This is a genomic window from Longibaculum muris, from assembly GCF_004343035.1.
Lineage (GTDB): Bacteria > Bacillota_I > Bacilli_A > Erysipelotrichales > Coprobacillaceae > Longibaculum > Longibaculum muris.
This window is the reverse complement of sequence record NZ_SMCQ01000009.1, coordinates 1-57,671: the sequence shown is the minus strand read 5'-3', so window position 1 is coordinate 57,671 and position 57,671 is coordinate 1. Positions and strand designations below refer to the sequence as shown.

The 57,671-nt window shown below is 30.5% G+C and carries 58 protein-coding genes and 1 riboswitch (1 of these 59 running past the window's edge); of the genes, 12 read left to right on the top strand and 46 right to left on the bottom strand.

Features of this window, described 5'->3' with window-relative positions; genetic code table 11:
• From EDD60_RS07785 to aroE, 9 genes are all read right to left on the bottom strand, one after another.
• On the bottom strand, nt 1-311 hold the 5' portion of the coding sequence (locus tag EDD60_RS07785) for a PRD domain-containing protein (RefSeq protein WP_066445850.1). The gene continues 2,413 nt to the left of window position 1, outside the view; only the first 311 of its 2,724 coding nucleotides appear in the window; the start codon lies at nt 309-311; the stop codon falls past the left edge of the window.
• Nucleotides 312-551: 240 nt separating this feature from the next.
• Entirely contained in the window at nt 552-1,922 is a 1,371-nt protein-coding gene (locus tag EDD60_RS07780) for an MATE family efflux transporter (RefSeq protein ID WP_066445853.1), read from the bottom strand.
• Nucleotides 1,923-2,025: 103 nt separating this feature from the next.
• The gene (locus EDD60_RS07775) at nt 2,026-2,742 is read right to left on the bottom strand and encodes a GntR family transcriptional regulator (protein WP_066445856.1); all 717 of its coding nucleotides are present in this window, start codon (nt 2,740-2,742) and stop codon (nt 2,026-2,028) included.
• 76 nt (nt 2,743-2,818) lie between these two features.
• Nucleotides 2,819-3,466 carry an HAD family hydrolase gene (locus EDD60_RS07770; RefSeq protein WP_066445858.1) on the bottom strand — a complete coding sequence of 216 codons (648 nt, stop codon included), beginning with the start codon at nt 3,464-3,466 and terminating at the stop codon, nt 2,819-2,821.
• A gap of 17 nt (nt 3,467-3,483) precedes the next feature.
• Complete coding sequence (locus EDD60_RS07765) at nt 3,484-4,449, bottom strand: SIS domain-containing protein (RefSeq protein ID WP_066445861.1); 966 nt, start codon at nt 4,447-4,449, stop codon at nt 3,484-3,486.
• A 245-nt stretch (nt 4,450-4,694) separates the two neighbouring features.
• Nucleotides 4,695-5,360, bottom strand: coding sequence for a TIGR01906 family membrane protein (locus EDD60_RS07760; protein WP_066445863.1), 666 nt, complete (start codon nt 5,358-5,360; stop codon nt 4,695-4,697).
• Nucleotides 5,335-5,841, bottom strand: coding sequence for a tRNA (cytidine(34)-2'-O)-methyltransferase (locus EDD60_RS07755; protein ID WP_066445866.1), 507 nt, complete (start codon nt 5,839-5,841; stop codon nt 5,335-5,337). Before EDD60_RS07755 ends, EDD60_RS07760 begins: the two co-directional genes overlap by 26 nt.
• A gap of 2 nt (nt 5,842-5,843) precedes the next feature.
• Nucleotides 5,844-6,428 carry an XTP/dITP diphosphatase gene (locus EDD60_RS07750; RefSeq protein ID WP_066445869.1) on the bottom strand — a complete coding sequence of 195 codons (585 nt, stop codon included), beginning with the start codon at nt 6,426-6,428 and terminating at the stop codon, nt 5,844-5,846.
• A 1-nt stretch (nt 6,429) separates the two neighbouring features.
• Nucleotides 6,430-7,284: a shikimate dehydrogenase gene (aroE, locus tag EDD60_RS07745; protein WP_082787357.1), complete on the bottom strand. Its 855-nt coding sequence runs from the start codon at nt 7,282-7,284 to the stop codon at nt 6,430-6,432.
• A 163-nt stretch (nt 7,285-7,447) separates the two neighbouring features.
• Between aroE and EDD60_RS07740 the strand changes: the two genes are divergently transcribed.
• Nucleotides 7,448-8,191, top strand: coding sequence for a carbohydrate deacetylase (locus tag EDD60_RS07740; RefSeq protein WP_066445872.1), 744 nt, complete (start codon nt 7,448-7,450; stop codon nt 8,189-8,191).
• Nucleotides 8,192-8,221: 30 nt separating this feature from the next.
• Here EDD60_RS07740 and EDD60_RS07735 read toward each other — a convergent pair whose 3' ends face one another.
• The 14 genes from EDD60_RS07735 to EDD60_RS07670 form a co-directional block, all read right to left on the bottom strand.
• The gene (locus tag EDD60_RS07735) at nt 8,222-8,797 is read right to left on the bottom strand and encodes a sugar O-acetyltransferase (protein ID WP_066445875.1); all 576 of its coding nucleotides are present in this window, start codon (nt 8,795-8,797) and stop codon (nt 8,222-8,224) included.
• Nucleotides 8,794-9,399 carry a PTS sugar transporter subunit IIB gene (locus tag EDD60_RS07730; protein WP_066445877.1) on the bottom strand — a complete coding sequence of 202 codons (606 nt, stop codon included), beginning with the start codon at nt 9,397-9,399 and terminating at the stop codon, nt 8,794-8,796. Before EDD60_RS07730 ends, EDD60_RS07735 begins: the two co-directional genes overlap by 4 nt.
• 202 nt (nt 9,400-9,601) lie before the next feature.
• The gene (ascB, locus tag EDD60_RS07725; protein ID WP_066445880.1) at nt 9,602-11,023 is read right to left on the bottom strand and encodes a 6-phospho-beta-glucosidase; all 1,422 of its coding nucleotides are present in this window, start codon (nt 11,021-11,023) and stop codon (nt 9,602-9,604) included.
• An 11-nt stretch (nt 11,024-11,034) separates the two neighbouring features.
• Nucleotides 11,035-12,033, bottom strand: a complete 999-nt coding sequence (locus tag EDD60_RS07720; RefSeq protein ID WP_066445885.1) for a sugar kinase — start codon at nt 12,031-12,033, stop codon at nt 11,035-11,037.
• On the bottom strand, nt 12,033-12,677 hold the full coding sequence (locus EDD60_RS07715) for a bifunctional 4-hydroxy-2-oxoglutarate aldolase/2-dehydro-3-deoxy-phosphogluconate aldolase (RefSeq protein ID WP_066445887.1): 645 nt from the start codon (nt 12,675-12,677) through the stop codon (nt 12,033-12,035). Before EDD60_RS07715 ends, EDD60_RS07720 begins: the two co-directional genes overlap by 1 nt.
• Before the next feature lie 10 nt (nt 12,678-12,687).
• Nucleotides 12,688-14,403 (bottom strand): dihydroxy-acid dehydratase, encoded by a 1,716-nt coding sequence (ilvD, locus tag EDD60_RS07710; RefSeq protein ID WP_066445890.1) that lies wholly within the window; start codon nt 14,401-14,403, stop codon nt 12,688-12,690.
• A gap of 14 nt (nt 14,404-14,417) precedes the next feature.
• Nucleotides 14,418-14,717 (bottom strand): PTS sugar transporter subunit IIB, encoded by a 300-nt coding sequence (locus EDD60_RS07705; RefSeq protein WP_066445893.1) that lies wholly within the window; start codon nt 14,715-14,717, stop codon nt 14,418-14,420.
• 11 nt (nt 14,718-14,728) lie between these two features.
• Entirely contained in the window at nt 14,729-16,165 is a 1,437-nt protein-coding gene (locus EDD60_RS07700) for a glycoside hydrolase family 1 protein (RefSeq protein WP_066445896.1), read from the bottom strand.
• Between the two features lie 4 nt (nt 16,166-16,169).
• Nucleotides 16,170-17,204, bottom strand: coding sequence for a mannonate dehydratase (uxuA, locus tag EDD60_RS07695; protein ID WP_066445899.1), 1,035 nt, complete (start codon nt 17,202-17,204; stop codon nt 16,170-16,172).
• A gap of 15 nt (nt 17,205-17,219) precedes the next feature.
• Entirely contained in the window at nt 17,220-17,975 is a 756-nt protein-coding gene (locus EDD60_RS07690; protein ID WP_066445907.1) for an IclR family transcriptional regulator, read from the bottom strand.
• A 153-nt stretch (nt 17,976-18,128) separates the two neighbouring features.
• A complete protein-coding gene (locus EDD60_RS07685; protein ID WP_066445909.1) occupies nt 18,129-18,437 on the bottom strand; it encodes a hypothetical protein in 309 nt (102 codons plus the stop codon).
• Between the two features lie 13 nt (nt 18,438-18,450).
• Nucleotides 18,451-19,221: an IclR family transcriptional regulator gene (locus tag EDD60_RS07680; protein ID WP_066445911.1), complete on the bottom strand. Its 771-nt coding sequence runs from the start codon at nt 19,219-19,221 to the stop codon at nt 18,451-18,453.
• Between the two features lie 51 nt (nt 19,222-19,272).
• On the bottom strand, nt 19,273-20,595 hold the full coding sequence (locus EDD60_RS07675; RefSeq protein WP_066445913.1) for a PTS sugar transporter subunit IIC: 1,323 nt from the start codon (nt 20,593-20,595) through the stop codon (nt 19,273-19,275).
• A 150-nt stretch (nt 20,596-20,745) separates the two neighbouring features.
• A complete protein-coding gene (locus EDD60_RS07670) occupies nt 20,746-22,098 on the bottom strand; it encodes a glycoside hydrolase family 1 protein (protein WP_066445916.1) in 1,353 nt (450 codons plus the stop codon).
• A 162-nt stretch (nt 22,099-22,260) separates the two neighbouring features.
• On the opposite strand from EDD60_RS07670, the gene EDD60_RS07665 reads away from it, so the two are divergent.
• Nucleotides 22,261-23,250 (top strand): LacI family DNA-binding transcriptional regulator, encoded by a 990-nt coding sequence (locus EDD60_RS07665; protein WP_066445919.1) that lies wholly within the window; start codon nt 22,261-22,263, stop codon nt 23,248-23,250.
• Between the two features lie 70 nt (nt 23,251-23,320).
• On the opposite strand, the gene EDD60_RS07660 is transcribed toward EDD60_RS07665, so the two are convergent.
• Genes EDD60_RS07660 through EDD60_RS07650 form a run of 3 tightly spaced genes read right to left on the bottom strand, consistent with a single transcriptional unit; the run spans nt 23,321 to nt 25,920 of the window.
• The gene (locus tag EDD60_RS07660; protein ID WP_066445922.1) at nt 23,321-23,938 is read right to left on the bottom strand and encodes a hypothetical protein; all 618 of its coding nucleotides are present in this window, start codon (nt 23,936-23,938) and stop codon (nt 23,321-23,323) included.
• Between the two features lie 4 nt (nt 23,939-23,942).
• Entirely contained in the window at nt 23,943-24,170 is a 228-nt protein-coding gene (locus EDD60_RS07655) for a hypothetical protein (RefSeq protein WP_132226351.1), read from the bottom strand.
• 4 nt (nt 24,171-24,174) lie between these two features.
• Nucleotides 24,175-25,920, bottom strand: coding sequence for a M3 family oligoendopeptidase (locus tag EDD60_RS07650; RefSeq protein ID WP_066445926.1), 1,746 nt, complete (start codon nt 25,918-25,920; stop codon nt 24,175-24,177).
• A gap of 139 nt (nt 25,921-26,059) precedes the next feature.
• Between EDD60_RS07650 and EDD60_RS07645 the strand changes: the two genes are divergently transcribed.
• Nucleotides 26,060-27,046, top strand: coding sequence for a GGDEF domain-containing protein (locus EDD60_RS07645; RefSeq protein WP_066445928.1), 987 nt, complete (start codon nt 26,060-26,062; stop codon nt 27,044-27,046).
• Between the two features lie 4 nt (nt 27,047-27,050).
• On the opposite strand, the gene EDD60_RS07640 is transcribed toward EDD60_RS07645, so the two are convergent.
• The 3 genes from EDD60_RS07640 to EDD60_RS07630 form a co-directional block, all read right to left on the bottom strand.
• On the bottom strand, nt 27,051-29,726 hold the full coding sequence (locus EDD60_RS07640; RefSeq protein WP_066445932.1) for a diguanylate cyclase domain-containing protein: 2,676 nt from the start codon (nt 29,724-29,726) through the stop codon (nt 27,051-27,053).
• 18 nt (nt 29,727-29,744) lie between these two features.
• Nucleotides 29,745-31,403 carry a bifunctional diguanylate cyclase/phosphodiesterase gene (locus EDD60_RS07635; protein WP_066445934.1) on the bottom strand — a complete coding sequence of 553 codons (1,659 nt, stop codon included), beginning with the start codon at nt 31,401-31,403 and terminating at the stop codon, nt 29,745-29,747.
• A 122-nt stretch (nt 31,404-31,525) separates the two neighbouring features.
• Nucleotides 31,526-32,428: a helix-turn-helix domain-containing protein gene (locus tag EDD60_RS07630; RefSeq protein ID WP_066445936.1), complete on the bottom strand. Its 903-nt coding sequence runs from the start codon at nt 32,426-32,428 to the stop codon at nt 31,526-31,528.
• A gap of 189 nt (nt 32,429-32,617) precedes the next feature.
• On the opposite strand from EDD60_RS07630, the gene EDD60_RS07625 reads away from it, so the two are divergent.
• Nucleotides 32,618-34,372 carry an aminopeptidase P family protein gene (locus EDD60_RS07625; RefSeq protein WP_066445938.1) on the top strand — a complete coding sequence of 585 codons (1,755 nt, stop codon included), beginning with the start codon at nt 32,618-32,620 and terminating at the stop codon, nt 34,370-34,372.
• Nucleotides 34,373-34,399: 27 nt separating this feature from the next.
• Here the strand turns inward: EDD60_RS07625 and EDD60_RS07620 are convergent, their stop codons facing one another.
• Nucleotides 34,400-35,443 (bottom strand): FUSC family protein, encoded by a 1,044-nt coding sequence (locus EDD60_RS07620; RefSeq protein ID WP_243646654.1) that lies wholly within the window; start codon nt 35,441-35,443, stop codon nt 34,400-34,402.
• 143 nt (nt 35,444-35,586) lie between these two features.
• Here EDD60_RS07620 and EDD60_RS07615 point away from each other — a divergent pair, with 143 nt between their 5' ends.
• Nucleotides 35,587-36,021, top strand: coding sequence for a MarR family winged helix-turn-helix transcriptional regulator (locus tag EDD60_RS07615; RefSeq protein ID WP_066445944.1), 435 nt, complete (start codon nt 35,587-35,589; stop codon nt 36,019-36,021).
• A gap of 301 nt (nt 36,022-36,322) precedes the next feature.
• Here EDD60_RS07615 and EDD60_RS07610 read toward each other — a convergent pair whose 3' ends face one another.
• The 3 genes from EDD60_RS07610 to EDD60_RS07600 form a co-directional block, all read right to left on the bottom strand.
• Nucleotides 36,323-37,459 carry an AI-2E family transporter gene (locus EDD60_RS07610; protein ID WP_066445947.1) on the bottom strand — a complete coding sequence of 379 codons (1,137 nt, stop codon included), beginning with the start codon at nt 37,457-37,459 and terminating at the stop codon, nt 36,323-36,325.
• Nucleotides 37,460-37,521: 62 nt separating this feature from the next.
• Nucleotides 37,522-38,970, bottom strand: coding sequence for a sensor domain-containing diguanylate cyclase (locus tag EDD60_RS07605; RefSeq protein WP_066445951.1), 1,449 nt, complete (start codon nt 38,968-38,970; stop codon nt 37,522-37,524).
• Nucleotides 38,971-39,027: 57 nt separating this feature from the next.
• The gene (locus EDD60_RS07600) at nt 39,028-39,510 is read right to left on the bottom strand and encodes a QueT transporter family protein (RefSeq protein WP_066445955.1); all 483 of its coding nucleotides are present in this window, start codon (nt 39,508-39,510) and stop codon (nt 39,028-39,030) included.
• A gap of 70 nt (nt 39,511-39,580) precedes the next feature.
• Nucleotides 39,581-39,625, bottom strand: a riboswitch (PreQ1 riboswitch).
• A 127-nt stretch (nt 39,626-39,752) separates the two neighbouring features.
• Between EDD60_RS07600 and EDD60_RS07595 the strand changes: the two genes are divergently transcribed.
• Genes EDD60_RS07595 through EDD60_RS07580 form a run of 4 tightly spaced genes read left to right on the top strand, consistent with a single transcriptional unit; the run spans nt 39,753 to nt 42,775 of the window.
• Entirely contained in the window at nt 39,753-40,742 is a 990-nt protein-coding gene (locus tag EDD60_RS07595; protein ID WP_066445967.1) for a MarR family transcriptional regulator, read from the top strand.
• A complete protein-coding gene (locus EDD60_RS07590; RefSeq protein WP_066445968.1) occupies nt 40,739-41,380 on the top strand; it encodes an HAD family hydrolase in 642 nt (213 codons plus the stop codon). Before EDD60_RS07595 ends, EDD60_RS07590 begins: the two co-directional genes overlap by 4 nt.
• On the top strand, nt 41,373-42,188 hold the full coding sequence (locus EDD60_RS07585) for an HAD family hydrolase (RefSeq protein WP_066445970.1): 816 nt from the start codon (nt 41,373-41,375) through the stop codon (nt 42,186-42,188). Before EDD60_RS07590 ends, EDD60_RS07585 begins: the two co-directional genes overlap by 8 nt.
• Entirely contained in the window at nt 42,185-42,775 is a 591-nt protein-coding gene (locus EDD60_RS07580; RefSeq protein ID WP_066445973.1) for a sugar O-acetyltransferase, read from the top strand. The genes EDD60_RS07585 and EDD60_RS07580 overlap by 4 nt, the downstream gene beginning before the upstream one ends.
• A gap of 95 nt (nt 42,776-42,870) precedes the next feature.
• Here the strand turns inward: EDD60_RS07580 and EDD60_RS07575 are convergent, their stop codons facing one another.
• The 10 genes from EDD60_RS07575 to thrC all read right to left on the bottom strand — a co-directional run bounded on the left by EDD60_RS07575 (nt 42,871) and on the right by thrC (nt 51,946).
• Complete coding sequence (locus EDD60_RS07575; RefSeq protein ID WP_066445974.1) at nt 42,871-44,319, bottom strand: glycoside hydrolase family 1 protein; 1,449 nt, start codon at nt 44,317-44,319, stop codon at nt 42,871-42,873.
• Nucleotides 44,320-44,336: 17 nt separating this feature from the next.
• Entirely contained in the window at nt 44,337-45,236 is a 900-nt protein-coding gene (locus EDD60_RS07570; RefSeq protein WP_066445977.1) for an alpha/beta hydrolase, read from the bottom strand.
• Nucleotides 45,233-46,450 (bottom strand): hypothetical protein, encoded by a 1,218-nt coding sequence (locus EDD60_RS07565; protein WP_132226350.1) that lies wholly within the window; start codon nt 46,448-46,450, stop codon nt 45,233-45,235. The genes EDD60_RS07570 and EDD60_RS07565 overlap by 4 nt, the downstream gene beginning before the upstream one ends.
• A 13-nt stretch (nt 46,451-46,463) precedes the next feature.
• Nucleotides 46,464-46,709 (bottom strand): hypothetical protein, encoded by a 246-nt coding sequence (locus tag EDD60_RS07560; RefSeq protein ID WP_066445983.1) that lies wholly within the window; start codon nt 46,707-46,709, stop codon nt 46,464-46,466.
• Nucleotides 46,710-46,830: 121 nt separating this feature from the next.
• Nucleotides 46,831-47,751, bottom strand: coding sequence for a PD-(D/E)XK nuclease domain-containing protein (locus tag EDD60_RS16665; RefSeq protein WP_449560096.1), 921 nt, complete (start codon nt 47,749-47,751; stop codon nt 46,831-46,833).
• A gap of 101 nt (nt 47,752-47,852) precedes the next feature.
• Complete coding sequence (locus tag EDD60_RS16660) at nt 47,853-48,029, bottom strand: AAA family ATPase (RefSeq protein ID WP_257529139.1); 177 nt, start codon at nt 48,027-48,029, stop codon at nt 47,853-47,855.
• 26 nt (nt 48,030-48,055) lie between these two features.
• The gene (locus EDD60_RS16655; protein WP_132226349.1) at nt 48,056-48,466 is read right to left on the bottom strand and encodes an AAA family ATPase; all 411 of its coding nucleotides are present in this window, start codon (nt 48,464-48,466) and stop codon (nt 48,056-48,058) included.
• 268 nt (nt 48,467-48,734) lie between these two features.
• Nucleotides 48,735-49,493: a histidinol-phosphatase gene (locus EDD60_RS07545; RefSeq protein ID WP_066446795.1), complete on the bottom strand. Its 759-nt coding sequence runs from the start codon at nt 49,491-49,493 to the stop codon at nt 48,735-48,737.
• Nucleotides 49,494-49,568: 75 nt separating this feature from the next.
• Nucleotides 49,569-50,459 (bottom strand): homoserine kinase, encoded by an 891-nt coding sequence (gene thrB / locus EDD60_RS07540; protein WP_066446793.1) that lies wholly within the window; start codon nt 50,457-50,459, stop codon nt 49,569-49,571.
• A gap of 2 nt (nt 50,460-50,461) precedes the next feature.
• On the bottom strand, nt 50,462-51,946 hold the full coding sequence (gene thrC, locus EDD60_RS07535; RefSeq protein WP_066446789.1) for a threonine synthase: 1,485 nt from the start codon (nt 51,944-51,946) through the stop codon (nt 50,462-50,464).
• A gap of 223 nt (nt 51,947-52,169) precedes the next feature.
• Here thrC and asnA point away from each other — a divergent pair, with 223 nt between their 5' ends.
• Together asnA and EDD60_RS07525 are read left to right on the top strand one after the other, a co-directional pair.
• Nucleotides 52,170-53,186 carry an aspartate--ammonia ligase gene (gene asnA, locus EDD60_RS07530; protein ID WP_066446787.1) on the top strand — a complete coding sequence of 339 codons (1,017 nt, stop codon included), beginning with the start codon at nt 52,170-52,172 and terminating at the stop codon, nt 53,184-53,186.
• Nucleotides 53,187-53,262: 76 nt separating this feature from the next.
• Entirely contained in the window at nt 53,263-53,595 is a 333-nt protein-coding gene (locus EDD60_RS07525) for a hypothetical protein (protein ID WP_066446784.1), read from the top strand.
• 27 nt (nt 53,596-53,622) lie between these two features.
• Here EDD60_RS07525 and EDD60_RS07520 read toward each other — a convergent pair whose 3' ends face one another.
• From EDD60_RS07520 to EDD60_RS07510, 3 genes are read right to left on the bottom strand one after another with little or no spacing between them, the layout of a single operon-like run.
• Nucleotides 53,623-54,378 carry a hypothetical protein gene (locus tag EDD60_RS07520; RefSeq protein ID WP_066446782.1) on the bottom strand — a complete coding sequence of 252 codons (756 nt, stop codon included), beginning with the start codon at nt 54,376-54,378 and terminating at the stop codon, nt 53,623-53,625.
• Complete coding sequence (locus EDD60_RS07515; RefSeq protein ID WP_066446780.1) at nt 54,372-55,070, bottom strand: ABC transporter ATP-binding protein; 699 nt, start codon at nt 55,068-55,070, stop codon at nt 54,372-54,374. Before EDD60_RS07515 ends, EDD60_RS07520 begins: the two co-directional genes overlap by 7 nt.
• Nucleotides 55,036-55,422, bottom strand: coding sequence for a GntR family transcriptional regulator (locus EDD60_RS07510; protein WP_066446778.1), 387 nt, complete (start codon nt 55,420-55,422; stop codon nt 55,036-55,038). The genes EDD60_RS07515 and EDD60_RS07510 overlap by 35 nt, the downstream gene beginning before the upstream one ends.
• Nucleotides 55,423-55,579: 157 nt before the next feature.
• On the opposite strand from EDD60_RS07510, the gene EDD60_RS07505 reads away from it, so the two are divergent.
• Nucleotides 55,580-57,487, top strand: coding sequence for an NAD(+) synthase (locus EDD60_RS07505; protein WP_066446771.1), 1,908 nt, complete (start codon nt 55,580-55,582; stop codon nt 57,485-57,487).
• The last annotated feature ends 184 nt before the right edge of the window (nt 57,488-57,671 follow it).

Below are 57,671 nucleotides of genomic sequence, written 5' to 3'. Positions count from 1 at the left end.
CCCTCTCCAAAAGAATGATTCATAACATATTGTTTGACTTCTTCTAAATCATAAAAATCGTCATCTTGGAAAGTTGTTTTGTAAAGTTCTTCCATTTTCTTACGATGTAAGAAATAAACTGGTCTAGAATTAATTTTCATGACAACTTTCTCTTTAACAAGCTCATTAAGATACTGACTTGCAAGGCTTCTACTTATATGCATTTCATCACTCATTGCTGAAGCGGTAAATGCATTGACTTGGGTAAAGTCGAAAGTTTCTGTCAGATCACTCAAATAGTTCAGTATTAAATCTTTTGTGCTATTTGCCATATTTCTACTTCCTTTCTTGAGATATCTGATTCATCCCTGCCTCACAGCTACAATATATCGTATTATGACATCTTATAACAACAGTGTTGAATTTTTTGACACTTAAACATATAATTGACATATTTTTTATAATCTTCAACACTTTTCAACACATGTCAACACAAAATGATGTCATTTGTAAAAGACAGTCGAATCTACCTTTATTCTACAATAGATTCGACTATTTTTAAATTATTTTTCTTAATTAGAAATAGAGGTCGTTAAATTAACTGCCCATACTCCTGTACGATAACGTCTCATTCCAAAGATAACACGTACGACTTGTTCTAATTGGCAAATCAAGAAAACAAGTGCAATACTTTGAATTTGAAAAAGATGAACACATATAAAGGCAAGCGGAATGCCTACACCCCACATTAAGCCACTATCTAAAAGCGTTAATATCTTTGAATCGCCTCCAGCTCTTAAAGAAGAAAAGACAATGACAATAAAGAAACGTAAAGCTATTCTTAGTGAGAAAACTTTAACAATTAAAACAGCTTCTTCAATCACTTGAGAATTTGTTAAATGAAAGATTGAAACAAGGAAATGTGAGCCCGCAAAAATCAATGCCATTGCTACTGTTGATAAACAAACAGCCATCCCAATAAAATAATTTCCTTCCTCTTTCGCTTTATTTTCATTCCCTGCACCTAATGACATTCCTACAATCGCAGCAACAGCATTAGAAAAACCATTAGCCAAGGCATAGAAAATATCAGATATCTTAGCCCCTACATAATAAGCATCCATAGAGCTTGTTCCCAAAACACCAAACGCTTTGATAAATAATGTTGATCCAAAACCAAAGAATAATTCATTAATAATGATAGCTTGGGTTTTACGCATAATATTTTTAACAAAACGTATATCAAAAGAAAACATTTCAGATAAACTTCCTAAAAAGATTTGATGCGTGCGATAGGCATATATAAAGTGAATACTTACAGCACTCATGTGAGCTAAACATGTTCCTAATGCTGCTCCTTGAATCCCCATCTTTGGCATTCCAAACAAACCAAAGATAAAAATATAGTTGCTGATGACATTGATAATCATTGCCATAATCCCGATAATTAGAGGAATACGTGGTTTATTGATATTTCGATAAACAATATTAAAAGCAAACTCGATTGCTAAAAAAACATAAGAAAACATTGCAATTCTTAAATATAATAAACCATTTTCAATAACCATAGCATCTTGTATATAAAAACCAAGAATCCATTTCCCAAATATTGCTGCTAATAAAAACCAAAACATCCCTGAAATAATCGCTAAGACCAAACTTAATCCAAATGAGCGTTTTAAATTCAACATATCTTTTGCCCCAAAAAACTGAACGGAATAAATTCCCACTCCAGCGGCACAAGCCCATGAAACCGATGTACATAAAGTTTCTATCTGAACGGCAGTTCCAACTGCTGTCACTTGACCAATCCAAGAAACCATTAATGAATCAATAATTCCCATACAACTTGTGACTAATTGTTGTAACCCTAATGGTATAGCAATATAACATGCACGCTTATAAAAAGACTTTGGTCCCATATAATGTCTAATAATATCCATAAAATCCCCCTCTCTCTAGTCCATATTATAATTTCTTTAAACAAAAATAAAAAAAGTGTTTAAAGACTCAACACATAATGAAGAATTCAAACACTTTATTTCTTTATCTGACAAATGAATACTTTTCTCCAACAATATACTGTAAACTATAATGTACTGGATTTCCTTCACTATCACCCATAATTCCATCCATAACAAACAATGGTGCACCAATTGGAACTTGTAACAATCTTACCATATCACCACTTGCAGTTGTTACTGTAATAACTGTTTTTAAAGAACGATCACAAATGATTCCTTTTTTCTCTGCTAATAATTCATACAATGATCCAGTTAATGGTTCATTCATTAAAAAACCATATTTCGCATAAGAATAATAATTATTTTCTATCATCAATGGTTCTCCATCAGCAAGTCTTAATCTTTGGATATAGAGAACTTGATCACGATCACTTAATTTCAAGATATCTTTCATACGTTCATCTAATGGTAGAACTTCTCTTTTTAAGACAATTGAAGAACTTTCCATTCCTGCATTTCTACATGATTCACTAAATCCAACACTATCTTCTAGTGGTCTAAAGAGTTTTGGTTTTGTTGCAAAAGTTCCTTTCCCTTGTTTTTTAATTAAATAACCTTCATCTTCTAATTCAGCCAAGGCATTTCTTACTGTTATACGGCTGACATCGTATTTTTTACATAATTCATGTTCTGAAGGTATTTTTTCACCTTTTTGGATTTCTCCACTTTCAATTAGTCCCTTTATTGTATTTTTTAATTGTAAATATAAGGGGATTGAATTGTTATCATCTAATTTCATTTTTATACCTCACCTATATTTCTCTTATTTTTATTATATCCTTTTTAAAATGAAAAAGCGATAAAATATCTATCGCTTACTCAAATAATTGAATGACATCATGTAATGATGAAACAACTGCTAAGGCTTGATTTTTTTGTGTATCACTAGCAGGAATTAAATCAGGAACCATGATACAAGGAATATTAGCACGATATGCTGCTTCTACACCAACGATTGAATCTTCTAAAACTAAAGCTTTTAAGGGAGTAACATCAAAATGTTGGACGACTTTTTGATAAATTTCAGGATGTGGTTTACGTTTAGTCACTTCATCACCACATAAAAGATAATCAAAGTAGTGTAGTAAATCTAATCTTTCAAGTCTTTCTATTGTTAAATTTCTATCAGTTGCAGTCGCAACTGCACGAGGGATATCTAATTGTACTAAGAGTTCTAATAATTCATAAATTCCTGGTTTTGGATCAATATGTTCATTTAGTAATTGTCTGCCATAGACACGTGCTTCATCTAAAATCATCTCTGGACTGGCCAAGTCTTTTAAATCATTTCTTACAATATCTTCAACTTCCTTACCGTTTCTGCCTACACATTTTAAGAAAGTTGTTTCCCCAAGATCATTGATTCCATGTTTTAAACCAACTTCTTGCCAAGCTTTTTGCCATCTTGCTTCAGTATCTAGCATTAAGCCATCTACATCAAAAATAACGAGTTCTGGACGCATTCATTTTTCCCCTTTTATTAGTATTCTAATTTCCACATATATCTACGTTTTGTAAGTGGGTGATTTCTCACGATTGCTAATTGTTCTGCATAAATTCTTAAGACAGCTGAGATAACCATTGGACTGAAGTATTCTGCAACACCTGGTAATAATGAACCAAGTCCAAAGTCTTTAGCATCAATGACTGTTGTTTTTGCATCAAATCTTTCAAGGAAAGTTAAAGCTCTTGAATCCATAGCACGAGTACGTCCATCATTCATTAATAAGATAAATGGAACGTTTTTATCAGTAATTTCAAATGGTCCATGGAAGAATTCACCATCATGGAATGATCCTGAGTTCATCCATTGCATTTCCATTAATAAACAAATTGAGAATGAATAAGCAACTTTATGAGTAGCTCCTGATGACATTACATAAATCACTTCATCATCTTTATAGCTATCAGCAAAAGCTTTTGCTTCTGGTAATACACTCTTAACAGCTTCATCAATAATTCCATAGATACTATTGCATCCATTAACCATTGCATCATATGTTTCAAATCCTTCATATTGATTTAAAATTTCTACAGCAATTAATAAAGCTTTATTCATCTTATCCATTTTTGCTGAGTAACTACCTTCCCAGTTATGAACAACTAAATAATGACAAGCTTTCGCTAATGGTGATTCTCCATTGTTTGTAATCGCAATGACAGCAGCACCTTTTTCCATTGCAAGTTTAGATGCTGCAACTGTTTCAGGAGTTGTTCCTCCAAGTGAACAAGTCACAACAATAGCATCTTCATTTAATCCTTTTGGTGTTGCATAGTTAAATTCATTAGCAGTATATAAAGCAATACGTAAAGCTTTAGCATTTGCTTCTAAAAAATATTTGGCTGGATATAATTCAGCTTGTGATGCTCCACATCCTACATAATAAACAGATTTTACATTTGGTTTTTCTTTTTTAATTGTTGCAATAATGTCTTTAATTTCCATCTTTTTCTCTCCTCTACTTGTTTTATTACATCTTATAACAACTTTACAAACATAATATAACATCTTATTACAAGTTAGTCAACATCAAAATGCAAAAAATGTCAAAATAAAAAACATAGATTTTTTAATCTATGCCTTTCATATTATTGATTTCCCAAATCTTTAACAAGAAATTCTATAGTTTCTTCTTTTAAAACACCATTTTTTCTATGCTTAACCATTAAGTGAGATAATCTTTTTTTCATCTATTCACTTATTTCTTCAAGAATCAGATTTCGTTTTTTTCTATATATGAGATACATAATCAGACTAATCACAACTACAATTACAATAATCATCATAAAACAATGCATAAAGAAACTCTCTGGTAAAATAGTAATCACTGGATCCGTTGTATAATCAAATATCCAATAATCATTACGGAAAAAGATTTTATGAAATATCACAAAAGCCTGATCAAAATCAAGTGCTGCTAAAAAACCTATAACTGTTGGTATCCCTATAGAAAACATCGGTGTTAATCGTAAGAAACGATATTCTTTTTGTTTGACATTTTGATAAATCATAACCAAAGATATTCCTCCACTTACAACAAACAAGATTTGAATCATATCAAAAATTCTTTTAACTTCTTCAAAATGAATACGTCCTGTTGTTGACATTACAAAATCAGGTAATTGTAATGTTCCTTGAAAAAAGATACTTTGATATTGAATCAAAACATCATAATTTTCCTTAATTAACTGTTTAGGTAAACCTGTATTTTTAGCAATATTTAAATAATCAATATCAAAATAATACAATTGTTTAAAAAAGACTGTCACTATCACAGCAAAACAAATAATACATAAAGTTAATAATAAAGCTAAAATAATATCTCTAGCTCTATTCTTGGTAAATAAAGTCTTCACCTTTTTGAACCTCTACTTTAGATAATTTTGGATAATCTTGTTGACGTAATGCTTCATAAATACCAATTGCTACACAGTTAGAAAGATTAAGACTTCTTGCATTTCCATCCATTGGAATACGCACACATTCATCTAAATGATCTTTTAAAATATCATGGGGGATTCCATCATGTTCATGTCCAAATAATAAATATTGATCATTGTTTGAAACATAGCTTTGATCTGTATAACAAAGTTTAGAATAACGTGTAAAGAAGTGAAAATCTCCTTGGTTTTTAGAAATAAAATCTTCCCAGTTTTCATAGATTTCCATTTGTAAATCTTTAATATAATCTAATCCTGCTCTTTTCATATGTTTATCATCTAATGAAAATCCCATTGGTTTAATAATATGTAATTTAGAATGAGTAGCAACACATGTACGCATGATATTTCCTGTATTTTGAGGAATTGCTGGATGTACTAAAACAATATGATTCATACTTATTTCTCCTTTAATATTTGATATAGTTTTTTAAGTGCCTTAGCACGATGTGAGTATTGATTTTTTTCTTCTAATGATAACTGTGCTGATGTTTTTTTTAATTCTGGTACATAAAAAATTGGATCATAACCAAAACCATTTTCTCCTTCAATATGATCATAGATTTCCCCATCAAAGTATTCTTCAATCAAGATAGGTTCTTCATCAGGAATACAAAGAGCCATCGCACAAACAAATCGTGCTCCTCTTTCTTTTCCTTTTACTGCATCTATAATATATTGATTCTTGATATCATAACTTGTATCATGACCCATAAAACGTGCAGAATAAATACCTGGTGCTCCATCCATTGCATCAACTTCTAACCCAGAATCATCGGCTAATGTTGGTTTATCAATCATTTCACAAATTGTTTGAGCTTTAATTAAGGCATTTTCTTGAAATGTTTGACCATTTTCTTCAATCTCAATTTCTTCTTCAAAAACATCTTTAATTGATTTGACATCAATTCCTATTTCACTTAACATTGCACGAATTTCTTTAATTTTTCCTTCATTTGTCGAAGCAACAATAATTTCTTTCATACTATTCCTCCATTTCTAAAGCTTTCTTAACTTCTAATATAGGCATTACCTGTCCAGTCCAAAACTCAAAAGATACAGCTCCTTGATATAAAATCATTCCTTCACCATTCATATAATCCAATCCCTTATCTTTTGCCATTTCTAATAGTTTTGTTTTTTTAGGATTATAAATAATATCAGCTATCTTTAATCCTTGATGCAAATAAGAATCATCTTCAATCAAACATCCATCGACATTTGGACTCATTCCAACATTCGTTGTCTGAACCAACAAATACGCATCCTTTAAATCATTCTTTAAAGCCTCTTGATCACTTAAAGACTTCAAAACAATCGGACAAGATAACTTCTCATTCAATTCCCTTATAAACGGTTTATCACTTCGATTATAGACAACAATTTCTCTAGCCTGTTCCTTAGCAAGTGAAACAATAATCGCACAAGCAGCTCCTCCTGCTCCTAACACAACAATCTTTTCATCTTTAATATGCCAATTCTTCTCAAAACATGCTTTTATAAAACCTTGTCCATCACTAATATGCCCAATCAAACGTCCATTCTCATTTTTAACTGTATTCACAGCCTGACAAAGCTTTGCTTCTTCAGTTAATTCATCTAAATAATCCATAATCTTTAATTTATAAGGCATAGAAACATTAAACCCTTTTATATTCAATGTTTTAACACTTGTTATAAAATCACCTAAATGCTCATCAGTAACTTCAAAAGCCAAATAAACATCATTAATTCCAAGTGTTTGAAATGCTGTGTTATGCATCATTGGAGAAAAAGAATGTTTAATCGGATGAGCAACAATACCATATAATCCAGTATAACCAGTAATTGTATTCTTCATTAAAAGACCACCTTCTTTCTATTCTTCTCTATTATATAGCAATATGTTGCATAGACAAAGTAAAAATATTCCACTCAGTTAATTTATTTTTAGAATCTGAAAATAATTTCCTTTTTATCTAATAAGTTTGTATAATAGATGTGTAATACGGGAGGACAATACAATGATAAAAAAATTAATTATGAATGCTGATGATTTTGGCATGACACAAGGAAATTCAATTGGAATTTTAATGGCTCATGCACAAGGAATTTTAACATCTACAACTTGTATGATGAATATGCCTTATGCTGAATTTGCTCTAAAGGAAGCTGAAAAATTCCCTCATCTAGGAGTAGGAATTCATTTTGTATTAACTGTTGGTAGACCTTTAGTTGAAGGAGCAAAATCTTATACAGATAAAGATGGAAACTTCATTAGACCTAAAGATTATCCTGATGGACAACCTCATGCTGATAAAGATGAACTCTATACAGAATGGAAAGCACAAATGGAAAAATTTATTGCGATTACTGGTCATAAACCAACGCATATAGATTCACATCATCATGTTCATTTACTACCTTGGCATCAAGAAGTAGCAATCAGATTAGCTAAAGAATATGATTTACCAATGCGTCAAAGAGATCAAATCTTAGATACATATGAATATATTCGTTGTGATGATCGTATGTATGGCGATGATGCTAATTATGACTTTGTAACTCAAGCTTTTAGTGTTGATGAAGAAGCTTTAGAATTTATGTGTCATCCAGCATATATCGATCAAAGATTATATGATATGACAAGTTATTGTTTACCAAGAATGAAAGAATTAGAATTAATTTTATCTCCTGAAATCAGAAAATTCATTGAAGATAACAACATTGAATTAATTAATTTCTCAAATGTAAAAAAAATCAAATAAAAAAAGCATCTCATCGTGAGATGTTTTTTTCTACCAATTTTTATGAACATCCTCTTTAGTAATAGAACGAACAACTTCACAAGGATTCCCCACAGCAATCACATATGGTGGAATATCATGAGTCACAACACTCCCTGCTCCAATAATCGCTCCTTGATTAATTTTTACTCCAGGTAAAATTGTTACATTTCCACCAATCCAGACATTATCATATATCTTCACAGGCTTAGCATATTCTAAGCCTTTTATTCTTTGAACTTCATTATAAGGATGACTCGCTGTATAAATATTGACATTAGGGCCAAGGATCACATTATCCCCGATACTAACTCCACCCTGATCTAAAATCGTTAAATTAACATCACTATAGAAATTAAGACCAATTGTAATATTATAGCCATAACTACAATAAAAAGGTTGTTCAATACATAATTCACCTTTACAATTTAACAATTTCTTTAAAATCAAATCTCGACTATCCTTATCCATTGGAGATACTCGATTATACTCATAAAGCATTCCCTTACAAAATTCTCTATCTTGATAAAGCTCTCGGCTATATGCTTGATACAAATGTCCATTTAACATCTTTTCCTTTTCACTCATGACTTGACCTCACTTTTACAATACTTTTCTATTTGTTCTAATAAACCATGACAATGATAAGTTGCAAAGACACTTGGTTCAATGCTTTGAACTTTGATTGGTTTTAGTTTTTGTGATAATTGAGCTTCTTTATATCTTAATTGAGGAGCAATTAAGATTAAATCATATTTTTGATAAATACTTTCTAAATTATAGACAGCTGTTGCCTGGATATCATAAGGAAGTTTGTTTAATTCACAATATTGATTCATCTTTTCAGCAAAATATCCTGTTGTCATTCCTCCACTACAACATAAAAGAATATGTTTTTTACTAACTGTTTCTTCAGTTAATTTATCAATCATACGATAAAATAAATCTGTTGCATAATGAAAATTATAAAACTGGTAATGCAAATAAAATAACAATTCTTCTCCTTCACTAATCGCTTCTTCAATAATTCCAATTGGCCAAACAACAAATCTAGCAACTTTATTATGATAAAAAATCTTAAACGTTCGTTTATCATATTTTTCAATTATGAGACGTGGATCATTTTGGACTTGAAAATAAACCCATTTTCTAAAGACTTCAATATTTTCAATACGATAGAACTTATCCATATATCCTCATCCCCTCTTTTGTTATTATACTAAATTTTATAACAAAAATAAATCAAAGTCTTAGATTCTCTGTTTTTTAACCCTTTATTATCATTTAAATCCCTCAAACTAAAAGGATTAATACCTGCACAATACAGGAATTAATCCTTATTCACTGTTTAACAAAGAAACCACTAAAATTGCTTTGATAAACATAACTTTCTTAATCTAATACTTCTCCATTACTTTCAATAACTTTTTTATACCAATCAAATGATTTCTTTTTTCTTCTTTCAAGTGTTCCATTTCCTTGGTCATCTTTATCCACATAAATAAATCCATAACGTTTACTCATTTCACCAGTTGATGCAGCAACTAAATCTATACAACCCCAAGTTGTATAACCCATTAAATCAACACCATCTTCAATAGCATCTTTCATAGCCTTGATATGTTCTCTTAAATAATCAATACGATAATCATCCTGAATCGTACCATCTTCTTCAATTTTATCTTTAGCACCTAATCCATTTTCAACAATGAACAATGGCTTTTGATAACGATCATATAAAGCATTTAAAGTAATTCTTAATCCTAATGGATCAATTTGCCAACCCCAGTCACTTGTCTTTAAATATGGATTCTTAACTGATTTCACAACATTTCCATCAGTCATTCCCATTTTTGAATTTGCGCTAGCACAACGTGATTGATAATAACTAAAAGAAATAAAATCAACTGGATATTGTCTTAAAATCTCCTCATCACCTTGACAAATATTTAAATGAATATCTTTTTCTTTAAATACCCGTTTAGCATAACTTGGATAATATCCTCTTGCTTGAACATCAATAAACATTAAATTTTCACGATCTTTATTCATAGCCATCCAAACATCTTTAGGATCACAACTATAAGGATAAAATTGTCCTCCAGCTAACATACAACCAACTTTATTTTCTGGATTGATTTGATGAGCTAATTTTGTTGCTAATGCACTTGCGACTAATTCATGATGAGCCGCTTGATATTTAACTTGTTCCCTATTTTCTCCTGCTTTAAAACTAATACCAGCCCCAGAAAAAGGAGAATGTAATAAAATATTAATTTCATTAAATGTTAACCAATATTTAACCAAACCATCAAATCTTTCAAAACATACTTTTGCATATTTGACAAAACAATCAATCATTTCACGACTTTTCCATGAATCATATTTTCTAACGAGACCCATTGGTACATCAAAATGACATAAAGTGACTAATGGTTCAATACCATATTTTTGACATTCTTTAAACATATCTGTATAAAAAGCAATTCCTGCTTCATTAGGTTCTAATTCATCACCATTAGGAAAAATTCTTGCCCAAGAAATAGAAGTACGGAATGTTTTAAATCCCATCTGAGCAAATAATTGGATATCTTCTTTATAATGATGATAAAAATCAATAGCCTCATGACTTGGATAATTTTCCCCTTCAATCAATTCAACAGGATACATATCACCAAGTTTCACATACATTCTTTTTTCCCCATGAGGAATCATATCTACGGTTGTTAAACCTTTACCATCCTCAAGATATGCCCCTTCAGCTTGATTCGCAGCAATAGCTCCACCCCATAAAAAATCTTTAGGAAATCCCATAATCTTCTCCTTTATCTATTAATTCTTGAAGTCCCTGACTCCATAAAGTTCTCAATTTCTTCTACACTAAATGTATTCGCATCACCATGAATTGTATGCTTTAAGACTGATGCACAACAACCAAATTCCAAACTATACTTTAAATCCTTACCATTTAATAAACCATATAACAATCCAGATAAGTAGGCATCTCCTCCACCAACCCGATCAACAATATCATCAATATGATAAGTCTTTGATACATACAGCTTATCACTATACAGATACCCCGTTAAATCATTAACACTCGTAGAAAGAATATCCCGTCTGGTTGAAGTTATATATTTTAAATGTGGATAAATTTCTTTCATCCTCATATAAACTTCATTCAATCGTTCTTCAAAGCTTTCTTTATCACTTGTGATACCTAAAAAGTTTTGAGCATCCAGATATCCGGCTGAAAGAATATCCACATAAGGTAGAATTTCTTTCAAAGCTGCCCCAGCTTCTTCTATTGACCACATCTTTGCCCGATAGTTACTGTCATATACGACAGTAATCTTATTTCCTCGGCAATATCTGAGCATTTCTATGATAGCTTCTCTAACACTCTGATTGAGAGCTGCTGTGATTCCTGAGACAACAAAGACATCCACATCCAAAAACAATTCTTCTAGTTTAATATCATTCAAGGAAAATGAAGTCATTGCACTGTACTGACGATCATAAATGACCTGACTGCTTCTATTGCCACTTCCATTTTCTAGAAAGTAACTTCCTATACGCATATCATTTCGGATAATCTTTGTTGTATCAACACCAAATCTTTTCAAGAAAGAAATGACTGCATCACCCAAGGCATGATGTGGCAGCTTTGTCAACAAAGTTGTTTCAAAACCAAACTGTGCCAGGCTTACGGCAATATTGGTCTCACTTCCACCAACATGAACCTGAAAATCAAGTTCACTTATGCGATGTCCTTTCTGCGTTGAATAGCGCAGTAAGGTCTCACCCATACACAGGACTTTCATTATTGTCTCGCCTCGCTTGCTTTCTTGACATATTCAGACGCTATTCTTGTGATTTCTTCAAATTGTCCTGCTTCTCCTAGCTTATTCAATTCACCACCAACGCCAATCGCATCTACACCTGCCTTGAACCACTGATCAAGATTATCCAATTTCACTCCCCCAGTAACCATTAATGAGACTTGTGGAAGTGGTGCCTTGATAGCTCCAACATATCCAGGTCCAAATGCACTACCAGGGAACAGCTTGATGATTTCACTACCTGCTTCCATTGCTGTGACGATTTCCTTAATAGTCATGCATCCTGGAATATAAGGAATTCCATAACGATTACATAGAACAGCTGTATCATAATCAAATGATGGTGAGACGATATATTTTGCTCCAGCAAGAATTGCCATTCTAGCAGTTGGGGCATCCAAAACAGTTCCTGCTCCAATGCAGACTTCTTTATGATCCTTATACATTTCAGATAGCTGCTTGATAATCTCTGAAGCATTGGCATTTGTATAGGCCATCTCAATTGCTGTTAGTCCTCCAGCAATACATGCTTTCGAGATACCGATTCCTTCTTCTAAGCTGTTACCTCTAATAACAGCAACAACTCCTTGTTTCTTTAATTCCATGATAATTTCTGATTTTTTCATATTCATCCTCCTACTCCATATATCCACCTTTCATTGGTGAAACGGCATGTTTGGTATACATTGCCATGACTCCTTTTGAATATTTAGCCTTCTTAGGCTGCCATTTTTCTTTTCTTTCCTGTAAAACCTTATCCACGAGATTCAATGGTGTTCGTTTGCCAGCAATTCCAACAATATTCAAGGTACGATTTTTGGCACTTATTTCAATCAGGTCGCCATCTTCCACAAGAGCAATCGGTCCTCCACTTGCTGCCTCTGGAGAAATATGTCCAATTGCTGGTCCCTTGCTAGCTCCAGAAAAACGTCCATCAGTCAGTAAGGCAATCGATGCCGACAACTCTGGATCACTGGAAATGGCTTCAGTCGTATAGAACATCTCAGGCATTCCACTTCCCTTAGGTCCTTCATAGCGAATAAAGACCGCTTCTCCAGGATTGATTCTATGTTTAAGGATTGCATCAATAGCATCTTCCTCACAGTCAAAGACACGCGCTGATAGCACGACTTCCTTCATGGCCTCTGGAACTGCTGAATGTTTGACCACTGCCCCTTCTGGTGCTAAGTTTCCTTTTAAGATAGCTATGGCTCCTTCTTCATTGAGTGGCTTTGAAGCAGGTAAGATGATATCTTCTCGTTTGACATGTACTTCTTTTAGATGAGCAAAGCATCTTTCATAGTAACCATTCTTCTTCAGTTCCTCTAAATTCTCACCTAGAGTTTTTCCTGTTACAGTCATGACATCTAGGTGCAGATGATCCTTGATAGCCTCCATAATTGCAGGTGTTCCTCCTGCATAGTAGTAATACTGAGCAGGATAGAAACCACTTGGTCGTAGATTAAGAATATAAGGAATCGTACGATGGATACGATCGAAGTCCTCACCAGTCAATTCTATCCCAGCTTCATGAGCAATGGCTGGTAAATGCAATAAGGCATTCGTTGACCCAGCAATAGCTGCATGTACCATAATTGCATTCTCAAAAGCTTCTTTTGTTAAAATATCAGAAGGCTTGATGTTTCTTTCAACCAAGAATCGGATATGTCCTCCAATATTTTTGGCAACATCCTTGAGTTCCTGACTTGTTGCAGGCAACAATGAAGTGCCAGGTAATGCCAAGCCCAATGCTTCAGACATAATCTGCATCGTTGTTGCCGTTCCAATAAAGCTGCAAGCTCCACAGCTTGGACAGGCATTATGCTTATAATAGTTAAACTCATCCAATGTAATCTCTCCACGTTGATATTGAGCAGAGTATTTTCCAATCTGTTCAAGCGTCAACAAATCAGGTCCAGCATTCATAACCCCACCAGGAATGATAATAGATGGTGCATTCAATCTGGCAATAGCCTTTAAATGCGCAGGTACTGCTTTATCACAGCTTGACAGGAAAACACAGCCATCAAATGGTGTTGCTTCATATTGAATCTCAATCATATTAGTCATCATCTCACGTGAACACAAAGAATAATTAATTCCATCATGTCCCTGTGCTTCTCCATCACACATATCTGTCGCATAGTATTTAGCACCCTTAGCATTAACTTTCTGCAGACTTTCTTCAACATAACCAACCAATTCATTTAAATGAGCACTTCCTGGATGAGAATCACCATAGGTACTTTCAATAAAAATCTGCATCTTATCCAGATCCTCTACCTTCCATCCTGTTCCAATTCTAAGTGGATCTAACTCTGGGGCTAACTCTCTCAATTCTTGGCTTTTCATAACAATCATCCTTTCTATTTTTCTAATGCTGCTAAAACATGTTTTAAAACTTTTTCTCCATTCATCATTCCATAATCACGCATATCAATCACTTCAACAACCTTATCAGGATATAATGATTGAATATTCTTAAATTGAAAACGCACTTGTGGTCCTAAAAGAATTGCATCAGCATCTTGTCCATAAGCTTCTACTTCAGCTACTGGATGAGCTTCAATTTTCAATTCAAGTCCTTGTTTCTTTGCTGCTTCTAACATACGTGTAACTAACAAACTTGTTGACATTCCTGCCGAACATACTAATAAAATATTCATATTATTGTCTCCTATTTATATTCATTTTCTTCATCTTCAATTTCAAACTCTCTTGTTTGAATAATATCTTTATAGAAATAAGCTGATTTCTTTAAATGTCTGTTACGATTATCTTCTAAATCAATCTCAACCAATCCATAACGATTCTTAAAAGCATTCATTGGTGAAACATTATCAGTAAACGCCCATAACATATAACCTTTACAATTTGAACCTTCTTCAATTCCACGAATCAACCAATCTAAATGCATTTTTATAAATTCAATACGATAATCATCTTGAATCATTCCAGTTTCATCTTTATATTGTTTTTCGTTTTCAACACCCATACCACTTTCAGCAATAAACCATTCAAAATTATCATATTGATTTTTCATACGCATAGCCATATCATACATGATACGTGGATAAATTTCCCAACCACGATGAGGATTCATTTTCTTACCAGGCATATTGAAATCTTCATAATAAAAATCTGGATGGAATGGCGCATCAGGGTGAACAAGTGTTGTACGTCCTTTGACACGATTTGGATGATATAAGTTAATTCCTACCCAATCTAAGGTATTATTTTGGATAATGTCTAATTCTTCTTTCGTATAATCCATTAAAATATTATGTTTCTTTAATAACTCAAAGAATCCTTCTTCATAATGTCCTTTAATAGCCGGATCTAAGAAAACACGATTATAGAATAAATCATACTTATCAGCTGCTTCTAAATCTCTTGGATTATTTCCTCTTGGATAAGCTGTTTCTACATTAATAATCGTTCCAAACTTACCACCTTCTATGCGATAGCCACCTTCTTTATAAACTTTCATGACCATATTTGTTGCTAATGCTTTATTATAATTCCATTGCATCCAAGCTTGACTATCTTGATAAAATGGATAACGCAAAGCATCTAAATGGATTCTTGTTTGAACGACCACTGGCTCATTAAAAGCAAACCAATATTTGACTTTATGACCAAATCTTTCAAAAGCTTTTCTAGCATATTTAACAAATAATTCTACAACATGTTTACTTGCAAAACCATCATACTTTTCAAATAATTCTCTTGGTATTTCATAATGTTCTAAACAAACCATTGGTTCAATACCTTGAGCAATCATCTCATCTAACATTTTATCATAATAAGCTGCATAATCTTCATCAACAACTACATTTTCATAATCTGTTAAAAATCTTGACCAATTCAATGATGTTCGATAACAGTTCATTCCAATATCTTTCATATAGCCAATATCTTCTTGATAACGATGATAATAATCTGTTGCGATAGCTGGACCATAACCATTATGCCAAACATTTTTATTCTCTTTATACCATAAATCAATATACGAATCCTGATGTTCTTTTTTACCAAACCAACCTTCAGTTTGCCAGGCACTTGCAGCAGCCCCTAAGAAAAAATCATCAGGCAATTTCACAGTTTTTTTCATTTTTCTATTTTCCTTTCAAAGCATCAATAATCCCACCAAGATACATTGCCCCTAAGGCACGATCATACAATCCATATCCTGGTTTTCCTGTTTCACCCCAAATCATTCGTCCATGATCAGGTCTTATATAACCATCAAAGCCTGTTTCAATATAGGCTTTCATCATTTCTACCATATCTAATGAACCACAAGAAGAATAGTGAGCACTTTCTTCAAATGAACCATCTTCTAAGATTTTAATATTACGGACATGAGCAAAATGGATTCTTTTTTGTTTTCCATATTTTCTAATCAAATGAGGCATATCATTAAATGTTGCACACCCAAGTGAACCACTACATAATGTCAATCCATGATGAGTATCATCATATAAACTCAAAAAACGATCTAAGTTTTCTTCATTTGTCACAATTCTAGGAATCCCAAAAATAGACCAAGGTGGATCATCTGGATGGATTGCCATATTGACATCACAAGAAGATGCAACCGGAATGATTTCTTCAATAAAATATTGAAGATTCTTCCATAAACCTTCTTCTCCTAATTGTTGATAGGCTTCAATCAGTTCAGTAACTTCTTCTGGAGAATAAGACGCATCCCATCCTGGTAATGTTAATTTTGTTGGATCTAACTTATCAACTTCATTCTTATAATAAACAAGAGCTTGAGAACCATCTTCTAAAAGATGATCAATAGAAGATCTTGTCCAATCAAAGACAGGCATAAAATTATAACAAATACATTTAATCCCACACTTTGATAAGTTCTTAATAGTTTGTTTATAATTATCAATATATCTTTGATAATCACCACGTTTTAACTTAATATCTTCATGAACAGGAACACTTTCAATGACTTCAAGTTCCAATCCCGCTTGATTTACAACTTCCTTTAATTCTTGAATCCTTTCCAGTGGCCAGACTTCTCCCACTGGAATATCATAGATAGCACTGACAACTCCTGTCACATTTGGAATTTGTTTAATATATGTCAAAGTCACAGGATCATCTTGTCCATACCATCGAAATGTCATCTTCATTTTATACCTCCTCACCTAACAATGACCAAGTTTTGCTGATATACGATCAGCTACTGCTTTAACCAATACACCTAAATCATCTAAATTAACTTGACTTTCATAAAAACCAACACAACTAATAGAAGCAACAACTTGTCCGGTATGATCGAAAATTGGTGCTGCCGCAGCAATTTGTTGCAACGTATTCTCACGATCATCCTTAGCATAACCTTTTTGTTTAACTTCTTCTAATTCTTTTAAATATTCATCAGGTGATGTAATTGTATGTTGAGTATATGAAATAAAATCTGTTTTCGCGATAGCTTCTTCAATTTCTTCTTTAGAAGCAAAAGCAATCATTGCTTTTCCTAAAGCCGCACAGTGAATAGAACGTCGTGTTCCAATATTAGCAGTCGTAATAATACTTCGCTCTGATTCATATTTATAAATATACGTCACCATATTATCATCAAGAATAGCCATAAATGTTGTGGCTTGCATCTTATTTGCAAAATCTATTAAATCATTTCTTGCAATATTAACTAAATCAATATCATTAATATAACTACTTCCAATAAGAAATGATTGTAATCCTATTTTATATCTTGTAACACCACTTTGATTATCTTCTAAAACCATGTTTTTAAAAACTAAAGTTTTCATTATATCGAATATACTTGATTTGGGAGAATCTAAAACAGTCGACAATTGTGTTAAAGTATAACCTTCTTTACTTTTAGATAATAATTCTAATATATCTATAGCCCTCATAAGGGTACGGTTCAATTTCATAAATTATCACGCTTCCTTCCTTTTTGTCTGTATTTACGAATAGCATTCGTAATAATGCTTTATCTATAATATACTTACTTTTCTTTTCATTTACAATCTATTTCCATGATTTGTAAATGAATTTTAGGGAAGCCTATCTCTTTTATCATGATTTTAAAAAATATTTAATCTTTCTAATTGTAATAAGATAAAAATAATAAGTATTGCACTTGCTACAAATGATTGAGCTAATTTTTCAATATGTGTAAATTCAGACTTTGTACACCAAATCCGATACAAGGCATATGGTGGAAAAAGAACATTAAAGATATAAGTGATTATTTTATACTTGGTAAAAGTTTTTACTTGATGAGGATCTGGTTTATTGATTTGTTCACGAAGTTCAATAATATGTTTTTGTCGATCACTTAAACCATCCATTCGTTTTCTTTTATCTTCTCTTTTTTCAACTTTAGTCGCCATAATGATTTTCCTTTCATATCTTTTCTTCTACATAACCTAATTCCTTAGAAATTTGTAAAGCACTGTTTTTCACAAATTTTGATAATTCTTCAATATCTAATTGTTTCGAATAACTATTCACTAAACTAATAGCTGCAATAATTTTTTTGTTATGGTTAAATATTGGAGCTGCAACACAGATTTGAAAAAGCGTATCTTCACGATTATCAACTGCATAACCTTGTTGTTTAACTTTTTCTAATTCTTGTAAATATTTTGGAATAGATGTAATTGTGTATTGAGTATGAGCAATAAATTGTGTTGTTTGTAAAGCTTGATTAACGATTTGTTCATTTTTTTGAAAAGCCATTAGGACTTTTCCTAAAGCTGTACAATGTATTGACTTCCTTGAACCTAAGTTGGCAGTTGTGATTTGGCTTTTGGGCGATTCACATTTATATAAATAAGTCACCATTCCTTCATCAAGAACAGCAAGAAAAGTCGTTGCGTGGAATTCTTTTGATAAAGGGATTAAATACTTTTTAGCAATATTCACAAGATCAAATCGTTCTAAACTATGACTTCCCACAATAAAAGAATGAATCCCCATACTATACTTAATCTTTCCACCGACTTGATTTTCAACAATCATATTCTTATATAATAAGGTTTTTAAAATATCAAAAACACTTGATTTTGGAATATCTAAAGCTTGAGCTATTTCTAAAAGCGAAACTCCATCTTGACTTTTAGCAATATATTCTAATATTTCAATTGTTCGTAAAGCCGTTCTGTTAACTTTCAAAAAATTCACTCCTTTTTAAATGCCCAAAAGCCGCAATAAGCGGCTTCGACATTAGGCTTCTGTACTGTCAATTTTTTGCTTATTAGCAATCATTACAAATGGTGCATATACAACAATTGTAATGACAATACATAATAATTGAGTTATTACTGTACCAATACTTCCTCCTGAAGCAATCCAAGCATTTAATAATGGTGGAGTTGTCCAAGGGAACGCATAGATTAAAATATCTGCAAAACCAATAACTGTCATCATATAACCAAATGCCATAGTTATTAATGGAGTAATAATAAATGGAATCATTAATAATGGGTTTAACATAATTGGTAAACCAAAGTGTAATGTTTCTGAGATATTGAATACATTTGGAGCAATTGATAACTTAGCAACTTGTTTATAATCTTCACGTTTAGAGAATAATAAACACGCGATTAATAAACCAATGACACATCCTGATCCACCAATATTTCCATATGTATCCCAAAATGACATAGACACAATATTTAAATCAGCTGGATTGTAATTTGGTTGTGAAACAATTTCTGTATTTGCTAAAATAGCAGCATTCAATAATGGATCACGAATAGGTTTAATAATTTGATTCCCATGAATCCCTACACACCAGAAAATTTGAGCAACAAACATCAATAACATAACTCCTGGTAAACCTTGAACTACAGCTTGTAATGGTTCTTGAACAAATGCATAAATAATATCATATAAACTTAAACCAATAACTTGAACAGCTGTAAAGTTAATAGCTGCACAAATAATCACTGTTAACATAAATGGAAATAAGTTATTAAAACTATTTGTAACATTTGGTGGAACTGAATCAGGCATATGAATTTTTAACAATTCACTTTTTCTAAGAACCGTAAACAATTCCACTGAAACTAGCGCAACAATCATTCCTAAGAACAATCCTCTTGCAGCTGTGTAATCTTTTGCAAGACCAGCAACAGTCACTGTTTCTTCCCCAACTGTTGCAACAATATTTGTACTTAAACAAGCTACAAAGCAGCATAAAGAAACAACTCCTGGCATAAATCCTTTAATGCCATTTTTCAATCCTAATTCCAAACCGATTAAAACAACTGCAGCAACCGTAAAGAAATTAAGTGTTGCATAGTTAGCCGCAGTAAATAAATCTGTAAACATTTCTAGCCAAGCAAAACCTCCGACTTTTGCTAAGCTGATTCCATCAGTTGTTGTTGAACAAACAACATTAACAACCAATGTACAGAATGCACCAGTAATAATGACTGGCATTAATGTAGTAAATGCTGTTTTAATAGCATACATGTGTTTCTGATTACTAATCTTATTAGCAACCATTAACATTTTTTCAGTAAGAGCATCTGAAATATTCATCGCAATTTTTCCCTCCTTCGTATTTGCGAACCTTGTTCCTATATCTGTATTCTAGCATGTCATTAATAAGAGTCAACGAGTTATTTGCATTTGCATCTTGTTTCCGTATATACAGATAGATAACGACGATTTTATAGAAATATGTAATATTTAGTCACCTAAATCCTCTCCATGACTCTTGATAACCTTTTGATACCAATAAAAACTATCTTTTTTAATACGGCGATAATTATCATTCTTATCAACATAAACAAAGCCATAACGTTTCTCAAAACCATCTCTTGTTGAATATAAATCAATTGCAGACCAAGTTAAAAAACCAATGACTTCAACACCTTCATCAATAGATTTTTTCATCCATTGAATATGATTTCTTAAAAAATCAATACGATATTGATCATGAACCTTCCCATTTTCTAAAATATCTTGATACCCTAAACCATTTTCTAAAATTAAAATAGGTAACTGATAACGATGATAATAATCATCTAATAAATGTTTTAATCCATAAGGTTCAATATTCCATTTCCACTTTGTTTGTTTAACATATGGATTAGGATCTTTAATACAATTTCTTAAATTGCCTTGATAAACCTGATGATCCACTGGAATCGAAAAATAATACGTTAAAGATTGAAAATCTGGTTCACTATGTTTAATAATTTCCATATCTCCATCTTGAATCACTTCATCAAAATGAGCACCTAAAAAACCATCAAGATATCGCTTTGTATAAATTCCGCGATAATAAACATCACTATTTCCATAACCAATTTTATAAGCCAAATCATCAGCTAATTGGACATCTACTGGATTGCATGTTTTAGGATAAAAACAAGCATTACCAATATTTGCACCTACTTGTGCCTTTGGATCTATCCGATGAATCAAACGTGTCGCTAGGGCATAAGCTAGATTAAAATGATGAACAATTTGAAATGTTTCAGTTATGTTTTTATCGACATAACCAGTCATGTACTGAGAATCAAAACTTGCATGATTTTGTTCGTTAAAAGGTACCCAATATTGAACACGTCCTTTAAACGCTGAAACAACCGTTTCAACATAATGCAAATAATCATCAATACATTGTCGATTAATCCATCCTTGATATTTTTCAATTAAATGATAAGGTAAATCATAAGCATAAAGAGTAACGACAGGGATAATATGATATCGTTCTAATTCATCTAAGACAGCACGATAAAAATTTAAACCCTCCTGATTTATTTCACCATCACCATGAGGAAAAATACGGCTCCATGCAATTGTAAAACGATAAATCTGAAAACCCATTTCACCATAATAAGCTATATCCTCTTTATAACGATGAAAATGATCACTAGCTTTTTTAAAGCCTTCAAAATCACCATTTATTAAACTTGGTATATATCTTTTATCAGCAATACTTAAACCTTTTCCACCCTCGTTATAACCACCTTCAAACTGTTGTGCATTCGTTGATGATCCCCATAAGAAACCATCTGGAAATCTTTCATTCACAATTTTCTCCTCCATAATTTTCTATGACCATTGACGTCTCTAGTCACTTAAAATTATTATAAGTTTTATAAAAATAGTCAATTTTTTAGGTACAATCTGCCTTATTTTGCAAAATTATGTTATACTATTTGCGCAAATTATTTTCTCAAAGGAGACAATATTATGAAAATTACATTAAAACAAATTGCAAAAGATTGTGATGTATCCGTGACTACAGTTTCTCGTGTCTTGAATCATACTGGCAGAATATCAACAAAAACAAGGCAAAAAATATTAGCTTATGTTGAAAAACAGGAAACAATTTTATATACTCAAAATTTTTCTAGGAAAACAATTGGTCTGATTACTCCTAATATTCGTAATGAATATTATTCAGCTATGATTAGTGCTATTGAAGATTATTTTTTTAAAAGAAATTATTCTGTGATTCTCCATATTACATCTAAAAGCAAACAAAAAACAATAGAGGCTTTTGATGATTTGGTTTATCGGCATGTGGCTGGAATTATTTATATTGGTGGTCCACAAAAATATTATTATGCTGATGATTTGAATCAGATTTCTTTAGTATGTATTGAACATAATCCTTTAATTGATCAAGCTTGTGATAGTTTAATTACTATTGATCATGATGCTGGGGGTTATTTAGCAACGCAGGAGCTCATTAAAAGAGGTTGTCAAAGAATATTATTTTTGGCTAATGAAGGCATGTTGTTGGAAAAACAAGGACGTTTTTCTGGTTACATAAGAGCTTTAGAAGATGCTCACTTAGAATATCAAAAAGAGCTTGTTTTTGTTTCACCAAGCTTCAAATTTGGGATTATGGAAGCTAAAAATGCAATTCATTACCTATCAACAAAATCAATTGAATTTGATGGTGTCTTTGCTACGACGGATTGGCGTGGTTACGGTGTAATTGCTGCCTTGAATGAATTACACGTTGACATTCCTCATCAAGTTCAAGTCATTGGTTATGATAATATCTCGATTTCTAAATATTCTCTCCCTTCCCTTTCAACTATTCAAGTTGATTATGAAATGATTGCTTCATTAGCTAGTCAACATCTTGATGCTTTAATGAATCATCAAGCCATAGATTCTCCTATGACAGTTGTCCCTTTACACTTTATCAAACGAAACAGTACAAAATAAAAACAGCTAGATATAAAATGAACCTCCATTATTTGGGTGTCCAAATAACGGGGTTCACTTCAATATTTTTCTAACTGTTTTTATTTAATCGATGTATTTTTCTTTCCAAAGCAACAAAGAAATGCTCATCTTCACTTTGATCAAAACGAATCAGATAGAGACTTAAAACCAAACCACCAATCACCGCCACTAACATATCCGTAATTGTATCATGAACGCCTGTTACATTTCTAATAGCATCATATTGAAAGAAAACTAACAAAGCATATTCATAAAATTCCCAAAACAATGCAATCATTGCATTAACAGCATTAACAAACAACAACATAAGGCCTTTTCTTTTATCGTCTCTAAAATAATGTTTATAGAAAATATAAACCAATTCACTAATCACAACTCCACTTGCACAATGGGTAAACTTATCATAATAAGGTGTTGAATAACCACCTAAACAACTTCCCCATAAGCTGGCAAAATAAACAAAGATAATATTAATAATATAAAACTCGATTGGTACTTTCACTTTCATTATTTTCATAACAATAGGCACAATAAAAGGTGTTAAACAAGCCACAAATGTCATTTGAAAATACTTGCCATGATAATTCACAATAAAGGCATAGATAAGCGTCATTACATAAATCACGATGCATAAATAGAAAAACCAATTTAGTTTTTTATTTTTCACAATTTCACCTTCCTGAATACCTTCTTGAATGATTAAGTCGTTCTTCTATCTTTAAAACACTCCATCTTGTTAATGGTAAAACAATAACAACATAGAAAATACATAGTAAAAATAAACTTAAAACTTCATACTTTGATCTAAAGAAATAATCTCCAATTGGCTGCATGATAAACTTAAAATAAACAAAACTTAAAATAAGCCATACAACAACATACTTCACATATTTTTTCATAGTCTTACCTCACTTCATTTAATAATTGTTCAAATAAATCAATATCTTCCTGAATCATATCAATAGAATTTTGCCAAAAATCTGCAGATGTTAAATCAATTCCAACACTTTGTCCAACTTCTTCAATTGACATCTTACCAGTTAAAGATAAGAAATTTTCATAAGTTTTACTAAAGGCTGCTCCTTCTTTTTGATAAAGACCATACAATCCCTTAGCTAACAATAACCCAAATGCATATGGAAAATTATAAAATGCATAATCTGCTTCATAATAATGTGGTTTCCATGTCCACATATAAGGATGAAGATATTGAGGATCCAATCCTTTTCCATATGCCTCTTTTTGTGCCTCTAACATTAATTGTTTTATTTCCTCAACACTTAAAGGTCCTTCTTCACGTTTTTTAAAGAAACGACTTTCAAACAAGAAACGTGAATAAATATCGACAATCACTTGTGCACAATCACAAAGTTCATTTTCTAAAATCATAAGTTTTTCTGTTGGTGAAGCATTTTTTAAAGCTGCTTTTTTAACAATTGTTTCACAAAATGTAGAAGCTGTTTCAGCAATTGGCATTGGATAATCTGCATTTAATGCCGTCTGACTATTTAAACACTCACCATGAAATCCATGTCCTAATTCATGTGCCATTGTTATTACATCACCAAATTCATTTCCATAATTTAATAAGAAACGACTTTCTTTTAAACAATGAAGATTATGACAGAAGGCTCCTCCTACTTTACCAGCTCTAGGATCAACATCAATCCAACTATTTTCCATAGCCTTTTTTGCATAGTCTCCTAAATGTTGAGAAAAAGTTGAAAATTGTTTCACAACAAATTCACACCCAACTTCATAAGGATAAGATGTTTGACTTTCAACCACAGGAGCATATAATTCATACCAAGGTAATCCATTATCATATCCTAAACGTTTAGCCTTTAATTGAAAATACTTTTCAAACATCCCCAATGCCTTTTGCATTGTTAAAAGTAAAACATTCAAAGTCTTTTGAGACATTCTTGAATCAATCAATGTTCTTTGTAAAACTGAAGAATAACCTCTTAACTGAGTAACCGTTAAAGCTTCTCCCTTAATAGCATTTAAAGCACTTGCAATACCTTGTTCAACATCATAATAAGCATTAACCTCAGCAAGATATGCTTTTTTTCTCGTTTCTTGATCTTTAGAATAAGCCATATTTAAAACTTCTGTTAATGGATAAGCTGTTCCATCAATCGTTACTTTTAAAGAAGATATTAATTGATCTTTATATTTTAACCAGGCAGAAGATCCATTTGTTTTCATTTGAGCTAAAACTGATTCACTTTGTTCATCTAATAAATATTGATTATTCTGTTGAATTTCTTTTAAGATAAACAAATGTTCCTGAATATAAGCATCCTTTACATTTGTAAGGTCGAAAGCCCCTAACCATTTTTGAATTTTAGCTTGAGTATCAGCAAATGTTGCTAGTAAGGTTTCAAGTGATGCTGAATACTTTAATGCTTCTTGACAAGTTGTATTAGCACTGATCGTTAATTCTATATAAGCTGATAACTTTTCTACAAGATCATTCAATTCATTTTCTTTTATTAAATAATCTTTTAAGTTTTCTTCTGTTTTATCCATAAGAGGATATTTTTTCATATCCTCTAGTATTGTCTTTACTGCTTTTATATCATCTAAAAAAGACTGATCATTAAATGATTGATATAATTCCTTTAAACTCCATTTTCTATCCATGATAACCACCTCTAAAAACTATTATACTATATAATGGATATATTTTACACCTAATAGATAAGAAAGACAAACTTTAAGACGGGTTTTATTTGCGAACAATCTTCAACAATGTTATGATAGCTCTAAGGAGAAATGATTTATGAATACAGATGATTTTATAAAACAATCAATACAATTAGCAAAGAATTTTTGTCATTTATATATGTATATGAAAACTCCCGAAGATGTTGAAAAGATTAGTCTTTTATTAGGTGAGCAACTATCTGTAATCGGGACAGGTAAACATGAAATATATCATCATAAAAAGGATTTTGTTGATGGGTTATATTTAAGTTTATTAGAAGTTCAAGATATTGAATTTGAACTGCTTAATGAGGAATATTATGGAACACCCTTAACTGATTCTCTTTGTGTTATTTATGGGAAAGTTTGGATAAAAGAAGTTAATGATAAAAATAAAGCTTTGATTGTTGATATGGATACCCGTTTTTCAATTGTCTGTCAATATCAAGATTTAGATATTCAAATTATTCATCTCCATCATTCAATGCCTTATCTTGAACAAAGTGAAGATGAGCATTACCCAAAAACACTTTTACAAAAAGCTAATCAAGCTGTAGAATACTCACAATATCTTGAAAAAATAATTGAATTAGATTCTTTAACCGGACTTTATAATCGTATTGCGATTGAAAATAAGATTGATACTTTTTTAATGAATCATGATAAAGGTTATGCTTTTATGGTTATTGATGTTGATAATTTTAAAAAGTTGAATGATACTTATGGTCATCTGTATGGAGATATGATTTTAATTGAAATTGCTAATCTACTGAAAGACTTATTTCAAGAAAAAGCTTATATTGGTAGAGCTGGTGGTGATGAGTTTATTATCTTCTTCCATCAATATCTTTCTTTCCAAGATACTGCTCATGAAGCTTATCGTATTATAAAGGGCTGTGAAGATTTATCATCTAAACACAATAACAATATCAGTTGTTCAATAGGTATTAGTTTTTCATCAATAGAAAGCACATTTTCTAAATTATATGCTGCGGCTGATTCTGCTTTATATCAAAGCAAAAATGCTGGTAAAGCTCAATTTACATTTAAAAAGGGAGTATGAATTTTCATATCTCCCTTTGTTTATATTGTGTAATATCATGACAACAAAGCATAACTGCCTTTTGACCATTCCAGCTCACATATGTAGTATTAACATCAAGCCACATATTCAAAACATCATTATATATGTCTTGTTGAATACTCTTGACTTCTTCATTTAGTTTTTTAAGTGGACAATTTTCACAAATTCCATCCTTTTTCATAAACACTTCATAACAATGCCTTCCTATCATAAACTTTGGAGAAATTTGATTGGCCTTATGATTTACAAAACAAATTTTATAATCAAATGGATTAATCACATAAATCAAAGCATTCTGATTATCCAATAATTCTCTTAATCCTACAGACTCTTGTTGATATGATAATTCAGCTCGACTCTTTAATAAGAATACACTCAATATTTCTGAAATAAAAACCAAAGCATCAATTTGATTTTGTGTCCAATAACGATTCTTACGACATTCATCAAATCCAACATATCCTTTAAAATATCCATTATCCATAATTGCACATTGCAACAAAGACTTAATTCCTTGTTTTTCTAGAATCATACGTATTTTTTTTGGTAAAAAAGATATATCAGAACAATAGAAAATACCTTCTTCATTAAATTGATCTAAATAGTGATTTCCTAAATCTCTTTCATAAGAAACATTTGTTAATTTATCTATTTGTGGTTCTATATTTTTATTACACCATTCATATGTATTACTACAATAACGTCCATCTTCACTATTTTCAAAGATATAAACACGACTAACATCAAATTGTAAACCAACAATCTCTAAAATAGAAGCAATTGCTAATTGAATATTTTCCGATTGATAAAGCATTCTAAAAACATATTCAGCCAATTGTCCCGTCAACAAATGACTATTCTTATCAGAATCAATTGTTTCATTAATAACTGAACGAACAGGTACACTATTCATTAAATAAGCACTTATATTCTTTTCATCATAAATCACACATTGATTCTTGCCATCACTTTTAGCTTGGTATAAAGCTTGATCAGCCTTTTGGAAAAGACATGTAAAGTCACGTCCATCAATTGGCGCAATCGATATCCCAATACTACAAGAAATTTGTACTTCATGTTCATGGCTCACTTGTAAATGATGTGTTTCATCAATCATTCTTCTTGCAATATTTTTAATACTCTCAATATCTCTAACATTAATCAAAAAGACAATAAATTCATCGCCACCAATTCTTCCAATAATATCTCTATGATGGAAAATCTTTTTCATTCTTCTTGCAATATCACTCAAAACTGCATCACCAAATAAATGACCCAAACCATCATTGACTTCCTTAAAATTATCAATATCAATAATCATCATTGCACACAATTCATTTTGCCATTGATGAGCCAAATAATCTTTAATCGTATTTTGTGAAGTGATTTTATTAAAAATACCTGTTAATGCATCTTGTTGAGCTTGACTAATTAAATATTGAGAACGTCTTTTTTCTTGATCTATATCGATAAAAATTCCAATGGCTTTCATTGGTTTCTTATCTGGACTTAACTGAATGGTTAAGCGCAAACGCCACCATTGATAATGTTGATGAGAATTACTTAATCGAAATTCTTCTTCCATATAAGTATACCCAGATTTAATTTTTAATAGAATTTCTTTCCATTTTATAATATCTTCAGGATGAAATATATCATTCGTTTGATGAGTTAAAAATTCTTTAATATGTCCTTTAGGTATTCTTTTCCCCATAAGTTTTTCTAAATTCTGTGAATAATGTAACTGATTATTGACAATATCCCATTCAAAAACAATATCATTTGTTTGATCAATAATAATTTTAAAACGTTCTAAAGCAAGTTTTAATTCTTCTCTTGCACTTTTTTCATTAGTTATATCAATCATAATACAATAGAAAGATGGTCCTTCTTCTTCATGACCTTCAATCAATTGTCCCTTATCTAACACCCATACAGAATGACCATCTTTATGCACAATACGGTATTCTATTTGTTTGGTTTTTCCTAGTTTCATTTGACGATTAACTTCATCTCTTGTAGCAATACGATCTTGAGGATCAATCATTTCCCAAAAGCTATTATGGAACTTGTCGTTTATTTCTTCCTTGGTATAACCTACCATTGATAAAAATCCATCACTCATATATAAAATTGTAAGTTCTTCATTAAATAAACACTTAAAAATACCTCCAGGTACATTATTTGTTAATAGTTCTAATCGTGTATTCGCATTTTTTAAATTCTTTTCATCTTCAATTTGTTGAACAATCCGATGAATAAATTCCTTTTCACTACGATACAAAGAAACATAAACTTCACTTAATAAATATTCTTCATCTTCTTGTACTAATAATAAACTTCCATATAAAGAAAGTGGATGTTGAATATTTTGATATGAGAGTAAAACATCTACTTTATAAAACAAAAGAATATGCTTATCATCTTTTCTTATTGCATCAAAATATGATTGTTTGATTTCAAAATGATAATCAATATCCTCAACCAATCCACCCAACATATTTTGAACTTCTTGTTTTCCTCTTAATATTTTTTGACATTGAATACTACTGACTCTTACATCTGGATGTAATAAAGAAAGTACTGTTTTTATATCTCTATCTTGATAATATGATTTTATAAATTGTTGTGCAAAAGCTAATATTTTCTTATCAATCATGACGTTATCCTCTCTTTCCTACTGCATAAAATAACGTTCTTCAAATTCTTTTGCACATATTGGTTTACCAAATAAGAATCCCTGGATATAATCAGGTAACGCTTTTTTTACAATCTCAAATTCTTCCAGTGTTTCAACGCCTTCAACACAAACCTTTAAATCAATAATATGAGCAAGCTTAACAATATACTCTAAAAATGTATATTCATAACTTCCTTCCTTTATTCCCCTAATAAAGCTACGATCAATCTTAATAACATTTGCTGGTAATTCTTTTAAATGACTTAAAGATGAATATCCTGTTCCAAAATCATCAATCGCAATACCATACCCCATTTCTTGAATGCCTTTAAATTCCTGATTTAAAAACTGTAGATTAGGCACCCAGCAATTCTCTGTTAATTCTAGAATAAAGTTTTTTAAAGTTAACTCATGATGATTATTCCTCAAATATTCTAATAAAGCATTTTCTTTTAATTGTATATAAGATACATTAATACTCATCATAAAATCCGGATTATATTCCTGCCATTTTTTACATTGCGTTACCGCTTGTTCAAAGACCCATTTTCCTACCTGAATAATCAAATGACTTTCTTCTAATAATGGAATAAATTCAATAGGTGAAACCTCACCATGTTGAGAAGAATGCCATCTTAAAAGTGCTTCAGCCCCAACCACTGCTTTTGTCTTGGTATCAATTTGTGGTTGATAATATAATTCAAACTCGTCACATCCACGACTTACACAAGCATGTAAACTTTCTTGTAGTTCAATAAGTTTTATTTTTTCATGATACATTTCTTTAGAAAAGAAAACCAATTGATTCTTTCCATTAAGCTTTGCAACTTCAACAGCACTTTCTGCATGTCTTAATAACTTTTGATAATTGTTGCTGTCTTTTGGAAAAAAACACGCTCCAGCTGACATAGAAACATAAATCTGCTGTCCCTCCATAACAAACTGATTACCAATATACATTTGAATATTCTCATAAATCATTGTCACAATTTCTTTTGTTCCTTTAGGAATCAATAAAGCAAAAACATCACCATCCAAACGATACATTTGACAACCCACTGGTAAAAGTGTCGTTAACTCCCTCGCAATAAAATTCAAAGTTCTATCACCAAAAGCATAACTATATTTTTCATTAATATTTTTAAAATTATCAACATCTAAAACAACAACAATTCCTTCCATTGTTGTTTGTTTTAACAGATGCTTTAAATCTTTTTCAAATTGTTGTCGATTCATCAATCCTGTCACATTATCAAACTTATTTTGTTTACCAATATTAGAAATACGTCCTACCATCAACTGTGGTAAACCATTCTCATCCCTTTTAACCTTACCTCGGCAAGAAACCCAAATCACTTCTCCCTTTTTATTATAAATACGATACTCCATATCATGATAGTCTTTCTTTCCATCATGTATAAGCTGCATATCATCCAACCAGGCTTCTTGATCTTCTTCTATCATTGCATTCGACCAAACTGAAATGACATTTGTTTCAATTTGACGACTAATTTGAAGCTCATCAAAAGAATTATCCGACATATGAAAAAGTCCATTTTGGATATCCCAAACATAAAGATAATCTTCTGTACTTTCTGATAATAAGTCAAAAAAAACATCAACTGATAAGTCCAAATTATGAATAGCACTCGCCATGACACTCCACCCCATTCTCTATAATTTAATTATAGACCTATTTACAAACGAATACTATAAAACCCGTACTTACAAAAAAAACTCTTATTTTAAAAATAAGAGTTTCTATCAACACTTTTTCATTATTTCATACGCATTTTATCTAACGCAGTTGTGATAATGGCAGTAATCGGAAAAATAATCCATCCTGGATGCCATAAATTCTTTGTAAATCCTAAAATTAAATAAATCATGACTGCTAAAGGCATCGTTACACCAAACAAACTATTTTCTTCACGCTTTGCTTCTTTAATATAATCTTCATTGTGAACTAAAAACTCATACATACTCTTTTTAATCCCTTGATAAATAAAAAGAAATACAGCAATTGAAACACATATCATTAATTGAGCAGCCAAAATTTCCTCATTTAATAAATGTCCGGAAAACAAAGCAATAAATGCAACTGAAAAAATAATTAAACAGACTCCAAAAGCAATCGATAATCCAAAACTTGATTGAAAAGTATGATTCTTATCAGTTATATCATGTAGATCTTGATGACTCATACGAATTTGCTTTTTCTCTAACTCATGATATGTCTCACTAGTAATCCCAGTATAAATCAATCCAAACACACTTAATGCAGCAATAGCCAAAAGAAGAAAAATTCCCAGTGTTTCATATGCACTATCTGCTAAAAGAATAGCGGGAACAATCCCTAAAATAATTGCTGAAACACATATTCCAATTCGTAAAGCAAAACGTTTTTTAAAAGTCATATACTCTTGTATTTTTTCATTGTTCATAAAATATAATGAATCATTATCTTCTTCATGAACTGACTCATAGTGATCTTTAATCAAATAATCAATTGATACATGAAACATCTCACTTAATAATATTAATTTATCCATTTCTGGATATCCCGCACCACTCTCCCATTTGCTTACAGCTTGTCTGGAAACATTTAACTCTAATGCTAAAGCTTCCTGCGATAATCCTCGCGCTTTTCGTAACTCTTGTAATTTCATTCCAAAATCCATATATCCTCACCTCGTCGTTATCATACCCTAATCTTGTTATTTTCACTACCAACATTCTCTTGCTTTTTGTCAACGTAAAGTTGCAACTGCCTTTTTTTAATATTGCAACTTCATTTTAACACATTTTATTATTCAAAAGCGTAAAAATGTGGTAAAGTATTAATAGTTAGAGAATCGAGGGTGATATAAATGATAAAAGAATTTCAAGAATTATTAAAAGAAAAACAAATTGATTATTATATTGTTCCAACTGATGATGATCATCAATCTGAAACAGTTGGTGAACATTTCCAATCTCGTGCTTATTTAAGTGGATTTACTGGTAGTGCTGGAACATTATTAGTAACTTTAGATAGTGCTTATTTATGGACAGATGGAAGATATTTTATTCAAGCTGCTAAACAATTAGAAGAAGGCATTACTTTAATGAAAATGGCACAAAAAGGGGTTCCTACTTTATTAGAATTTTTAGCTGAACATGTAAAAAACGATGATGTGATTGGGTTTGATGGACAAACTATGACATGTCAATTTGTTTTAGACTTAGAAGAAAAATTAGATGTTGATTATAAGATTGCTAATGTGGATTTAATGAAAGAGTTTTGGCCTGATAGACCAGCTATGTCTTGTCAAAAGGCTTATATTTATGATGCGAAATATCATGGATTATCTGCTCATGAAAAGATTGAAATTATTCAAGAGTATATGAAAGAAAATGATTGTCAATCACATATCGTTTCTACACTTGATGATATTGCTTGGATTTTTAATATTCGTGGTAGTGATATACCTCAATCACCTACAGTGATGGCTTTTGCTTTAATTACTTTAGATCAATCTTATTTATATTTACAAAATGGTACTTATGATTTAGATATGGTAAAAGCTTATCAAAAGGAAAATATTTTAATTAAAGGATATCATCAAATCTATGATGATGTTGCTCATCTTAAAGGACGTGTTTTATTAAATACAAACAGTATCAATTATCAATTATTTAGTCAAATAGAGTGTGATATTGTTGATGGCTTAAATCCATCACAAGCATTTAAAGCAATTAAAAATGATGTTGAAATTAAAAATACAAAAAATGCTCATATCAAAGATGGTGTAGCTATAACTAAATTCATGTATTGGTTAAAAACCAATTATGGTAAAGTTCCAATGGATGAAATCAGTATATCTGATAAAGTGGCTAGCTTTAGACAAGAACAAGACTTATTTACTGATTTAAGTTTTACGACAATTTGTGGATGGAATGAAAATGCTGCATTAATGCATTATCATGCAACTAAAGAAGATCATGCAACGGTTGAAGGAAATGGTTTCTTATTAATTGATAGTGGTGGTCAATATTTAGATGGAACGACTGATATTACAAGAACTTTTGCTTTAGGTGAGTTAACGCCTATTCAAAAGAAACATTTTACAATGGTATTACAAGGTATGTTAGCTTTACAAAATGCACACTTCTTATATGGAGCAACAGGATTAAGTTTAGATATCCTTGCAAGAACACCAATGTGGCAAGAAGATATTGATTATCAATGTGGAACTGGACATGGTGTTGGTCATTTCTTAAATGTTCATGAAGGACCTCATAGCATTCGTCCTCGTCCACGCCTTCAAGAAGAAGAATGTAAATTAGAAGCTGGTATGATTGTAACTGATGAACCAGGTATTTATTTAGAAGGTCAATATGGTATTCGTATTGAAAATGAATTATTATGTGTTGATGGAGTTGAAAATGAATATGGACAATTTATGCATTTTGATGTATTAACTTATGTTCCAATTGATTTAGACGCTATTGATGAAAACTTATTGACTTATAAAGAAAAGAAATGGTTAAATGATTATCATCAAGCTGTTTATGAAAATATTTCACCTTATTTAACAGATGAAGAAAAGGCTTGGTTAAAAGAATATACTAAAGCTATTTAAAAAGTAGTCATGAAATGACCTTTAAAGTTATTTCATGGCTACTTCTTTTTTTGTTTCCATATTTAAAAAGAACTGATCAATTTGATTCTTTAATAAATCCATTGATTTTATATGAAGTTTTCTTATTAATTTTGTCATCAAATAAATCATCAAGACAATCAAGATTCCCGCTGTTAAACAAAGAATACGTGTTTCAATAGCTGTCATTGTATCCAAAATAACAAGTGATGCATTAAGAGCACTCACTGCATTAATAACTTGTTTATACTTATAATCAGGTAAAAAGAATCCCACATACCCAAGTAACATTACAACCCAAATGGCATATTTTTGAGGAATCAACACTTGAAAAAATATAAAAAACAAAACGACTCCAATTAAAGTTCCAATAAAACGATGTTTAATTCTTTCTAAAGTTTCACTAAATTCAAGCTGTGTTAAAGACATCACAACAATACTTATCCATAATGGTTTTCTTAATTGCAGCAAGCTTCCAATTAACATGGCTAAAGCTATTCCAAATGACATTCTTAATAAATAACTACGATTCTTTTGACATCTTAAAATTTGTTCTTTAAAACCAATATCTCCTCCATAATGATGTGAATGCCAACGCCATAAAACACATCCTCCAACGAATAGTCCACCTATAACACAAGCCATCATACGCATTGGGAATTGTTCCCATTTGACAACTGTTGATTGTGCAAAGACAAAACATAATAAAAAAGAAATATTAGGTTTACTATGAAGTGGTTCATTACTTAAAAGAATAATTAAACTTACAAATAAAAAATTACCAATAAAAGCTAACCAGGGATTGATAAGTGTTACTTGACCAATCAAGCCACTTCCACCATAAAGTAAGACTATAATTAAAAACATTGTCATTGGTTTTAAATCTAAATTACACATAGGAAGCATTGTAAAACCAACTCCAATTGCTACTCCAACTAAGGTATTTTCCATACCAAAGATCATTTGAAACACAAAAACAAAACCAACATTAACCAAAAAGCGAAAAGCATTTTGTAATATTTGAAAACCTAAACTATTTTTATCTATTTCCATCATAACCACACCTTTCATTCTTGCATTTTATCCAATTATCATTTATGATAATTATATAGTATACTTTTATAGATAGTAAACTTTTATTTACTATTATAGACACATTATCATGAATGTCAATAGGCATTCTAAGGAGGAAAAAAATGAAAAAAACTTTATATCAAAATATCATCCATATTTTGCCTCATTGGCACTATAAAATTGAAAGAAGCATTAAACAAAAACAAAAAAATAAAAACATCAGTTATGAAACATATTTTTGTTTATTAATTTTAAAAAAAGGTGGTTTAGTCAAGATGAGTGAAATTGCTAGAGACTTACGTTTAAGTAAACAACAGGCCACACAAATGATTGATAAGCTTTATCAACATGGAATGATTGACCGTCAAGATGATCCGCAAGATCGTCGTAGTATTCTCATTGGAATTAATGATAAAGGAAAACAATTTCTCATCGATAACCCTTTAGATACTTCCCCTTTGCAAGAACAAATTCAAACTCATTTAACAGCTGATGAACAAGCAGAATTCAATCAAGCCATTGAAACTTTACTTAGGCTCTTTAGAAAATGGGATTAATCTTTGCATAAATTCGTTGATAAACCAAGTATATTTTGTAAATAGATATTTTAATTCAAACTAATATAAATCGTTTAATTGTGGATTGTTTGAAAAAATTGACTCCTAAAGCTGTTAATGTTAGTTAATTCATTTTTGCTCAAAAATATACTCTTATTCTCCTAGAACCTTTATGGGTTATCGGATACGCTCTCGCTATCTTTATTTTTACTTGTCATATGCGTAAAATTTAAAAGTATCCTCATAGAATAATTATTTAATTTGTACTCATATGGATCATACAACACAAAAAAATGGACTATCAATCCGATAGTCCAACTTTTGTATTCTTTTCTTTTAATCTTTGATTTGTCCATCTTCGCATTAATTCATATATTACTGAGAACGTTGGTAAACCAAATACCATCCCTGGTATTCCAAATAAACCGCCTCCAGCACTTACAGCAAATAAAACCCATAACGCTGATAATCCCACTGAACTTCCAACAACATGTGGATAAATAAGATTTGATTCAAATTGTTGTAATAAAGTACTAAATATTAAGAAAATAACAGCTTTAATTGGTGATACAAAGATAATTAATACCGAAGAAATAACTGCCCCAATAATTGGTCCAAAATAAGGGATAATATTTGTAAACCCTATAACTACAGCAGCAATCGATGCATATGGAATATCTAAAATAATACAACCAATATAACATAACACACCAATAATGACTGATTCAGTCAATTGTCCTGCTAAAAAGTTTTCAAAAGTTGATGAAGTTAAACGTAAAACCTCACTCGCTTGATTAAACTTTTGATCATTTAAAAAAGCATGTCCAACTTTTTTTACTTGTCTTAATAATTTATCTTTAGACAATAACATATATACTGCCATCACAAAGCCCATAAAAATATTCACAATGGTTGAAGTAATATGGGTAACGCCAATCGCAATACTTGGAACCCATGTTGATAATTTACCCAAAATTGTTTGTCCTAAATTTTGTTGGAAATTTTCTATTTTTATAAGAATATCTTTTGATAAATGAACTTCTTTAAAGAAATAATTTAACCATTCTTCAATTTGACTAAATATTCCTGGTAAATTATCAATTAACATACGAATGTTCTCAATGACTTGTGGTAAAACAACCATAATAATGACTGTTAAAACAAAGAAAACCAATAGAATTGATAATATAGCAGCAACTAATTTTTTAACCTTTTCTTTTTTAATTGGTAACTTTTTAATCAAATATTTCATTGGAATATTAAAAATAAAAGCCAATACAAAACCAATAATAAAAGGTTTAATAATTCCAATCAATTGTCCAATAAAACCCATAATATTCTTAAAATATATCAGACATAGAATTAATCCAGCAATATAAGTCACTAGAATAATCATATTTTTTAAAGTCAAATCTCTCATCTTATCTGTTGAACGCATTTTATCACTCCACTCTTTAATCACATTATAATCAGATATTGTGTATTAAATGTGAAGAAAGGTTATTGTTTTTTATATTCACAATAACCTTTCTTACCATGGGCTTTTATACAATATAAGGCTTTATCAGCTTTTTCATATAAACCTTCAAATGTTTCATCATCATTAGGATAAAAAGCAATCCCAATACTACAACTTCCATGATAGTGATGAGATTCATCAATTTGAACTTGAGAGACTTTAGCAATGATTTCATCACATTTCTTAAAGACATCTTCTCGATTTGTAATTTGATCCATCAAAATCATCATCTCATCGCCACCGATTCTTCCAACAATATCATAACTTCTAAAAATTTCTTTCAACGATTGAGCAACAGTCGTTAAGAAATGATCACCTACAACATGTCCATATTGATCATTAACTGCTTTAAAATCATCTAAATCAATAATGAGTAAAGCTTTCAATTGATAATCGATCAATCTTTCGGCAATTAATTTTTCTGTATTTTTCTTGTTATATAAATTTGTTAAAGCATCATATGTTGCTTGTCGACGTAATTTACGTTGTTCTCTATGAACCAGATTAAATATAGCGCCTAAATAAACAGTGACTCCTAATATAACAATTCCAAACAATGCTAACTCATGTCTTGAAAAGAACTGATATGGAGCATCTGCAACAGTCGTAGGAATAACATATCCTAAACTCCAATCATCAACTTCAAGTGGTGAGAAAGCTAAATACTTTTCTTGATTATCATTTAAAATATAATAATCAGGATTCCCATTCTTTAATTCCTTTTTTATCTTTTTAAAATTGCTATTTTTTAATTCTGCTCCAGCAAAATAATCAAAGAAATTCTTTTCATTACGAAAATATTCAGTAGAATCCACAGCAATAAAATCACCATTACTATTAACAACAAAAACATGTCCATTTTCTCTAAACGTTTGTGAAGGGAAAATAAGTTCACCTACATCCGATAACTTAAATGAACCTCCAACAACTCCAATAACCGCTTTATCTTTATAAATAGGAACACTTAAAACAATTCGATACTCATCATCATTTTCTGTACTCACTGATCTTGTAACAACTCTTTGACCTTTCATAGAACGATTAAAGAAAGGTCTGTGTCTTGCATCAAAAACTTGATTTAAACTCGTATGTGCCATTCCATCTGGAGTAATAATATAGACCTTACTCATAAGTGTATTATCATCTAAACTTGTAGCCATATTTATTGTATGATTATTGATCAAAGTCTCTTGAGTTGATGCAAAACTAGATAATGATTCTAAAGCATGAAGTTGTTGATCAATGATTTTTTCAATATTATTTGCTTGTAAAATCAAACTTTGTTTTAAATTATCTGCTGCTGTTTTTTGAATTTGATGCTCTATTGCAAATGAAAAAATTAACAATGAAACAATTATATAAACAACTAAAATAAGACTATATTTAATAGGTGTTGTTAACTTTTTATATAATTTTTTAATTTCTTCCATTTTAGGTCCCTCGCTGATTTTATTATACTTATTTTGTATTAAGTTTAAAAGCATTTTTTACGACAATAAATATTTTTGCATAAAATCATCATGCTTTTGTATTTCTTTAAATAGAAAACATCCTACTAACAAAACAATAAACTCCCCTACAAACACATAAAACATATTCATAAAGAATGGTAAATGCAAAATAAAATACAATTCTCCTCCAACAATAATACCATTAATAACAGCACCAGCAATCGCTCCAATATAAAGATTAGAAACTTTATACATCACAATTGTAGCAAGTGTTGTTGCGAGTGTTCCAAAGATAATATCAGCGAAGCCTAATGGGGAAGGAATATTGGCTAAAAAGCATCCAATAATTAAGCCTGGGATATATTTCTTATTGTAAAAAGCAAGAAAAATAAAGATTTCAGAAAACCTTAATTGAATGGCCCCATAAGAAAGACCAGAGCATAATATTGTCAATACAGCATAAACACATGCAATCATGGCATTTATTGCAACAACTTTAACATCTCGTTTTTTATTCATATTGTCCTCCTCCTTCTCAAGAACAGTGAGAAGTCAAACGCGAAAAAAGATGGTTTCATCACCATCATTCACATTCTTAGTTTTTTATACTGGGGTTATCTCGAACCAGTTTTCAGCACATTGTAGCACAACACTTTATTATATTCAATACAGACTATATTATTTTCAAAATATGAAATTATAATATCTTTTTTTATTGCCTTTTACTTTTATTACAGTATAATAAAAGTATGGAGGTGCTTATGAATCATAGTAAATTACAAGATATGAAAAGAAATCATCTCTATATGATTTTAAATGAGCTTTATTTAAATGATAATGCAACTATTAATGAACTTATCGAAAAAACTGATTTATCACAACCGAGTATAAGAAATATGTTACGTTCTTTACAAAAACAAAATATTATTCACGAAATAGGTTGTGATTTTTCTACCGGTGGAAGATGTCCAACACGCTTTGCATTAAATACTGATAAGTTTCATTTATTATGTATCTTTATTCAAAATCATATTGCGCATGTTCATATCATTTACAATAAACAAGAACAAGCTCATTTTCATATCGATTATCAAGTTGAAGTAGATCTGATTAAACAAATACAGCACATTATTCAACAATATTCTATTCATTGCTGTGTTCTTTCAGTAGAAGGAATTGTACAAGATCTTACTTACATCACAGACCATTTTAATTCATTAGAAAAACATTCTTGGGTTCAGACATTGAAAGATTCTATTGATATTCCCGTTTGTTTACAAAATGATGTTAAGGCTATGCATTATGGACAATATTTGAATCATCCAGTTACTCCATCTTTTTATTTACATATTAATGAACTGGGAATTGGTGGTTCTTATATGGCTCACAATGAACTATTAAATGGTCAAAATGGTATATCTGGTGAAATTGGTTTAATTCCCTATAATGGTAAGCCACTAAATCTAGCCATCAGAGAATGTCGTCATCAAGAACAATTTAATGAATTACTTCGTTTTCTATTAACGATTATTATTTCTACTTATGATCCAGCTTTTATTCACATTTCAATTGACAACCAATGGAATACAGAGTCCTTAACTTTAAAAGATTACTTATTACATCTTTTTCCATTAAAAATTGAAAATCAAATCATTTATCATCAAGAGTTTATGAATCTCATGTTTGATGGTTTACAGTACATAGGCATTCAATGTCTATTAAATAAAATAATTCAAGGAGAAGAAAAATGAAAAAATACAAAGCAATTATTTATGATATTGATGGAACAGTCTTAAATACTTTAAATATGAATATGTATCCCTTAATTCAAATTATTAAAGAAGAAACTGGAGAAGAATGGACTTTTGAACAAGTCTTAAAGTTTGCTGCTTATCCAGGGATGAAAGTTATGCAAGAACTTGGTGTTAAAGATCAAGAAAAGACTTATGCAAGATGGGTTAAATATGTAAATGAATATGAAGAAGGAGCTACTCTTTATGATGGATTCATGGAAGTGTTTAAGGCTTTTCAGGATAATCATATTATTCAGGCAGTTGTTTCAGCTAAAACTGCTAAACAATATGAAATTGATTTTGTTGATAAAGGATTAGATAAATTTATGGATGTTGCTATTTTGGCTGATGATACAACAAAACACAAACCAAATCCTGAACCTTTATTAGAATGTATAAAAAGATTAAATATTGAAGTCAGTGAGGCTATTTATATTGGTGATGCTTTATCAGATTATCAAGCTTCACGCAATGCTGGTATGGATTTTGGTTATGCTAAATGGGGAAGTGTTTCAAGTGAAGGGATAGATCATCCTGATCTTGTTTTTGAAAGTCCTTTAGATTTATTGAAATTGTTGGAGAAGAATGATGAATAAAATAAAAATGGTTATTACTGATTTAGATGGAACTTTTTTAAACAATGAGGAAATTGTCAGTCAAAGAAATATTCAAGCGATTAAGAAATTAAAAGAAAGTGGTATTTTATTTGGTTTTGCAACAGGAAGACCTATTTGTTCAGTAGAAAATCTTATTCCAAAATGGCAGATGGATGGAATGGTAGATTTTATCATTGGATTAAATGGTGGACATATTAAGGATTATAGATTACAAAAAGAAGAAAGATATTTTCAGATTGATGGTGATATTATTAAAGATATTATCAAACATTTTCATGATATGCCTGTTAATTTTGGAATTTATGATGAAAACTATTTAGCTGTATTAAAAGATGATTATCTTGCTCAAAGGCTTGCAAAAAGTGATGATATTCCTTATCAAGTTGTTGATTTTGAAGAACTGCTCAAGCATCAACAAAGTAAATTGATTGTCATTTGTGATCCTAAAGATATGCCTACCATTGTCAAACATGGACAATTGTTTTCACATCCTGCGGTTAAATCTTTACAAGCTGGTAAAATTGAATATGAATATATGCATCCTAAACTTTCTAAAAGTCATGGCATCAATATGCTATGTACTTGGCATCAGATTGAAATAGAAAATATATGTGCTTTTGGTGATGCCGATAATGATGCAGACATGATACATGATGTTGGAATTGGTATTGCAATGGAAAATGCCAGTCCTTTAACCAAATCATATGCAAAAGCAATAACTCTAGATAATCAAAATGATGGGGTTGCTGAATATATTGAAAAATTTATTTTAGGAGAAGAAAAATGACAGAAAAAGAAAAAATGCTAGCTGGTGAATTATATGATTGTGGAGATCCTGAATTATTAGAATTATGGCATTTGGGAAAAGATTTAGCACGAAAATATAATTTATTAGATTCTCATGATGCTCAAGGAAAAAAAGAAATTCTCAAACAATTACTTGGTGGTATGGGCGATAATCTTTGGATTACTCCACCATTCTATGTTGATTATGGATGTAATATTTTCTTTGGTAATAATTGTGAGGTTAATATGAATTGTACTTTTTTAGATGATAATAAAATTACTATTGGTGATTATGCTTTAATTGCTCCAGGAGTTCAAATTTATACTGCTTTTCATCCCACACATTATCTTGATAGATTTGGTGATAGTGCTGATTCAGATTTCAATTTTTGTAAGACTGAAACTGCTCCTGTAACGATTGGCAATCATGTCTGGATTGGTGGAGGAGCCATTATTATGCCTGGTGTCACAATTGGTGATAATGTTGTGATTGGTGCTGGGAGTGTTGTGACAAAAGATATTCCTGATAACACTATTGCATATGGAAATCCTTGTCGTGTCGTAAGAGAAAACAAAAGAATGCGTTAAACCATAGTCAAAGAACTATGGTTTTTTTAATCTTAAAATCTCAACAGATAATTTCATCATTATTACATATAAAAAAGGTATAGCATTTGCTACACCTATAATTCTTCACCATTTGTTTCAATAACTTTCTTATACCAATAATAAGAATCTTTAGGAATACGATTTAATGTTCCAGAGTTTTCATCTTCTTCTCTATCAACATAAACAAAACCATATCTCTTTTGATAACCATTTAACCAACTTAATAAATCAGTGTAAGACCATGTACAATAAGCAAGAACACGACAACCATCATCACATGCTTTCTTTAATTCTTCAATATGAGCTTTTAAATATGCAATACGATATGGATCATGAATCTTTCCACCTTCTACTTTATCAAATGCACCTAATCCATTTTCAGAAATCACAATTGGTAAATCATAACGTGATGTAATATCACGACAACACATTCTAAGTCCCATTGGATCGATTGTCCAATCCCAATCAGTTGTTGGCAAATAATCATTAGCTGGATTTTTATATAATCCTGGAATTCCTTGAATTTGTGCTGTTCCTTTCTTTCCAGTTGTATTCATAGTATTACTCATACCTACACCATTAATATCATTATATTCAGCAACACATGTTTGATAATAGTTAACACCCATAAAATCAACCAAAGCAGCAGCTTTTTTCAACGTTTCCATATCACCAGGTAAAACATCTGGAGTTACCCCATGACTTTCTAAATATGCCCAAGCACTTCTTGGATAACGTCCATAAGCATAAATATCCATCCACCAATAATTTTGTAAATCATCATAATCAGCCTTAGCCATAGCATTTTCTGGTTTTCTGTCATATGCATAACAAGGACTATAAGCAAAACTTGCCCCTACTTTTGCTTCAGGATAAAGTTCTTTTAATGCTAAAACTGCTCCAGCATGAGCCATATTAGCATGATGATTCACTTGATAGAAAGTTTTCATATCATTTTCTTTTCCTGGTGGATGCATTCCTTTAAGCCATCCAAATGATGTAAAGATATTTTGTTCATTCATAGTAATCCAGTATTTAACACGATCACCATATCTTTTAAATAATGTTGTTGCATAATTGACATAATCATCTACAATTTGACGACTTTCCCAACCATGATATTCATCTTCTAATGCTTGTGGCATATCCCAATGATAAACAGTAACCATTGGTTCAATTCCATATTTTAATAATTCATTAATCAAATCATCATAGAATTTTAAACCGGCTTCATTGATTTCACCATTTCCATTTGGATAAATTCTTGACCAGGCAATTGAAAAACGATATGTTTTTAATCCCATTTCTGCCATCAATCTAACATCTTCTTTATAACGATGATAATGATCTACTGCCTTATCTCCTGTTGTTGCTTTAAATGTTTTACCAGGAATTCTAACAAACTTATCCCAGTTTGATAGACCTTTGCCATCTGCATTCCATCCACCTTCGACTTGATAAGCTGCAGAAGCACTTCCCCATAAAAAATCTTTAGGGAAACCTTGTGATTCTTTAAAATACATATATTTCCTCCTTTTCTTTATATATTTTCATTCATAAACTCAATAAGAGATAATGAATAAGAATCATCTTTATCTTTTAATTCATATAAGTTTTGTTCTTTAATTGGAAATAATAATTTATTTGATGAATCATGATTATAAAGTGGAAAAACCATTTGGAATGGTACATCTTCATCCACTTTAGAATGAACATAAACAGTTGGAATAGTATTCTTCTTTACCAAAGAAACAGTATTCATCTTTTTAATATCTGCATTTAATTCATCTTTAATGACCTTTCTAATGACTGGACCACAAATCATTTTTGAAACCTTCAATTCTTTTTGACAACGTAAAGATAAATAATGATAAACATTATCATAAGCACCTTCACTAATAATTAAATCAACATTCTTTAACTTACCAAGTCCAGCAGTATTTAAGATTGTATTAGCTCCCATTCCTTTACCATACATAATAATACGATGATCATCGCCATATTTTTGTAAAAGATACGTATTAAAATACATTAAATCAAAAATATCACGATAACCAAATCCTCTAATATATCCATCACTTAATCCATGGGCATTCGCATCAACCATTAAAATATTTTCATCTTCAAAGATACTTTGTAAATAATCAACTGTCTTTTGTAAAGAATAAGCTGAACATAATAATGGATGTAAACAAACAATTGTTCTTTTTGCTTGTGGTTTTTCAATGAGATAAGCTTGTAAATATAATCCTTTATGATTTTTAATCTTAATCTTTTGAGCATGGAATTCTTCATACCAATTTCCTTGATCTTCTTTACTCAAATGTTCACGATATAACATCTTTTTAGCAAACTGATTTGCTAGGGCAAAACTTGCTGTTAATGTTGAAGCTGTTAATGTTGAAGCAACAGCGCCTGTAATTGCTAATTTCTTTTTCATTTATACCACTCCTTAAAATTATCTGTTAGTAATCTATTTATGTTCATAACCTGTTCAAAAGAACTTAAACGATATTTTTCATTTTCCATTCTAGCCGCAAAAAACTGAATAGCAGTCACAAGTTCATCTCTCACTTTAGGTCGCATCTCAAGTGGAAAAGTCTGAATTGGGAAACAAGTAAATATAAATGTATTATAATCTTCATGAAATAAATCTATAATAACTTGATAACCTTCACTTTTAACCAATGAATTTCCTAAAGCTAAATCTAAATCGTGATTTGCGAATGTTAACATATTATTGATAACACCACGTAATACTTTTAAAACAACTGCATAATATTGTTCATAATCATTATGAAAAATGTAATAGATATATGAGAAAACAAGATTAGCATCTTCTTTTTCTTCATCTTTATCATTTAAAACAAGTTTTTCTTTTAATGAATTAATCATTGCATTAGTTACAAGATATCGTGACAATACCATTGATCCAAAATCTGTCATAATTGCAAATGAAAATCTGGCATTTAAACATAGAGTTTGAATAGCTTCAAATAATTCATCCGATGCATATTTATAAAACTTATCTAAATGTTCATAAACAATACGTATGATTTGTCTTATATAATATAAATGAAATTGGTATTCAGTATCTAAATATTTAGAATTTGTTCCATCCCATTCATACTGATATAAAACATTTTTAAATAATAAATTAATTGAATCCATAAATTTCTTATAATTCTTATTTTTTAAATGAATCTCTAAACAAGGAATAAAGATTTTGTAATATTCATCCATTGTTTTTTGATTAATCCCATGATGATATTTCATATAATTTAATAAATCACAAAAATCTATTGGTTCAATAACTGTTGTTTCATGTGATATTGTTTTAATAAAACTTTCATATAGAGTATAATGTAAAGTACTTTTATATCCTGTCTTATTAATAATTCTTTGCAATGCATCTTTAACAATATATATTTTCTCTTGTTCATGTAAATCTTCAGAGAACGTATATGTTATACAGTCTTTACATTGTATTTCTACATAAATATCAATTTGTCTAAAGTTCTGATCTAACATATAATAATGAACTTTAAACGCTTTTTCTTCTGTACGATATCCACTATGATAACGATATTTTCCAACATACTGTGATTGATTTTGATCTATGAAATCCTTCATGATATTAATATCAAATCCCATATATCCACCTCCTTTAGTCTTGGTGTGCAGCTTTAAAACGTGGTAAAAAATTACTTCTTACATATTGTACAGCAATATTTCGTATATTTTCTTTAGAATAGTCTCCACCCATCATTAATGATGTATCCATAATTTCTTCTGTTAAGATTGTTAATTCATGATCAGTTAAAACTATATTTTCTAAAGCAATTGTTGTTTTAACAATTTCTTTACAATCCTCTAAATACACTTTTTTATCTATATCAGTTACATGTTCCATATTATTCTCACTCCTTGTTAATCATTATACCACAATTATGTCTACATTCTGTAATCATGAAAGAAAAAATTTATAATTTTTTTCTTTAAATAGACAAAGAAGCAATATGTCCTATTGCCTCTTACTTTATCATTGTTATTTTACATCTTTTTTTATGAAAAGCTATTCCATATCCAATTGCTTCCTTATATCCAATAGATAGAACTCCTTGTAAATACTTCCTATCTTTGATTTGTTGCGCACCTTTTCGACTGTCTGAAACAATCTCCTCAATTCTTGAAGAATGCTTACATTCAATGATGATAACCTTTCCATTAAAGGTATGTGGATAAATGATAATATCTGCTCGACCTTCCCCTATCTCTTTATTTGATTCTACTATATAATCACTCAACAATCCCATCAATAATCCATGATAAAAGGCTTCATTATTATCATAGTAGCTGATTGTTTTCATCAATATATCTGACAATATACTATCAGCTGCTTCTTCATTTTCTTCAAGCAACGCTTTTACAAAACTTGCTTTTCTTTCATTGGTATAGGTCTTGAAATAATCCATGAATAAATTATTATATATTTCGTAAACTTCTTTATTAGGAATAACCAATTCATAGGTATTCATATCGATTTCCCTGATGACTTTCAAATAACCTGTCAATAATAGAAAGCTATAGACATTATCCTGATTATCCATCTCCTGATAGGTTAAATCAAGCTTCAAACGCTTAATTAGTGATTGACCTTGCATCAAAGCAAGAAATTCCTGATATATATTATAATTTGCATTTTCTATATAGCTGACAACCAGTTCATTACTGCTCGTATTCGCCCAGAATGATTCTGGTTCTGGTTTTGACTGGATAGCTTTTAAAACATATTTCAAGACACTCCATGGATTATAGATCTCTGTACTGCCGAACCGATAACCATCATACCATTCCTTGACTTCATCTTTTTGTTCAAGAAAATTATATTCATTTAATAATTCATTCACTTCCTGTTGAGTAAAACCAAATCTTGTACTTGATTGTTCATCCATGATGGAATAAACATTGAAATTATTGAGTCCTGTAAAGATACTTTCCTTAGATATTCTAAGACATCCTGTCAGAACTCCTTTTTCTAGTGCATCATTAGTTTTCAAGGCTGATGAAATGGTTGATTTCTTAAGAAATCAACCATTTCATCATAATAACCATTTATATAGGCTGATTGTAATGGAACATCATATTCATCTATAAGAATAATCACTTTTTGTTGATAGTGCATATAAAGACAATGTGATAACTTCAACAATGCATCTTGAAGATCATTCATTGAACATGTTCTATTTTTATACATCTTTAGGATGTTTTTATCATCGTCATCAATATAGGGACTGGTATAAAGCTCTGGATTTTTTTCGTGATATCAGATATCAGAGAAGCAAATTTATCAATTTGTTGATGATAATCAGTTCTTTTCATATCTTTTAAAGTCATAAATATAACAGGATATTGATTCTGATGTAACATTGTCTCTTTATCTTTAGAAACATTTAATTCATCAAATAGATAAGCATTATCTTTCTCCTTGTGAGAAAAGAAATAATAAAGCATACTCATATTTAATGTTTTTCCAAATCTTCTTGGTCTTGTATAAAATACAAGCTTTTCATTCATAACATCATTTATCAATTCTGTCTTATCAATATAATAATATTGATCATCTATAATTTCCTTAAAGTTTTCTATTCCTACTGGTATCTTTTTCATGATGATGTACCTTTTCTATACTTAGTATTTAATCATTGCTATTTTGTTTTGGTTATGATTGTTTACCTCTAAAATCTAAATTTAAGATATTTCTAGAATTACAGATTTCTGTATTCCCAAAAATATCTCTTTTCATTTATATCAGTAACCAGCTTCTATTTCCATATATCTTCATTGTCATCTTGCTTAATTATTATACCATGAATATGTATAATTTTTTATATATTTATAACCTTTTATAATGAGAAAAAAGATGTCATTTCGACATCTATCTCAAAAATTTTATTTCTTCTGTGAGTTCAAGTCCCATTTGTTCTAATAAGGCCTTAGCTTGTTGATATGTTTGCATATCTAACAAAGCTGAACTTTCATGTGCATCCGTTCCAATAATTACTTTATTTCCCACTTCTTTAGCAATTTTAAAGAATGTTGTATTAGGATAATGACGATTTGTTGAGTATCCTAACAAGTTAAATTCTAAAGGCATATTGGCTTCCTTTGCAGCCAAACATAATCTTTTCATTTCTTGATAATAGAATGGGTCATCTGTTTTATAACATGCTAAATCTGGATGTGCCACATAGCTATACAAACCAGAGTGAATAGCTTTTATACAGTTATCCACATATTTCGTTAACTGTTGTTGAGTCAATGGTCGACCAAAATAAATACCTGTTTCATCTGTATCATCAAAATGGTTGCCTAAAATAATATAATCAATGGGATAGTTTTTTAATGTTTTCTTTAACCAAGGAATATATTTTTCAAAATATTCACATTCCAAACCAATCTTAATAGAAATCTGATTTTTATATTTTTCTCTTAATCCTAATAAAGTATTAACATATCCTTCTAATTTATCTTCTTCCATACGCATAGTTGAATGAAAAGAAGAATCATAATGCCAAGGAGTATGATCACTAAAACCTAATTCACTATATCCTGATTTAATTGCTGCTAAAATATAATCTTCCTCATTATCAATCGCATGATAACAACGTTTTGTATGTGTGTGATAATTCTTCATTTTTTACCTTCTTTCATTTCTGAACGTATTATAGCATAAAATGATCCTAAAAGAAAAGATTGCTTATTTGCAATCTTATAAATAATCACATGTATATCCACGCATATCTAATTCTAATTTTTCAACTTGCCAATCTTTCAATAAATCACCAAGTTCCTCTTTAATACGCACAACACCCTTTGTATCATCAGCATCAATAACCACCATAATTGTAGGTCCTGCTCCAGATAAATAAGCCCCTAAAATTCTTTCATCTTTTTCAAGAATATTCATAATTTCAGCAAAGCCTTGAATTAAAGGTCCACGATACGGTTGATGTAAACGATCCTTAAATCCTAATTTCAATCCTTCATCATAACCATTAATAAGTGAAGCAACCATTAATGCTAAATGAGAAACATTCGCAATCGCATCAGCTCTTGGTAATTCTTGTGGTAAGACAGAACGTGATTTTTCTGTAGATAATGTAAATGGTGGAATCAATGCAACAAAACGATAATCATGTTTGACTGGAATATTCAATGTTGTTACACCATCACTCATAACTGAAACTGTTAATCCACCAAAAATAGCTGGTGCAACGTTATCTGGATGCCCTTCTATTTGAGTTGCAAGTTCTAATATTTCTTGACGCTCATCATAACGATCAACGAATGCATAAGCTCCAACAATACCTGCTACAATACATGTTGATGAACTTCCTAATCCACGCGTATAAGGTACATCTCCACTACATTCAATACGTACTCCATTAAAATCCAATCCACAAGCCTTTGCCCCTTCAACAAATGCTTGATAAGTCATATTATCAGCATTACAAAATTGTTCTGGACATCCAGTAATTTGTAATCCTTCATCAATTAATTCAAAAGTAAATGTATTATACAGTGTAACAGCTAATCCTGCCACGTCAAATCCTGGTCCAAGATTGGCACTTGTTGCCGGAACTTTTACTTTGACCTTCATATCTATAACCCCTTTACTTGTTCACCAATAAAGTCAATAATTGAATCTTTATCAATGACTTTTGTGTGTAAAACTTTTCTATCTTTAATTCCTTGTAATGGATAAGGAATATCAACTTGAGTTGTTTCATTTAAAGCATCAATTGCACTATATTCATCTAATGTTTGATCAGTAATAGCCTGATAAACTGATTCAGGGAATTTATAAGGAGATGCTGTTGAAAGTAAGATTGTTTTTGTCTGATCTTGAGATTCTTTTTGATATTGTTTATAAACCCCATATCCTACTGCAGTATGTGTATCTAATAAATATCCTGTTTCCTTATAACACTCACCAATTGTTTCAAGAACTTGATTTTCATTTAACCATCCTGCTTTAAAGTTTTCTTTAACTTTAGTCATAACATCTTCATCAACAATATATTTACCCGTTTCATTTAATTGATCCATATATTTTTTAACCTTACTAGCATCTTGACATAAGAAATAAACAAGTCTTTCTAAATTACTTGAAACTAAAATATCCATTGCTGGTGCATTTGTTTTATAAAATTCACGATTCGCATCATATTCACCAGTCTTAAAGAAATCAGTTAAAATATTATTTTTATTAGAAGCAATAATAAATTTTTGAATTGGTAATCCCATCTCTTTAGCAATATATCCAGCTAAACAATTTCCAAAGTTTCCACTTGGAATTGTAAAGTTAACTGCTTCCCCTAATTCCACTTCTCCTTCTTTAACCAAAGTAAAATAAGAATAGAAATAATAAACAATTTGAGGAATTAATCTACCAATATTGATTGAGTTTGCAGATGAAAGGAAAACATGATGTTCATCACAAAGTGCTTTAAGTTCTTGTGAATTAAAAGCTTTCTTAACAGCGGTTTGAGCATCATCAAAATTCCCCCTAATTCCAATAACATCAACATTCTTACCAGTTTGAGTAATCATTTGTTGTTTTTGAATTGGTGAAACCCCATCAATTGGATAAAAAACCTTAATACAAGTGCCTTCAACATCTTTAAATCCTTCCAAAGCAGCTTTCCCAGTATCTCCAGAAGTTGCTGCTAAAATCATAACTTCCCTATCTTCACCTTTTTGTTTTAAAGAAAAAGTCATAAAATGTGGTAATAATGATAAAGCCATATCTTTAAAAGCTGCTGTTGGTCCTTGGAATAATTCAGCAACATAGACATCACCTGCTTTTTTCACTGGAACAACATTTTTCGGAAACAAACCACTTCCATATGCTTTTTGACATAATCCTCTGATATCCTCTTTTACATCATCTGGTGTAAATACAGAAATAATCTCAGTTGCTAAATCTACATAATTTAAATCCTTTAAAGCATTTAAATCTTTTTGTGGCATTTTAAAATCAGGAACAAGTAATCCACCATCACTTGCAATTCCTTGTAAAATAGCTTCATAAAAATTTAATGGTTGCTGATTTCCTCTTGTACTTAAATACATTTTTTCTTTCATATTCATTCCCCCAATCAATTATTTGTCTTATTGTATACAATTTTATTTTACAAGTCAATAATATTAGAAATTTTCAATATTTTCTACCTATTTTTTTGATTTTCCAAGAAAAAAGTTTTATTTTTATAGAATTATATCGTAAATTTATCAAAAAATATTTATTATTTTGACTAACCCTCTTGAATAGACTATAATAGAAAAAAATAAAGAGGGGGATTTAATCGTGAGTAAAATTATCATTCCAAAGGGATATCATCCACAATTAAACTTAATTGAAACTGAAGTTGCTATTAAAATGATTAAAGATACATTTGAAAGAAGATTAGCTGAACAACTTCGTCTTACACGTGTTTCAGCACCATTATTCTTATTAAAAAATACTGGTTTAAATGATAATTTAAATGGCGTAGAAAAACCTGTTTCATTTACATCATTTGAATTAAATCATGATGATGAAATAGAAATCATTCATTCTTTGGCTAAATGGAAAAGAGATGCTTTACACCGCTATGGTTTTGAACGTCATACTGGTTTATATACTGATATGAATGCCATTAGAAAAGATGAGGAACTTGATAATATCCATTCTATGTATGTAGACCAATGGGATTGGGAAATGGTGATTGCTAAGGAAGATCGAACAATGGATTATTTAAAGGCTATTGTTTCAAAAATCTATAATGCCTTATTAGATGTTGAGTTCTTAATGATTAGACATTATCCTCAATTGGGTGAATCTATTTTACCTGATGAAATTTATTTTATTACTTCTCAAGAGTTAGAAGATAAATATCCTAACTTAACACCTAAGCAAAGAGAACGTGCCATCACTAAAGAAAAGAAAGCTGTTTGTTTATTACAAATTGGTGATTTATTAAAATCTGGTCATAAGCACGATAATCGTGCACCTGATTATGATGATTGGAAATTAAATGCTGATATCCTTATTTATAATACCCAATTAGATGATGCCTTAGAAATTTCAAGTATGGGTATTCGCGTTGATGATCAAGCTTTAAAAGAACAATTAGAAAAAGCTAATGCGAATGAACGTTTAACTTTACCTTATCATCAAAATATTATCAATCATATCTTACCACTAAGTATTGGTGGAGGAATTGGTCAAAGTCGTTTGTGTATGTTCTTTTTAAGAAAAGCACATATTGGTGAAGTTCAGGCTTCTTTATGGGATGAAGAAACAATGAGACTTTGTGAAGAAAATCAAATTCATTTACTTTAACGATATTTTAGCAATATCGTTTTTTTCACACTATTTACATATTGTATTGTTACAATGGTAAAAAGGAGGAAAGACCATGAAGATAATAAAACCATTGATAACTATTTTAGGATTTTTACCCGCATTATACTATACCCCTATTTTTCTTATCTTTCTCTTTAATCATATTCCTATTATTTCATTAATTCCTACTATGATTATAACGATATGTACGTTTTTAGCTCCCATCTATCTCATGAAAAAAAACCATCAGAAATGGATAGGAATAATTGCTGCTGGCTTTATTTGTATTAGTCTTTTTATCGAAGCGGCTTTACCAAATGCTTTTTCTGTAGAATTATCCATGGGATCTGCTATTTTTTTAAGTATTATTTATTTACTATACTATTTTGTTTTACAAAAACATTAAAGGTCATCCTAATGATGACCTTTTTGCTTATTCAATTTCAATATGATGATCAATCAGATAAACTGTCAATCCACTCAATAACAAACCAAAAACAATATAATAAAATCCATAAAACATCGTATGAGATGATATATAATCACCAAACACTGTTAATGCAATCCACCCGATTATAAGATTCAAAACTAAATATCCTATAATAGCAAATACCATTTGATGTTTACGCACCCATTTTGAATGAGCCAATGTTAATGCAAAATAGATACTACCTACAGTTATAAATAAATTTCCTAAAACAAAAACCACATTGCCTAAGAAATCTAATGGATAATGCACCATATAATTCATAAAACTTCCAGCAATCTCAGTAACGGCTGACATTAAACTCGACACAGTTAATGCTTCCATCTTAAATGATGTCACAATCATCATTAAAATAAATCCAGCTATTAATACAATTCCAGCAATAATCAACCAAATCACTGCTGTTAAAACTTTTGCTACAATTAATTCAGTAGTAGAAACTGGTAAAGTCAATGTTAAATAACCAGGTCTTTCAAAGACTGAACGATTAAAATTCATAAAAATACTAACAAATAAAGCAATTGCAATCCCCATCAGTAAAACAGCAAATCCTAAACCAAAGATTACACTTATAAATGGTAATTTTGATAAAAATCCGTCCATTACATAAGGCATGATTATGCAACCTATCAAAAATGCCGCAAAAGACATAAGAAATGTACGATAAGAATGGATAAATTCATATTTCATTAATTTTAACATTTGAATTCCTCCCTAAATATTTCATCAATTGATGTTTGTCTTTTTGTTCTTAATTCTTCACTATCTTCATGTAAAACAACTTCACCATTTTTCAAGAAAATAATTTCATCAAATATTTTTTCAATATCAGCTATTAAATGTGTAGATATCAAAACAACTGCATCTTCTGCATAATTTTTTAAAATGACATCTAGTATAAAATCTCTTGCAGCTGGATCAACACCACCAATAGGTTCATCCAAAATATAAATCTTAGCTTTTCTAGACATAACTAAAGCCAATTGAAATTTTTCTTTCATTCCTTTAGACAATTCTTTAATCTTTACATTCTTTTCAATATTCATTCTTTCCATTAAAGAAATAGCCTTACCAGAATCAAAGTCTTGATATAAATCTTTAAAAAGATTTAAAGCATCTGTTGTAGTCATCCAATTTTCAAAATATGGTTCATCTGGCAAATATGAAATAATACTTTTAGAATGAACACCTAAAGGTTGTTGATCAATTAGAATTTCTCCTTGATAGTCTTTTAATAAACCATTTAATATTTTAATTAATGTTGTTTTTCCACTACCATTTGGTCCTAACAAACCAATAATTTTTCCACTTGTTAAACTTAAATTAATATTTTTTAAGACTTTTTTCTTTCCATATGATTTATTTAAGTTCTGAATACGAATTAATTCTTCCATAGTCATCCTCCTTAAGATATTGTAGTATTTCTTCTTTTGAAATACCTAATTGCTGCATTTGTTCAATAAATAAAGTTATAATTTTTTTTATTTGCTTATCCCTACATTCATCAATCAATGCTTGATTATCAGCCACAAATCTACCTACTGCTCTTTCTGTTCGCATAAAACCTTCACGTTCTAACTCAACAAATGCTCTTTGAATTGTATTAGGATTAACTTCTAATGTACTTGCCAATTCTCTAACAGACGGCAGTTTATCTCCTGGTTTTAGCGTTCCATTCATAATTTGCATTTTTATATCATCCATAACTTGAAGATATATTGGAGTATTTGCATGAAAATCATTCATATTTATCACTCCCTACTGTATTAATACACTAATACAGTAACACAGATGTTTCGCACTGTCAATAAATTGTATAAATTATTAATAATTTTAACTATAAACTCTATTTTTGTTTATACTAAGATTATGATATAATATATACCAATTGGAGGTTATGATTATGAAAGATGGATTTGTAAGAGTTGGATGTGCTAGCTTTCCTATTCAATTAGGTCAAATCAAAGAAAATGCTAAAAATATTATTGAATATGTAAAAAAAGCAAATGAAGAACATGTGAAGGTTTTAGTATTTCCTGAATTGTGTTTAAGTGGATATACAATTGAAGATTTATTTTATCAAAAACGTATTTTAAATGAAGTCACAGAACAAATTGATATCATTTTAGATGAGACATATGAATTAGATATGTTATTTGTAATTGGAGCACCTTTAGTTCATATGAATAAATTATATAATTGTGCAATTGTTATATGTGGAGGAGAAATTTTAGGAATTGTTCCTAAGACATATATTCCTACCTATCATGAATTTTATGAAGGTCGTCATTTTGCTAGTGCACCTCAAGAGTGTACTGAGATATTCTTAAACGGAGAATATTATCCATTTGGAACTGATATGATTTTTGAAGCTTTTCAACAATCACATTTAAAAATTGCTATTGAGATTTGTGAAGATTTATGGGCACCTTTACCACCAAGTACAAAACATTGTTTAAATGGTGCAACATTGATTTTAAACCCTTCCGCAAGTAATGATTTAACAGCGAAATCAGATTATCGTCGTTTATTAGTATCTTCTCATAGTGCTAGACTTGTTTGTGGTTATGCTTATTGTAATGCTGGTTTAGGTGAATCTACAACTGATGTTGTTTTTAGTAATCATCATTTAATTGCTGAAAATGGAGCAATCTTAGAAGAATCTATTCAATATGAAGATGGACTTATTTATACTGATTTAGATTTAGATAAACTTGTAAGTGAACGTGTTGAGATGTCAACATATCAAACAAGAAATGATCATTATCATTATATTCCTTTTGAAATTGATGATGAAGATTTAGAATTAGAGCGTTATTATGATCCTCATCCATTTGTTCCTAGTGATGAAAGCCAAAGAGCTATGCGTTGTAAAGAAGTCTTTGATATTCAAATTCATGGATTAATCCAAAGATTAAAAGCTACTCATATTCAAAAAGTTGTGATTGGGATATCTGGTGGTCTAGATTCTACTTTAGCTTTATTGGTTGCAAGTATGGCTTATCAAAAATTAGGTTATCCTTCTTCTGATATTATTGCTGTAACAATGCCTTGTTTTGGAACAACTTCACGAACTAAAAATAATGCATTAAAAATGATGGAAGAATTAAAAGTAACTTCAAAGACTGTTGATATTACAGAGGCTGTATTACAACATTTTAAAGATATTCATCATGATGAGAACATTCATGATGTGACATATGAAAACTGTCAAGCAAGAGAAAGAACTCAAGTTCTTATGGATATTGCTAATCAAGAAGGTGGTATTGTCATTGGAACAGGCGATTTATCAGAAGTTGCTTTGGGATGGTCAACTTATAATGGTGATCATATGAGTATGTACGCTGTCAATGTTTCCGTCCCTAAAACATTAGTAAGATATCTTGTTGATTATGTTTCTACGCTTTATAAAGGTCAACCATTAGAAGAAACTTTACAAGATATTCTTAATACTCCTGTTTCTCCTGAACTATTGCCAGCTAAGGATAATGAAATTGTGCAAAAGACTGAAGATATTGTTGGTCCATATGAGTTACATGATTTCTTCTTATATCATCATGTAAGATTTCATTATGAACCTAGAAAACTTTATCGTATTGCTTGTTTAGCATATCAAGATCAATATGATAACCAAACAATCAAGAAATGGCTAACCCTTTTCTATCGTCGTTTCTTCACTCAACAATTTAAACGAACTTGTATTCCTGATGGTCCAAAAGTTGGTAGTGTTGCTTTATCTCCTCGTGGTGATTTGAGAATGCCAAGTGACGCTAATGTTCAATTATGGTTAGAAGAATGTGAAAAATTATAACTTCAAAATCCATCTTTATGTGAAATTATGTGAAGTAGAAAATAAAAAAGAAATTTGCCCTCTTACTCTCGTATATAGAAGTAGGAGGACTTTTTTATGATAATGAAAAGAAAGAAAATTGTTGATTTTAAAAATGATGTTTTGTTCAAGTATACCTTGAGAGATGATCAGGACCCTGATTCTA

What these genes read in the sequence shown, in the direction of transcription:
- EDD60_RS07780 (WP_066445853.1), bottom strand. Translation starts at nt 1,922, where the DNA reads ATGGATATTATTAGACATTATATGGGACCAAAGTCTTTTTATAAGCGT.
- EDD60_RS07775 (WP_066445856.1), bottom strand. Translation starts at nt 2,742, where the DNA reads ATGAAATTAGATGATAACAATTCAATCCCCTTATATTTACAATTAAAA.
- EDD60_RS07770 (WP_066445858.1), bottom strand. Translation starts at nt 3,466, where the DNA reads ATGCGTCCAGAACTCGTTATTTTTGATGTAGATGGCTTAATGCTAGAT.
- EDD60_RS07765 (WP_066445861.1), bottom strand. Translation starts at nt 4,449, where the DNA reads ATGGAAATTAAAGACATTATTGCAACAATTAAAAAAGAAAAACCAAAT.
- EDD60_RS07755 (WP_066445866.1), bottom strand. Translation starts at nt 5,841, where the DNA reads ATGAATCATATTGTTTTAGTACATCCAGCAATTCCTCAAAATACAGGA.
- EDD60_RS07750 (WP_066445869.1), bottom strand. Translation starts at nt 6,428, where the DNA reads ATGAAAGAAATTATTGTTGCTTCGACAAATGAAGGAAAAATTAAAGAA.
- aroE (WP_082787357.1), bottom strand. Translation starts at nt 7,284, where the DNA reads ATGAAGAATACAATTACTGGTTATACTGGATTATATGGTATTGTTGCT.
- EDD60_RS07740 (WP_066445872.1), top strand. Translation starts at nt 7,448, where the DNA reads ATGATAAAAAAATTAATTATGAATGCTGATGATTTTGGCATGACACAA.
- EDD60_RS07735 (WP_066445875.1), bottom strand. Translation starts at nt 8,797, where the DNA reads ATGAGTGAAAAGGAAAAGATGTTAAATGGACATTTGTATCAAGCATAT.
- EDD60_RS07730 (WP_066445877.1), bottom strand. Translation starts at nt 9,399, where the DNA reads ATGGATAAGTTCTATCGTATTGAAAATATTGAAGTCTTTAGAAAATGG.
- ascB (WP_066445880.1), bottom strand. Translation starts at nt 11,023, where the DNA reads ATGGGATTTCCTAAAGATTTTTTATGGGGTGGAGCTATTGCTGCGAAT.
- EDD60_RS07720 (WP_066445885.1), bottom strand. Translation starts at nt 12,033, where the DNA reads ATGAAAGTCCTGTGTATGGGTGAGACCTTACTGCGCTATTCAACGCAG.
- EDD60_RS07715 (WP_066445887.1), bottom strand. Translation starts at nt 12,677, where the DNA reads ATGAAAAAATCAGAAATTATCATGGAATTAAAGAAACAAGGAGTTGTT.
- ilvD (WP_066445890.1), bottom strand. Translation starts at nt 14,403, where the DNA reads ATGAAAAGCCAAGAATTGAGAGAGTTAGCCCCAGAGTTAGATCCACTT.
- EDD60_RS07705 (WP_066445893.1), bottom strand. Translation starts at nt 14,717, where the DNA reads ATGAATATTTTATTAGTATGTTCGGCAGGAATGTCAACAAGTTTGTTA.
- EDD60_RS07700 (WP_066445896.1), bottom strand. Translation starts at nt 16,165, where the DNA reads ATGAAAAAAACTGTGAAATTGCCTGATGATTTTTTCTTAGGGGCTGCT.
- uxuA (WP_066445899.1), bottom strand. Translation starts at nt 17,204, where the DNA reads ATGAAGATGACATTTCGATGGTATGGACAAGATGATCCTGTGACTTTG.
- EDD60_RS07690 (WP_066445907.1), bottom strand. Translation starts at nt 17,975, where the DNA reads ATGAAATTGAACCGTACCCTTATGAGGGCTATAGATATATTAGAATTA.
- EDD60_RS07685 (WP_066445909.1), bottom strand. Translation starts at nt 18,437, where the DNA reads ATGGCGACTAAAGTTGAAAAAAGAGAAGATAAAAGAAAACGAATGGAT.
- EDD60_RS07675 (WP_066445913.1), bottom strand. Translation starts at nt 20,595, where the DNA reads ATGAATATTTCAGATGCTCTTACTGAAAAAATGTTAATGGTTGCTAAT.
- EDD60_RS07665 (WP_066445919.1), top strand. Translation starts at nt 22,261, where the DNA reads ATGAAAATTACATTAAAACAAATTGCAAAAGATTGTGATGTATCCGTG.
- EDD60_RS07655 (WP_132226351.1), bottom strand. Translation starts at nt 24,170, where the DNA reads ATGAAAAAATATGTGAAGTATGTTGTTGTATGGCTTATTTTAAGTTTT.
- EDD60_RS07650 (WP_066445926.1), bottom strand. Translation starts at nt 25,920, where the DNA reads ATGGATAGAAAATGGAGTTTAAAGGAATTATATCAATCATTTAATGAT.
- EDD60_RS07645 (WP_066445928.1), top strand. Translation starts at nt 26,060, where the DNA reads ATGAATACAGATGATTTTATAAAACAATCAATACAATTAGCAAAGAAT.
- EDD60_RS07640 (WP_066445932.1), bottom strand. Translation starts at nt 29,726, where the DNA reads ATGATTGATAAGAAAATATTAGCTTTTGCACAACAATTTATAAAATCA.
- EDD60_RS07635 (WP_066445934.1), bottom strand. Translation starts at nt 31,403, where the DNA reads ATGGCGAGTGCTATTCATAATTTGGACTTATCAGTTGATGTTTTTTTT.
- EDD60_RS07630 (WP_066445936.1), bottom strand. Translation starts at nt 32,428, where the DNA reads ATGGATTTTGGAATGAAATTACAAGAGTTACGAAAAGCGCGAGGATTA.
- EDD60_RS07625 (WP_066445938.1), top strand. Translation starts at nt 32,618, where the DNA reads ATGATAAAAGAATTTCAAGAATTATTAAAAGAAAAACAAATTGATTAT.
- EDD60_RS07620 (WP_243646654.1), bottom strand. Translation starts at nt 35,443, where the DNA reads ATGGAAATAGATAAAAATAGTTTAGGTTTTCAAATATTACAAAATGCT.
- EDD60_RS07615 (WP_066445944.1), top strand. Translation starts at nt 35,587, where the DNA reads ATGAAAAAAACTTTATATCAAAATATCATCCATATTTTGCCTCATTGG.
- EDD60_RS07610 (WP_066445947.1), bottom strand. Translation starts at nt 37,459, where the DNA reads ATGCGTTCAACAGATAAGATGAGAGATTTGACTTTAAAAAATATGATT.
- EDD60_RS07605 (WP_066445951.1), bottom strand. Translation starts at nt 38,970, where the DNA reads ATGGAAGAAATTAAAAAATTATATAAAAAGTTAACAACACCTATTAAA.
- EDD60_RS07600 (WP_066445955.1), bottom strand. Translation starts at nt 39,510, where the DNA reads ATGAATAAAAAACGAGATGTTAAAGTTGTTGCAATAAATGCCATGATT.
- EDD60_RS07595 (WP_066445967.1), top strand. Translation starts at nt 39,753, where the DNA reads ATGAATCATAGTAAATTACAAGATATGAAAAGAAATCATCTCTATATG.
- EDD60_RS07590 (WP_066445968.1), top strand. Translation starts at nt 40,739, where the DNA reads ATGAAAAAATACAAAGCAATTATTTATGATATTGATGGAACAGTCTTA.
- EDD60_RS07585 (WP_066445970.1), top strand. Translation starts at nt 41,373, where the DNA reads ATGAATAAAATAAAAATGGTTATTACTGATTTAGATGGAACTTTTTTA.
- EDD60_RS07580 (WP_066445973.1), top strand. Translation starts at nt 42,185, where the DNA reads ATGACAGAAAAAGAAAAAATGCTAGCTGGTGAATTATATGATTGTGGA.
- EDD60_RS07575 (WP_066445974.1), bottom strand. Translation starts at nt 44,319, where the DNA reads ATGTATTTTAAAGAATCACAAGGTTTCCCTAAAGATTTTTTATGGGGA.
- EDD60_RS07570 (WP_066445977.1), bottom strand. Translation starts at nt 45,236, where the DNA reads ATGAAAAAGAAATTAGCAATTACAGGCGCTGTTGCTTCAACATTAACA.
- EDD60_RS07565 (WP_132226350.1), bottom strand. Translation starts at nt 46,450, where the DNA reads ATGGGATTTGATATTAATATCATGAAGGATTTCATAGATCAAAATCAA.
- EDD60_RS07560 (WP_066445983.1), bottom strand. Translation starts at nt 46,709, where the DNA reads ATGGAACATGTAACTGATATAGATAAAAAAGTGTATTTAGAGGATTGT.
- EDD60_RS16665 (WP_449560096.1), bottom strand. Translation starts at nt 47,751, where the DNA reads ATGGATGAACAATCAAGTACAAGATTTGGTTTTACTCAACAGGAAGTG.
- EDD60_RS16660 (WP_257529139.1), bottom strand. Translation starts at nt 48,029, where the DNA reads ATGAATGATCTTCAAGATGCATTGTTGAAGTTATCACATTGTCTTTAT.
- EDD60_RS16655 (WP_132226349.1), bottom strand. Translation starts at nt 48,466, where the DNA reads ATGAAAAAGATACCAGTAGGAATAGAAAACTTTAAGGAAATTATAGAT.
- EDD60_RS07545 (WP_066446795.1), bottom strand. Translation starts at nt 49,493, where the DNA reads ATGAAGAATTATCACACACATACAAAACGTTGTTATCATGCGATTGAT.
- thrB (WP_066446793.1), bottom strand. Translation starts at nt 50,459, where the DNA reads ATGAAGGTCAAAGTAAAAGTTCCGGCAACAAGTGCCAATCTTGGACCA.
- thrC (WP_066446789.1), bottom strand. Translation starts at nt 51,946, where the DNA reads ATGAAAGAAAAAATGTATTTAAGTACAAGAGGAAATCAGCAACCATTA.
- EDD60_RS07525 (WP_066446784.1), top strand. Translation starts at nt 53,263, where the DNA reads ATGAAGATAATAAAACCATTGATAACTATTTTAGGATTTTTACCCGCA.
- EDD60_RS07520 (WP_066446782.1), bottom strand. Translation starts at nt 54,378, where the DNA reads ATGTTAAAATTAATGAAATATGAATTTATCCATTCTTATCGTACATTT.
- EDD60_RS07515 (WP_066446780.1), bottom strand. Translation starts at nt 55,070, where the DNA reads ATGGAAGAATTAATTCGTATTCAGAACTTAAATAAATCATATGGAAAG.
- EDD60_RS07510 (WP_066446778.1), bottom strand. Translation starts at nt 55,422, where the DNA reads ATGAATGATTTTCATGCAAATACTCCAATATATCTTCAAGTTATGGAT.
- EDD60_RS07505 (WP_066446771.1), top strand. Translation starts at nt 55,580, where the DNA reads ATGAAAGATGGATTTGTAAGAGTTGGATGTGCTAGCTTTCCTATTCAA.